The 57,671-nt window shown below is 43.9% G+C and carries 52 protein-coding genes (1 of these 52 running past the window's edge); 37 read left to right on the forward strand and 15 right to left on the reverse strand.

Annotated elements, in window-relative coordinates; translation table 11 throughout:
• The coding region (locus C7Y66_RS04500) for an RNA polymerase sigma factor, RpoD/SigA family (protein WP_106544644.1) at positions 1 to 869 on the reverse strand (869 nt) is incomplete at its 3' end.
• Between the two features lie 762 nt (positions 870 to 1,631).
• Positions 1,632 to 2,183, reverse strand: coding sequence for a Dps family protein (locus tag C7Y66_RS04505; protein ID WP_015155342.1), 552 nt, complete (start codon positions 2,181 to 2,183; stop codon positions 1,632 to 1,634).
• A 272-nt stretch (positions 2,184 to 2,455) separates the two neighbouring features.
• On the opposite strand from C7Y66_RS04505, the gene C7Y66_RS04510 reads away from it, so the two are divergent.
• The 3 genes from C7Y66_RS04510 to C7Y66_RS04520 all read left to right on the forward strand — a co-directional run bounded on the left by C7Y66_RS04510 (position 2,456) and on the right by C7Y66_RS04520 (position 3,868).
• On the forward strand, positions 2,456 to 2,698 hold the full coding sequence (locus tag C7Y66_RS04510) for an Asr1405/Asl0597 family protein (protein ID WP_015155341.1): 243 nt from the start codon (positions 2,456 to 2,458) through the stop codon (positions 2,696 to 2,698).
• Between the two features lie 48 nt (positions 2,699 to 2,746).
• A complete protein-coding gene (locus C7Y66_RS04515) occupies positions 2,747 to 3,382 on the forward strand; it encodes a (2Fe-2S) ferredoxin domain-containing protein (protein ID WP_106544645.1) in 636 nt (211 codons plus the stop codon).
• 177 nt (positions 3,383 to 3,559) lie between these two features.
• Positions 3,560 to 3,868 carry a TMEM14 family protein gene (locus C7Y66_RS04520; RefSeq protein ID WP_106544646.1) on the forward strand — a complete coding sequence of 103 codons (309 nt, stop codon included), beginning with the start codon at positions 3,560 to 3,562 and terminating at the stop codon, positions 3,866 to 3,868.
• 52 nt (positions 3,869 to 3,920) lie between these two features.
• On the opposite strand, the gene C7Y66_RS04525 is transcribed toward C7Y66_RS04520, so the two are convergent.
• Complete coding sequence (locus tag C7Y66_RS04525; protein ID WP_039716960.1) at positions 3,921 to 4,205, reverse strand: SemiSWEET family sugar transporter; 285 nt, start codon at positions 4,203 to 4,205, stop codon at positions 3,921 to 3,923.
• Between the two features lie 30 nt (positions 4,206 to 4,235).
• Complete coding sequence (locus tag C7Y66_RS04530; protein ID WP_106544647.1) at positions 4,236 to 5,381, reverse strand: restriction endonuclease; 1,146 nt, start codon at positions 5,379 to 5,381, stop codon at positions 4,236 to 4,238.
• A gap of 635 nt (positions 5,382 to 6,016) precedes the next feature.
• Between C7Y66_RS04530 and C7Y66_RS04535 the strand changes: the two genes are divergently transcribed.
• From C7Y66_RS04535 to C7Y66_RS04580, 10 genes are all read left to right on the forward strand, one after another.
• A complete protein-coding gene (locus C7Y66_RS04535; protein WP_106544648.1) occupies positions 6,017 to 6,784 on the forward strand; it encodes a response regulator transcription factor in 768 nt (255 codons plus the stop codon).
• A 497-nt stretch (positions 6,785 to 7,281) separates the two neighbouring features.
• Positions 7,282 to 7,542, forward strand: a complete 261-nt coding sequence (locus C7Y66_RS04540; protein WP_106544649.1) for a CTB family bacteriocin — start codon at positions 7,282 to 7,284, stop codon at positions 7,540 to 7,542.
• Positions 7,543 to 7,631: 89 nt separating this feature from the next.
• A complete protein-coding gene (locus tag C7Y66_RS04545; protein ID WP_106544650.1) occupies positions 7,632 to 7,892 on the forward strand; it encodes a CTB family bacteriocin in 261 nt (86 codons plus the stop codon).
• A gap of 262 nt (positions 7,893 to 8,154) precedes the next feature.
• Entirely contained in the window at positions 8,155 to 8,409 is a 255-nt protein-coding gene (locus tag C7Y66_RS04550; RefSeq protein WP_015155333.1) for a CTB family bacteriocin, read from the forward strand.
• A gap of 80 nt (positions 8,410 to 8,489) precedes the next feature.
• Entirely contained in the window at positions 8,490 to 9,794 is a 1,305-nt protein-coding gene (locus C7Y66_RS04555) for an HlyD family secretion protein (RefSeq protein WP_106544651.1), read from the forward strand.
• A gap of 149 nt (positions 9,795 to 9,943) precedes the next feature.
• Positions 9,944 to 12,106, forward strand: a complete 2,163-nt coding sequence (locus C7Y66_RS04560; RefSeq protein ID WP_106544652.1) for a peptidase domain-containing ABC transporter — start codon at positions 9,944 to 9,946, stop codon at positions 12,104 to 12,106.
• Between the two features lie 17 nt (positions 12,107 to 12,123).
• Positions 12,124 to 12,450: a hypothetical protein gene (locus C7Y66_RS04565; protein ID WP_106170498.1), complete on the forward strand. Its 327-nt coding sequence runs from the start codon at positions 12,124 to 12,126 to the stop codon at positions 12,448 to 12,450.
• Positions 12,451 to 12,562: 112 nt separating this feature from the next.
• On the forward strand, positions 12,563 to 13,330 hold the full coding sequence (locus C7Y66_RS04570; RefSeq protein ID WP_233222525.1) for a peptidylprolyl isomerase: 768 nt from the start codon (positions 12,563 to 12,565) through the stop codon (positions 13,328 to 13,330).
• A 249-nt stretch (positions 13,331 to 13,579) separates the two neighbouring features.
• A complete protein-coding gene (locus tag C7Y66_RS04575; RefSeq protein WP_106544654.1) occupies positions 13,580 to 15,004 on the forward strand; it encodes an NAD(P)/FAD-dependent oxidoreductase in 1,425 nt (474 codons plus the stop codon).
• A gap of 39 nt (positions 15,005 to 15,043) precedes the next feature.
• Positions 15,044 to 15,901 carry a metallophosphoesterase gene (locus C7Y66_RS04580; protein WP_106544655.1) on the forward strand — a complete coding sequence of 286 codons (858 nt, stop codon included), beginning with the start codon at positions 15,044 to 15,046 and terminating at the stop codon, positions 15,899 to 15,901.
• Positions 15,902 to 16,313: 412 nt separating this feature from the next.
• On the opposite strand, the gene C7Y66_RS04585 is transcribed toward C7Y66_RS04580, so the two are convergent.
• The 5 genes from C7Y66_RS04585 to C7Y66_RS04605 form a co-directional block, all read right to left on the reverse strand.
• Positions 16,314 to 17,204, reverse strand: a complete 891-nt coding sequence (locus C7Y66_RS04585; protein WP_015155325.1) for a hypothetical protein — start codon at positions 17,202 to 17,204, stop codon at positions 16,314 to 16,316.
• Positions 17,205 to 17,328: 124 nt separating this feature from the next.
• Positions 17,329 to 17,808: a hypothetical protein gene (locus tag C7Y66_RS04590; RefSeq protein ID WP_106166895.1), complete on the reverse strand. Its 480-nt coding sequence runs from the start codon at positions 17,806 to 17,808 to the stop codon at positions 17,329 to 17,331.
• Positions 17,809 to 18,092: 284 nt separating this feature from the next.
• Complete coding sequence (pqqC, locus tag C7Y66_RS04595) at positions 18,093 to 18,800, reverse strand: pyrroloquinoline-quinone synthase PqqC (protein ID WP_041462508.1); 708 nt, start codon at positions 18,798 to 18,800, stop codon at positions 18,093 to 18,095.
• Between the two features lie 36 nt (positions 18,801 to 18,836).
• Positions 18,837 to 19,745 carry a pyrroloquinoline quinone biosynthesis protein PqqB gene (gene pqqB / locus C7Y66_RS04600; protein ID WP_106544656.1) on the reverse strand — a complete coding sequence of 303 codons (909 nt, stop codon included), beginning with the start codon at positions 19,743 to 19,745 and terminating at the stop codon, positions 18,837 to 18,839.
• An 85-nt stretch (positions 19,746 to 19,830) separates the two neighbouring features.
• Positions 19,831 to 20,271: a hypothetical protein gene (locus C7Y66_RS04605; protein ID WP_199197244.1), complete on the reverse strand. Its 441-nt coding sequence runs from the start codon at positions 20,269 to 20,271 to the stop codon at positions 19,831 to 19,833.
• 171 nt (positions 20,272 to 20,442) lie between these two features.
• On the opposite strand from C7Y66_RS04605, the gene rppA reads away from it, so the two are divergent.
• The 10 genes from rppA (at position 20,443) to C7Y66_RS04655 (ending at position 38,212) form a co-directional block, all read left to right on the forward strand.
• Positions 20,443 to 21,141, forward strand: a complete 699-nt coding sequence (rppA, locus tag C7Y66_RS04610) for a two-component system response regulator RppA (protein ID WP_015155320.1) — start codon at positions 20,443 to 20,445, stop codon at positions 21,139 to 21,141.
• 68 nt (positions 21,142 to 21,209) lie between these two features.
• A complete protein-coding gene (locus C7Y66_RS04615) occupies positions 21,210 to 22,517 on the forward strand; it encodes a cell wall metabolism sensor histidine kinase WalK (RefSeq protein WP_106544657.1) in 1,308 nt (435 codons plus the stop codon).
• 405 nt (positions 22,518 to 22,922) lie between these two features.
• Complete coding sequence (gene hppD, locus C7Y66_RS04620) at positions 22,923 to 24,029, forward strand: 4-hydroxyphenylpyruvate dioxygenase (RefSeq protein ID WP_015155318.1); 1,107 nt, start codon at positions 22,923 to 22,925, stop codon at positions 24,027 to 24,029.
• A 4-nt stretch (positions 24,030 to 24,033) separates the two neighbouring features.
• On the forward strand, positions 24,034 to 25,194 hold the full coding sequence (locus C7Y66_RS04625) for a homogentisate 1,2-dioxygenase (protein ID WP_106544658.1): 1,161 nt from the start codon (positions 24,034 to 24,036) through the stop codon (positions 25,192 to 25,194).
• 115 nt (positions 25,195 to 25,309) lie between these two features.
• Positions 25,310 to 26,221, forward strand: coding sequence for a hypothetical protein (locus C7Y66_RS04630; protein ID WP_106544659.1), 912 nt, complete (start codon positions 25,310 to 25,312; stop codon positions 26,219 to 26,221).
• Between the two features lie 46 nt (positions 26,222 to 26,267).
• Positions 26,268 to 27,140, forward strand: a complete 873-nt coding sequence (locus C7Y66_RS04635; protein ID WP_106544660.1) for a geranylgeranylglycerol-phosphate geranylgeranyltransferase — start codon at positions 26,268 to 26,270, stop codon at positions 27,138 to 27,140.
• Positions 27,141 to 27,158: 18 nt separating this feature from the next.
• Positions 27,159 to 29,279 carry an AMP-binding protein gene (locus tag C7Y66_RS04640; RefSeq protein ID WP_106544661.1) on the forward strand — a complete coding sequence of 707 codons (2,121 nt, stop codon included), beginning with the start codon at positions 27,159 to 27,161 and terminating at the stop codon, positions 29,277 to 29,279.
• Positions 29,280 to 29,342: 63 nt separating this feature from the next.
• Positions 29,343 to 30,314: a D-glycerate dehydrogenase gene (locus C7Y66_RS04645; protein ID WP_106544662.1), complete on the forward strand. Its 972-nt coding sequence runs from the start codon at positions 29,343 to 29,345 to the stop codon at positions 30,312 to 30,314.
• A 446-nt stretch (positions 30,315 to 30,760) separates the two neighbouring features.
• Positions 30,761 to 34,381 carry an NB-ARC domain-containing protein gene (locus C7Y66_RS04650; protein WP_106544663.1) on the forward strand — a complete coding sequence of 1,207 codons (3,621 nt, stop codon included), beginning with the start codon at positions 30,761 to 30,763 and terminating at the stop codon, positions 34,379 to 34,381.
• Positions 34,382 to 34,663: 282 nt separating this feature from the next.
• A complete protein-coding gene (locus C7Y66_RS04655; RefSeq protein WP_106544664.1) occupies positions 34,664 to 38,212 on the forward strand; it encodes an NB-ARC domain-containing protein in 3,549 nt (1,182 codons plus the stop codon).
• A 223-nt stretch (positions 38,213 to 38,435) separates the two neighbouring features.
• Here the strand turns inward: C7Y66_RS04655 and C7Y66_RS31590 are convergent, their stop codons facing one another.
• On the reverse strand, positions 38,436 to 38,612 hold the full coding sequence (locus C7Y66_RS31590; RefSeq protein WP_199197245.1) for a hypothetical protein: 177 nt from the start codon (positions 38,610 to 38,612) through the stop codon (positions 38,436 to 38,438).
• A 90-nt stretch (positions 38,613 to 38,702) separates the two neighbouring features.
• Positions 38,703 to 39,719, reverse strand: coding sequence for a hypothetical protein (locus C7Y66_RS04660; RefSeq protein ID WP_233222526.1), 1,017 nt, complete (start codon positions 39,717 to 39,719; stop codon positions 38,703 to 38,705).
• 893 nt (positions 39,720 to 40,612) lie between these two features.
• Between C7Y66_RS04660 and C7Y66_RS04665 the strand changes: the two genes are divergently transcribed.
• The 7 genes from C7Y66_RS04665 to C7Y66_RS04695 all read left to right on the forward strand — a co-directional run bounded on the left by C7Y66_RS04665 (position 40,613) and on the right by C7Y66_RS04695 (position 45,137).
• A complete protein-coding gene (locus C7Y66_RS04665) occupies positions 40,613 to 41,188 on the forward strand; it encodes a hypothetical protein (RefSeq protein WP_106544684.1) in 576 nt (191 codons plus the stop codon).
• Between the two features lie 130 nt (positions 41,189 to 41,318).
• Positions 41,319 to 41,930 (forward strand): helix-turn-helix domain-containing protein, encoded by a 612-nt coding sequence (locus C7Y66_RS04670; RefSeq protein ID WP_106167863.1) that lies wholly within the window; start codon positions 41,319 to 41,321, stop codon positions 41,928 to 41,930.
• 38 nt (positions 41,931 to 41,968) lie between these two features.
• Entirely contained in the window at positions 41,969 to 42,187 is a 219-nt protein-coding gene (locus tag C7Y66_RS04675) for a hypothetical protein (RefSeq protein WP_015155306.1), read from the forward strand.
• Positions 42,188 to 42,543: 356 nt separating this feature from the next.
• On the forward strand, positions 42,544 to 42,915 hold the full coding sequence (locus C7Y66_RS04680) for a YdhR family protein (RefSeq protein ID WP_233222530.1): 372 nt from the start codon (positions 42,544 to 42,546) through the stop codon (positions 42,913 to 42,915).
• A gap of 85 nt (positions 42,916 to 43,000) precedes the next feature.
• Complete coding sequence (locus tag C7Y66_RS04685) at positions 43,001 to 43,255, forward strand: DUF1830 domain-containing protein (protein WP_015155304.1); 255 nt, start codon at positions 43,001 to 43,003, stop codon at positions 43,253 to 43,255.
• Positions 43,256 to 43,430: 175 nt separating this feature from the next.
• On the forward strand, positions 43,431 to 44,123 hold the full coding sequence (locus C7Y66_RS04690) for a carbonic anhydrase (protein ID WP_106544666.1): 693 nt from the start codon (positions 43,431 to 43,433) through the stop codon (positions 44,121 to 44,123).
• Positions 44,124 to 44,126: 3 nt separating this feature from the next.
• Positions 44,127 to 45,137, forward strand: coding sequence for a bestrophin family protein (locus C7Y66_RS04695; RefSeq protein WP_106544667.1), 1,011 nt, complete (start codon positions 44,127 to 44,129; stop codon positions 45,135 to 45,137).
• Positions 45,138 to 45,211: 74 nt separating this feature from the next.
• Here C7Y66_RS04695 and C7Y66_RS04700 read toward each other — a convergent pair whose 3' ends face one another.
• The 4 genes from C7Y66_RS04700 to C7Y66_RS04715 all read right to left on the reverse strand — a co-directional run bounded on the left by C7Y66_RS04700 (position 45,212) and on the right by C7Y66_RS04715 (position 50,863).
• On the reverse strand, positions 45,212 to 45,808 hold the full coding sequence (locus C7Y66_RS04700) for a GUN4 domain-containing protein (protein WP_015155301.1): 597 nt from the start codon (positions 45,806 to 45,808) through the stop codon (positions 45,212 to 45,214).
• Between the two features lie 66 nt (positions 45,809 to 45,874).
• Positions 45,875 to 46,117 (reverse strand): hypothetical protein, encoded by a 243-nt coding sequence (locus tag C7Y66_RS04705; RefSeq protein ID WP_015155300.1) that lies wholly within the window; start codon positions 46,115 to 46,117, stop codon positions 45,875 to 45,877.
• A 161-nt stretch (positions 46,118 to 46,278) separates the two neighbouring features.
• Positions 46,279 to 49,551, reverse strand: a complete 3,273-nt coding sequence (locus C7Y66_RS04710; RefSeq protein ID WP_015155299.1) for an efflux RND transporter permease subunit — start codon at positions 49,549 to 49,551, stop codon at positions 46,279 to 46,281.
• 73 nt (positions 49,552 to 49,624) lie between these two features.
• Positions 49,625 to 50,863 carry an efflux RND transporter periplasmic adaptor subunit gene (locus C7Y66_RS04715; RefSeq protein ID WP_106544668.1) on the reverse strand — a complete coding sequence of 413 codons (1,239 nt, stop codon included), beginning with the start codon at positions 50,861 to 50,863 and terminating at the stop codon, positions 49,625 to 49,627.
• A gap of 743 nt (positions 50,864 to 51,606) precedes the next feature.
• On the opposite strand from C7Y66_RS04715, the gene C7Y66_RS04720 reads away from it, so the two are divergent.
• The 7 genes from C7Y66_RS04720 to C7Y66_RS04745 all read left to right on the forward strand — a co-directional run.
• Positions 51,607 to 52,860, forward strand: a complete 1,254-nt coding sequence (locus C7Y66_RS04720) for an NAD(P)/FAD-dependent oxidoreductase (protein WP_106544686.1) — start codon at positions 51,607 to 51,609, stop codon at positions 52,858 to 52,860.
• A 248-nt stretch (positions 52,861 to 53,108) separates the two neighbouring features.
• On the forward strand, positions 53,109 to 54,614 hold the full coding sequence (locus C7Y66_RS04725) for a GMC oxidoreductase (RefSeq protein ID WP_015155296.1): 1,506 nt from the start codon (positions 53,109 to 53,111) through the stop codon (positions 54,612 to 54,614).
• A gap of 64 nt (positions 54,615 to 54,678) precedes the next feature.
• Complete coding sequence (locus tag C7Y66_RS04730) at positions 54,679 to 55,431, forward strand: type 1 glutamine amidotransferase domain-containing protein (protein WP_106544669.1); 753 nt, start codon at positions 54,679 to 54,681, stop codon at positions 55,429 to 55,431.
• 194 nt (positions 55,432 to 55,625) lie between these two features.
• Positions 55,626 to 56,429, forward strand: coding sequence for an SDR family NAD(P)-dependent oxidoreductase (locus C7Y66_RS04735; RefSeq protein ID WP_106544670.1), 804 nt, complete (start codon positions 55,626 to 55,628; stop codon positions 56,427 to 56,429).
• Between the two features lie 72 nt (positions 56,430 to 56,501).
• Complete coding sequence (locus C7Y66_RS04740; protein ID WP_015155293.1) at positions 56,502 to 56,807, forward strand: antibiotic biosynthesis monooxygenase; 306 nt, start codon at positions 56,502 to 56,504, stop codon at positions 56,805 to 56,807.
• Positions 56,808 to 56,974: 167 nt separating this feature from the next.
• The gene (locus C7Y66_RS30875) at positions 56,975 to 57,133 is read left to right on the forward strand and encodes a hypothetical protein (RefSeq protein ID WP_158265866.1); all 159 of its coding nucleotides are present in this window, start codon (positions 56,975 to 56,977) and stop codon (positions 57,131 to 57,133) included.
• 63 nt (positions 57,134 to 57,196) lie between these two features.
• A protein-coding gene (locus tag C7Y66_RS04745) for an SDR family oxidoreductase (protein ID WP_106544671.1) crosses the window boundary here: on the forward strand, positions 57,197 to 57,671 show its 5' portion. It continues 278 nt past the right edge of the window; only the first 475 of its 753 coding nucleotides appear in the window; it begins with the start codon at positions 57,197 to 57,199; its stop codon lies beyond the right edge, outside the window.

Consider the following 57,671-nt stretch of genomic DNA (forward strand, 5'->3'; position numbering starts at 1 on the left):
CTGATATTGAGGCGATCGCCAATCTTGGCTAACGTCATTGCTTGTCCGTCAGCTAAGCCAAAGCGTAATGATAAAACTTCCCGCTGCTGCGGAGTCAAATCCGCCATCAGCTTCTCAATATCGGTAGATAAGCAGGACTCAGTCACGAATTCTTCTGGGGAAAGACTCGTATCCTCTAATAGTTCGCCCAATTCTGTATCTTGGTTGTCTCCTACCCGCAAATCTAACGATAGTGGTAATCTCGCTCTTTCTAAATACTCGCGTACCTGTTTGGGTGTGAGTTCTAGTGCTGTAGCTAACTCCACGATACTTGGGGCGCGTCCTAGATTTTGAGAGAGTTGACGCTGTGCTTTTTTGATTTTGTTTAATTTTTCTGTAATGTGAATCGGTAGGCGGATGGTTCGTCCTTTTTCGGCGATCGCCCGCGTGATTGCTTGCCGAATCCACCAATAAGCATAAGTAGAAAATCTATAACCTTTAGTTGGGTCAAACTTCTCTACACCTCGCTGCATCCCGATCGTCCCTTCTTGGATTAAATCCAATAAGTCTACGTTACGCTTGATGTACTTTTTAGCGACGGAGACGACTAGTCGCAGGTTAGCTTCTACCATTCTGCGTTTAGCAATTTCTCCTTCGGCGATCGCTGTAGATAAGGCTGTTTTATCTATTCGCGCTGCTTCACTCCACTCTTCTAGGGTTGGTTCGCGCCCCAGCTTTGCAACTAACTCTTCTTGGAGCGCGTACAGGGTGCTGAGTCGCTGCACTTGCTTGCCATATACAATCTCCTGCTCGTGGGTCAGTAATGGAACACGACCAATCTCACGCAAGTAAGTACGTACAAGGTCAGTGGTTGTCTGAGCGGTTTTCATGGCGCTAGGTTTCTTTATCAGTAGTAAGCAGCTGTGTGGAAATAAAAGAGTAACACTTATTTCACTACCAAGCCCTCTGCTGATGAGACAAGCTTTTTCTGTTACGTATCCAGACAGCAGAAGGCTATAGTGTTACAAGAATTGGACAACATCTAGTTGTTTGCGGAAATTTAATTTTAGAGCTGTCTCTACAGGTAGAGCAGCTTTACTACCCTCCAATCGGTCATTGGATCGCTTAAGATTAACATTCTACACTATTAATAATTGTAACATTTCTGAGAGGAAACTGCCACTGCCTGCATTTTCTATCTCAGCTTGAGAGTTGAGTTAGCTCCACGACTTGCCCTCACAGGGCGATCGCACTCCAAAGTTAAACTGTTTCACGCACACAAAAGTTGCATTTTTTAGTCAAAGTTAACTAGTAATTTGACTAATGAATGCATCAGAGGAGACAAAAAACAGTAAATGTTTTAATATTTTGCGTTTTGAGTGACTTAGGTTGATGTAAGGCAGGGAGCAGGGGACAAGGGGGACAAGGGGGACAAGGGAGCTGAGAACAGAAACCTGGAATGTCCCTACGATTCGATCTTTAGCTAGCGATCGCTGCAACGGAAGTCATAAACAAAATCTTATAGAGAGAAAAGAGGGAGAGGAGCGAAAAGTTGCTTAGTTGCTTAATTGCAAATTGCGAATAGCAGTTGCTCCCCCAGTTCCCTCAGCTCCCTCAGCTCTCTTCTTTCCTTCACTCCTCACTCCTCACTCCTACCTAGAACCGTTCCCCATAAAACCTAACGTTAGGCTGTCGTGGGCGAGGAAATGCCCTAAGTGATATGCTCTTTCTTCGGTTTCGAGTAGGATTTTCTCGTATAAGTAACGGGTAGCGCGATCGCCTAAACTTTCTGCTTGAGCGGCTTGACGACGGATTAACCCAATAATTGCCTGTTCTGCTGCTAAGTCGTGTTCTACCATTTGACGGCAAGCAAAAACACCGTCTGGTTCTGGCTCGAAGCAGCACATCTGGGCGAGTTGGCTAAAACTAGCTACGGGTACGCCACCCAGTCCATCTAAACGTTCGCCAACATCGTGAACGTGTCCCTGGACTTCTTCATAGCTTTCGCTGAAATACTGATGCAGCATATAGAATTCTGCACCTTCAACAACAAAATGATGTTTTTGGTATTGCAGGTACAAACCCTGAAAGCTAGCAAGAGCAATATTTAATCCTTCGCAAACAGGAGTGGTGACACTGCGATCGAGCAGAATAGGGTTGTCATATACCTGACCGAAGTTCCGTAGAATTGTTGCCTCAGACATGGTTCTCCTCTCTTTGCTGGTTGTGATGCTGTTATCGATAACTCACTGCTACTTTCATTATCGCTCTCTAGTCAAGCTTTAAACAGCGCGATCGCTATGTATTTCAGTGCTTTTGACTGTTGAGACAACCCATGATTAAAGAAAGTTTTTTGCAAATATCATGAGAATTATTTGCATTTAGGGTATGCTATTGGGTAAAGTTAAACTGTCGGCAACTAGCACGGCTAGTCACGGCAATAAGATGACGAAATGTAATTTGAGCATCGGAGGGTATGGGGTTGAAGCCGTTAGGTTGCGAACCGGAAGTTAGAGAAATTGTGGAAGTGAAATGGGCAGATAGATGGCAGGTGTATCAACGTTTACAAGAGTTAGAGATTCCTTGTTGGTGCGATGCCGGACAGCCATTAAAAGTTGAGATAGCCGATCCCACAACGGCAGTTCAATTGAGTAGTGTTTTGAGACAATTCACTGCATCTCGCCAAGATTTGGTGTGGTGGTTAAAACAGTGCTGGTAAAACCGTAGATCGAGCATTGGTTGTCGTTCATCCGAAGGTGATAAAGCAATGAGTAGTCGCTTTGGTAAAGAAGTATCGGCTTTTAGCTTAGAGGGAAAATTTCTCAGGTTTGAATTAGAAGATGGCTATAAGCGTAAATATTTGCAAGTTGGCACTTTAGAAGGTGAATATCGAGTCAAACTACCCAAGTATCTGCGTTCACCTATGGAGTTAAACCTGAATTTAGGGGATGTAGTACAAATTTTTGGTGAGAGAAAGTTTGACTATAAAAAAGATTCGCTCAAATTGAAGGCAGAACGAGTGATCGTTATCGATCGCCAACCGCCAGCTATGACTCCTGCTACACCTGTTAAACGACAAACCAAAGCAAAAGCTAGTATCTTAGTGTGTCAGAAGTCTGATTGCGTCAAACGGGGTGCAAACGGAGTTTGTAAAGCATTACAAGCATCTTTGAATGAGCGCGGTTTGGAAAATGAGGTAGAAATTAAGCCTACTGGTTGCCTCAAACAGTGCAAAGCTGGACCAAATGTCGTGGTGATGCCTGATAAAACTAGATATACCCGCGTACAAACCGAGCAGGTTGCAGAATTGATTGACAAGCACTTTACTACAGATGAAGGTTGCCATAGTGAGAATGTGCAGCAATTAGCATTAGTTGGCAATCGAATTTTTCCTGTTAGCTGAGAATTGTGCTAGATGAAAAGATTTACCAACTAAATTTGAAGAGGATCGCTACTGGAGTCTGGGAGAATTTATGGCAAATTCTTGACAGATGAGAAATTGCTCTGGGATACAAAAATATACGTTTAGATGTTTGACAAAATGAAATAATAGTTAAATTATTGAACGAATCTTCAGGTAATGAATCCAGGTGTGGTTGCGGCGATCGCGTATGGGATTTTAGCCATAGTTGGCGGCGCGATTGGCTATAAACAAGCTCAGAGTAAGGCTTCGCTGATTTCTGGTACTGCTAGCGGTTTATTGCTGATTCTGGGAGGAGTTGCGCGATCTTTCGGTCAAGTCTGGGGTCTCGGGTTAGCTGCTATAGTTACAGCAATATTAGTGATTATTTTTACTACTCGTCTGATAAAAACACGCAAATTCATGCCAGCAGGATTAATGACTGTTGTAGGTGTAACAGCGTTGGTAGTTATGTTGAAAAATTTGTAGAGACGCGATCTCGTGCATCTCTACATTGGTTATGAGGTACATTTGGACAAAGTTAATTCTCTTCGCTAGGATCTGATTTATAGCGAATCTTCAGCATCAAAATCATTCCAGCAAAAATAAATGTTACGATATTGGCGGCGATGATAGGAATATCGTGTACGTAAAAGCCGTAAACCAACCACAGAATTATTCCCGTACATAAAACGATGAGCATACTCCAAGAAAGATCGTGAGCTGATTTCGTCTTCCAAGTTTTGATCAACTGGGGTAAGTATGCGATCGTTGTCAGGACTCCTGCAAATAGTCCCAAAGGGGTGATGAAATTAAAATCTTCCATGTTTATGCGTTCTAGTGACAATATTCCCTATTATTCTCGCAGAATTCCGATCCCTGCTTCTCTTTCTATGTAATCGACTAAGCTAATAAAATCATCTCGCGGATAACACTTGCCACCGATCAACTGAAATGCTAGTTCACTCGATGGATTATCGGGATTCTCTAGAATATGGATTCCCCAGTAGTATAGTTGGTCGCTAGTACGAATGCAAACTTGTTCTGGATCGATACAATGAAACTTCTTATCGTTCTGGCTAATATGTTTATAGACCGATAAAAATGACTCTTTTAAAATTTTGAATCGTCTAATTCCTGGGTCTTTAAAATTATTAACTAAAACAAATAGGTGAGCAGCTTGATTAATACTTCTAATTTTTTGCACTGTATCTTGAATCACGATTCCATGTTTATTAATACCTAGAGGATTCAAAGTTGTAGGAATAATACAATAATCAAATTTCTCAATTAGTTCTCTTGGGTTGCGTTCTAAAGCAGGAGAACAATCACATATAACTATTTTGCAATCACGGGCGGCGTTTTCATCCCAAGCTCTTGCATCGTAGACTTCAATAGTTGTACCCGTACCTTTACTATTAGGAACGTAAACCCCATCTCCTACTAATTTATGTAAGTTTTGTTCTGGATCTAAATCTACCAAAGCAACATTGAATCCTTGTAAGGCAAATGCTCCCGCCAAGTGCGCCGCAACTGTAGTTTTTCCAACTCCACCTTTACAAGTGAAAATACCAAAATAAATTTTGTCTTGTTTTGGTGGTTGGGGTGGAGGTGTACCGTCATCGCCGTTCACCCAAGTAATTTTATGTTCAGAAGCGATGCCACAGCGAATTCTCGCATCTTTTCCCCAAGATTTAATTAGGGCGCGAGCTGGTCCACTATAATCTTTTGTAGTAATGAAAATACCATAATTAAACTGACAAGCTGCTGGAGATTCAAGAAAGTCAACAAACTTTAAAATTTGCGGTGCGGCAACGTTATTTTTGAGCCACTTGACTTGAACAGCTGCCACAATATTGCTTTTACTGACAACTAAATCGTAACCTGCTTGGTTTTGTTCGGGAGTCACAACCGTCCACCCGTGTCTGTGAAAAATTCTGGCTACGTGCTGCTCGAAGTGAGTGAAATCCTGTATGTATGGTGGTTGCAGGGATGAGGACATAGACAGATAAGACGCGGGGCTAAGATCATTAAAACCCTTATTTGGTCTAGTGTCTATGGGTGAAAGGAAGGATTGCTTTTTTAACCATTAAGATGAAAACAGTTTATTATCGTATCTATTCCCTTCAATGACTTTGTCGTTGATACTAACTACTCTAGTTCTCTCAGCATCGAAACCGAAATTTTAGGCGATCGCAAAATGGTAGCAACTAGCAAATCAGTAAACTGAAACAAGCAGGGCGATTTTAGTAGTAGAATGTGACAAGTAAGCATCAGTTTTTATTAGTAGCAATTTTTACCAAAAAAGTTGTATTTTACTTATAGTAAGTTTGGTTACATAAATTCAAACTAGAGAACTCTGACTTATGGTAGATTGTCCGCTTTTCAAAGACAGTACAATTGAAAAAAAAGAAAAAAATAGAGTATACTCTGTAACAGAATAAAGAATAAAACACTCATACTTTTTTAGATTCAAGTTGGTATCGATAAAAAAATAAGAGAGAACAAAGAGAACTCAAGTTTCTATTCTCAGGGTGTCAAGGAATTCCAATTTCTCTAGATCGGGGACTGTCTATCTTCTACTAGGCAGTCAGTTCGCGGCAGCTAACTCAAAATAGTTAGAGAAAAATTTACAATATGTCATTATTAATCCTTGTCGTCGATGACGATCCGGCTATTCGTCTGCTGGTGAGTTGTTCTTTGAAGCAGTGGGGATATTCAGCAATCGCAGCTGAGAATGGGAAAGAAGCGCAGAAGCAGATTGAGGAATGTCAACCGCATCTCGTCATTACTGATATTAGTATGCCAGAGATGGATGGCTACGAGTTAATTGAGTGGATACGTCAGCATCCAACATTTCGACTCCTACCCGTAATGTTTTTGACAGCACGAACAGATACGGAAGGAAGAATTCGCGGCTATCAAGTAGGGGGAGATGCATATTTAGCCAAACCCTTTGAATTGAATGAATTATATGCTGTGGTGCGTAATTTACTAGAGCGATCGCAGTTAATATCCCAATTCATGCAGTGGGAATGGCGCTTACGGCTTCAACAGCAAAATATGGAACAGCAACAAGGCAAAACGTATAATACACTACACTATCCTTCAAGCCAAGAAGAACCAACTGTTCGAGTCGATACACCGCGCTATAATCCTTACCAGCACCAACAGGAAAGGACAACTGATACTAAGACTTTTGATAATTTTTCCTTAACTAAAAGAGAACAAGCAGTACTTCAACTTTTAGTCAAAGGTTTATCAAATGCTCAAATAGGTTCTAGCTTATACCTCAGTCCTCGAACAGTAGAAAAGTATGTTAGTAATTTACTGTGTAAAACTGGAACCAACAATAGAGTAGAACTTGCGTGCTTTGCCAGAGAACGCCATCTAATTAATAGTTGATGGTTAACAGTTGACGGTTAACAGCGGTAAGTCTAAAGATTGAAAATATTTATTTTCTCAACCAAGCTAGATGCAGAAGTTGCTAATATTTTGGCTTTGAGTAGCGATCGCTAACTCAATAGACAGAATAGTTTCTGCAATAGCTTGGTTTTATGTTGCAAACTATTTTTGATGGTAAATCAGCAAGAAAAATAGTCTCTCTTAACGTATATCATCTGAAAGATAGATGTTAGTTTGAATTTTTGAGCTGAGCGTAATCTCACTCAGGGAACATACCTAGTTTTTTAGGTAAATACACTATAGAAATTAAATGTGTAATTCTGTATTAAAGAGAAAAACGCCAGTAGATATACTTAGGGTAAATACCTAGTGTATTGGGGAGATACGCTGTGGAATTCGACAGTTGCTTTTTCTATCTTGTTAATAGATAGATATTCAATTTCTTATGCAGTTAGTAGTTGAATATCTAACATCTAAATTTAGAAGGAGCTAAAGCTATGTTCGATACAGACATGCAATCTGGATTGTTTTTAGATTTATCCGACGAGCAACAACAAGTAGTTACAGGTGGTGGTTCTACAGGGGATGCACTGCGCGACAAACTTGCCACTTACTACAAAGCCGATAAGAGTTTAACCAACCTGGATGTAGCTCAACAGTCGGGTCCTGAAGGTAGCACGAATCTACAAAGCTTCAAGCACGATACTCTCGATATTAGTACCGCAGCTTATAAAGATTTCTTTGCTAAATTAGGTTAATTTATTTCGGCAATAAATCCGCAAGCTCTTTACTAGAGACAACCCAATTAGTAAGCGCTATCACTAGTTTAAATGTAGGAGATTTTCCCATGATCGCTAATAATATCAAGTCCGAATTATTTGTGGAATTGTCTGAGGAGCAGCAGCAGTTGGTTGCAGGTGGTGGCAGCTCAGGCGATGTTTTGAAAGATAAGCTGGCGACTCATTTCAAAGCTAATAACACCATAACAAATCTAGAAGTGGCTCAGGAATCGACTCCCAAGGGTAGTACGAATCTGCAAAGCTTCAAGCACGATACTATGGATGTTAATACCGCAGCTTATAAGGATTTCTTTGCCAAATTAAGCTAATTTACGCGACGTGCAACATTTGACAAAAAACTGCGATAAGGTAGAGCGTTTACCTACACAAACTACCTGAACATAGATTCCAGAGCCTCCTAAATTCTTCATTTTGCACGCTCCGATCGTCTCGTTGCACAAATAAGAACAATGCAAAGGAACAAGGCTCTGGAATCTTTTTATTAGACTTCCTACAAGGAGGCGGGCAGTTTTCTTGTTGATAGTTTTAGCTTGACTAAGTGGATAGCAATCAATAAGCGAGGTATCAAACATGTTCTTTTCCAAGAACCAATCCTCAGAATTATTTCTAGACTTATCTGAGGAGCAACAAGAGACTGTGGCTGGTGGTAAGGTGTACGAAAACAACAAGCAGTATTACATTAAAACCGAAACATCAGATGGAGGTAGTACAGACTCAGATTCTCAAAAAGGGAAACGAGACAAACCAGTGATAATAGAGCCAATTGCATGGCAATCTCCATTTGGAGTAGGGGAGCAATTGATGTTTCCCAAGATGATTATCTAGAAACTTTCTCTTTCTAACTGCCTGAATAACCTAGTTTTTCTAGGTATGGAATTTAAGTGCCGAACTAAGAGTTTGTAGCCATGGTAAGCGAAATCGATCCCAATTTTGGTGCAGTTGAAACTGATGAGTTTATCCCCCCAATCGGTTCTTTGACAACGCTCGGCGGCGGGATGGCGATCGCTATTTTTAGTGTAGGAGTGTCTCTAGCTGCCACGCTCAGCTACAACGTCACAGTCAAAGCACCTGCAAATATCCGTCCGAGTGGAGAACTACGGGTTGTTCAGGCAGCAACAGAGGGAACGATTACAAGCATTAACGTGCAAGAAAATCAAGCTGTAAAAAAAGGTGAGCCAATTGCTGAGATCGACAATTCACAACTTCAAACTAAGAAACAACAATTGCAAACCAACATTCAGCAGAGCCACTTACAATTAGTACAAATTACAGCTCAACTTAATTCCTTAGATCGTCAGATAGCTGCTGAGACAAACTTAATGCAGCGTTCTGTAGCTGCGACAGCCGCGGAACTGATGTTGCAACGTAGAGAATATCAAACTAAGGAAATTGCCACAATTGCAGAAGTACAAGCAGCTCAAGCTGCTCTAGGATTGGCACAGGAAGAGAAGCAAAGATATCTACAACTAGCAAATACAGGTGCGATCGCCCAATTGCAAGTTAAGGAAAAAGAACAAGCTTTCAAAGCAGCTAAAGCCAAACTCAAACAAGCTGAAGCCAGCCTCAATCCTAGTAATGCCACGGTGATTATAGCTAACGAGCAGATCGCTCAAGCCAAAGCCAGAGGACTTGCAACTGTAGCTGCATTAAACAGAGAGCGCGAAAACCTGATCGTTAACAAAATTGCCCTGCAAAATCAACAAGAGCGGGATACAAAAGAACTACAACAAACTGGCTTGGAACTGAGGAAGACATTTATTCTTGCCCCTACAGATGGCACAATTCTCAAGCTAGAACTGCGTAACCCAGGACAGGTGGTAGGCATGGGGGATGCGATCGCCCAAATTGCTCCCCGTGACGCTTCCTTAGTGGTGAAAGCTCGTGTCGCAGAACCAGATATTAGCAAAGTCAAACCCGGGCAACAAGTTCAAATGCGTGTTTCTGCTTGTCCTTATCCCGATTACGGCACTCTCAGAGGTGTAGTTCAAGCTGTTGCTCCAGATGCAATACCCGCAGCTAGCGCGGGGTTAGGAGCGATCGCCCCGTCTATCTATGAAGTGACGATTCAGCCGGATAATGAATTTGTCAGTACAGGCGATCGCGTCTGTCGGTTGCAACCTGGGATGGAAGGTGCAGCCGATATTATTTCTCGTTCCGAAACCGTACTGCAATTCATTCTGAGAAAAGCAAGACTACTGACGGATTTGTAAATTGGTGCGTGGTGCGTGAAATACTTCTGACTTGTGTACGGGCGGGTTTAATCGTACTGCTGTTTGTTTTTTCATAGGGATCTTCAAAAAACCCGCCCCTACGACTTACGGCTTCCCAATTACCAATTACCCATTACCTATTACCTATTATGGTTAGCCTGTTTAACAAAAAATATCCATGTGTCTTACAGGCAAGCGAGGAAGATTGCGGGGCAGCTTGTCTGGCTACAATTTGCAGACATCACGGACGGGTTTTAAGTATTAATCGTTCGCGGGAAGCTGTCAGTACTGGACAGTTGGGAACGACGATGTTGGGCTTAAGGCGTGGTTCGGAGTCCTTGGGTTTCAATACTCGACCAGTTAAAGCTTCGCGAGAGGTGGTAGACCATATTAATGATGTTCCTCTACCAGCGATCGTGCATTGGCAGGGCAACCACTGGGTAGTATTGTACGGGCGACAGGGTAAGAATTACGTCATTGCCGATCCAGCTGCGGGTATTCGCTACTTAAGCAGGCGAGAATTAATGAAAGCATGGAATGGCATTATGCTTTTGCTAACTCCCGATCCTAGCTGCTTTTATAATTGGGATGAAGAAGATTCTTTAGGCGGATTTATCCGTTTTTTTCAACGGATATTACCTTATCGAGCCATACTGATTGAGGCTTTGGGCATTAATCTTGTCTTGGGTTTACTTGCCTTAGCTAGCCCATTTTTAATTCAAATTCTCACAGATGATGTTCTAGTACGGGGAGATGTTCAACTGCTAAGTGTTGTTATAGCTGCTGTGGTAGTTACAACTCTGTTTAGTAGTACGATGCAACTATTACAAACTACACTGATTGCTCATTTTAGTCAAAAGTTGCAGTTAGGATTAGTCTTGGAATTTGGACGCAAACTTTTGCATCTACCTTTAGATTATTTTGAAACTCGCCGTAGTGGAGAAATTGTCAGTCGCTTGCGAGATATTACTGAAATCAATCAGTTGGTTTCGCAAATTGTTGCCTATCTACCCAGTCAGTTTTTTGTTGCCCTAGTTTCGTTTGGCTTCATGCTGTTTTATAGCTGGAAGCTGACTTGTGCGGTGATGGCGATCGCCACAATTATGATTTTATCAACGCTACCGTTTTTACCAGTTCTACGGCAGAAAACGCGCAGCCTTCTCGTTTTATCGGCAGAAAATCAGGGTGTTTTGGTAGAAACTTTTAAAGGCGCGATGGTGATGAAGACTACAGCGGCTACACCCCAATTTTGGGATGAATTTCAAAGTCGTTTTGGTCGGTTAGCACATTTGACTTTTAGTACAATTAAAATTGGCATTATTAACGGTGTTTTCACTCAAACGTTAAGTAGTCTTGGTGGCATCGCTTTACTGGGATTCGGTAGCATTTTGGTAATTAATAAGGAACTCAGCATCGGGCAAATGCTAGCGTTTAACACGATGCAGATTAATGTTGTTGGTTTAATTAACTCTCTAGTTGGTTTAACAGACGAATATTTTCGTTCTCAAACAGCAGTCAATCGTCTTTTAGAAGTAATTGATGCAACTCCAGAAGCGGTTGGAGACATTCATAAACCCTTTGCTGAAATTTTACCAGATGCAGATATTGAGTGTACGAATCTCTACTTTCATCACGCTGGCAGAGTCGATCTACTAGAAGATTTTTCAGTCACGATTCCTGGCGGACAAGTTATTGCTTTGATCGGTCAATCTGGATGTGGTAAAAGTACTTTAGCCAAATTAATTGCAGGTTTATATGAACCCCAATCAGGAAATATTCGGATTGGGACGTATAATCTGTCAGATATCGCGATCGATTGTCTGCGTCAGCAAGTCGTATTGATTCCTCAAGAACCTCATTTTTGGAGTCGCTCAATTTTAGAAAACTTCCGTTTAGGAAATCCTCACCTTCCGTTCGAGCAAATTGTTAAAGCTTGTCAAATTGCGGATGCCGATAGTTTTATCAGTCAACTACCTAATAAATATCAAACAGTTTTAGGAGAATTTGGCGCAAATTTATCTGGAGGACAACGACAAAGATTAGCGATCGCCCGCGCTATTGTCAGCGATCCACCTATTCTTATCTTAGATGAAGCGACCTCTGGTCTCGATCCGGTGAGTGAATTTCAAGTTCTAGAGCGATTGTTAAACTACCGTAAGGGCAAAACTACAATTATTATCACCCATCGTCCGAGTGCGATCGATCGCGCTGATTGGGTGGTGCTACTCGATCGAGGAAAGTTACAAATTCAAGGTTCTTTATCAGTTTTGCGGAACAAACCTGACGAAAATTTAAGATTTTTCTTACCTTAAGTGGAGTAGATATTAATATGTCTGAGCCTAATGAAGACAAGAGCGATCGGCTGTTAGATGAGTTATCCGATCGGGAACAAGAAGCTGTAGTGGGTGGATTTGGCTGGGAAGATTTCTTTGGCTCTTTCTTTTTTCAAAAAACAGATATAGACACTTTCGCTGATGCTCAAGATAAGTTTACAGATGGCAGTTCTATTTCTCGCCGTACGAGTTACAAATTATCGCAAATTACTTTAGCGTTTACCATGCCGCTTTTTGGTGGATCTGGTAGACGTAGATCTCGTTCTAGTAGCTCTAGAATGCGAAATATATTTAATTTATTTCAATCGTTTTGGGACAACTAGTTAGCTCGAATTGGAAAATTATAATGAGATTTTTTGTATTAAGACGCAGCTTTTATCTTACTTAAAAAGCCTTAATAGTCACCACTTAACTTACTCAATATTACGATGACAAGTGGTTGTATTTATGAATCCCGCACCCCAGTCCGTTGATTTTTTTGGTTTACCTATAGAATTTGCTGAGATCGTTAGTTACTTGCAAAAGAGTTTGCAATTAAAGGAAGTCTGTCAGCAGATTTTATATCGCCGAATCATCGAACGTGTGGCACGGGAAAGAGGCTTAACAGTTGAAGCTGAGGAAATTCAAGCTGAGTTAGAGCGCCAGCGTCGCGATCGCGATTTAGAAATGGATGCCGATTTGTTAACTTGGTTGACAGATCGGCTGCTCGATCGAGAAACTTGGGAAGCTAGTATTCGCGATCGCCTGTTGGCTGAAAAATTAAATCAACGTCTTTTTTCTATAGAAGTAGAACGATTCTTTAACCAACATCCAAGTGAATTTGAACGAGTCTTACTTTATCGAATTGTTGTGTCTAGTGCAGCTGAAGCATTAGAGATTTTATATCGATTGCAAGAGGGTCAAATTAGCTTTTATGAAGCTGCACACTTCTACGATATTAGCGAACAACGGCGACTTCAATGCGGTTATGAGGGGAGAATCTATCGGTCTCAGTTACAACCAGATATAGCAGCGATCGTCTTTAGTGGTGCTGTAGGACAGGCGCTCGGTCCTCTGCAAACTGATACAGGTTATTGTTTACTATTGGTAGAAGAATTTTTTTCAGCTCAGTTAACTTCGGAAAGATTTCAAGAGATTTTGGAACGGCTATTTCAGCGGTGGTTGGCGTTGGAGTTAAGTTCGATGCTGCAAAGTAATAGTTAATGAGATATTTGTTAGTTTTAATGGAAATAAGGGGTACGATCGCATCTCCCTAATACTAGATTAAGGGAGAGCTGTTTTATTTCCTCGTACTTAGTTATATTCTCCGATTGATGTCACGCAAAGACGCAAAGACGCGAAGAAGAATGCAAAAAGTAGCTGTTAATGTGAGTCAATAAGTTTGGCGACTCTAGTAGCAGGCTGTCATGATAGGGAAAGAAGCGATCGCGCTTTCTCCTAAAGGTACTTGTCATGGCTGTGGAATACGATCTTGTGGTTATTGGTGGCGGTTCGGGTGGTTTGGTGGTGGCTGGTGTCGCCGCTGCACTTAAAGCTAAGGTAGCGTTAGTTGAAAAGCATCGCCTGGGTGGTGATTGTCTTTGGTATGGTTGCGTCCCTAGTAAGTCTTTGATCCGCGCTTCTCGCGTGGCTTATGAGGTGAAACAGGCGGGAAGATTTGGGATCTACTGTAACGATCCGCAAATTGATTTTGCTAAAGCGATCGCGCACGTCCAAAATACAATTACTACCATCGAACCTCACGATTCGCCAGAAAGGTTTGAGGGTTTGGGTGTAGAAGTGATTTTTGGTGACGGTAAGTTCGTTGACAAGAAAACTTTTGAAGTTAATAACCGCCGCCTCAAAGCCAGAAGTTTTGTCATCGCTACAGGTTCTCGTCCCGCCACGCTACCAATACCAGGACTGAAGGAAGCGGGATTTATTACTAACGAAGAAGTGTTTGAAATTACCGAACGTCCAGAGACACTCGCAATTATCGGCGGGGGACCAATCGGTTGTGAGTTAGGACAAGCATTTTCTCGATTAGGATCGAAAGTTACCATTATTGCTAGTCGCGATCGCCTCCTTCCCAAGGAAGATCCAGAAGCAGTTGAAGTTATCCACCAACAATTTAAATCTGAAGGTATTAATTTTCTCCTCAATACCAAAGCGGAAAAAATCGAAGTTGTAGATGGTAAAAAATATATTTGGGCAGGAAAAGAAAAGATTGTCGCCAACCAAATTTTAGTTGCAGCCGGACGAGCGCCAAACGTAGAATCTTTGAACTTAGATGCAGCAGGTGTAAAAGTAGGTAAAAAGGGAATTGAAGTCAATTCTAAACTGCAAACTTCCAATCCCCGTATCTACGCTTGTGGGGATGTTTTGGGCGGTTATCAATTCACCCACGTTGCTAGTTATCAAGCAAATATCGTTCTCAAAAATGCTTTGTTTTTACCAATATTTAAAGTCAGCGATCGCGTCATTCCTTGGGCAACCTTTACCGAGCCAGAATTAGCAAGGGTGGGATTGATGGAACAAGAAGCCAGGGAAAAGTATGGTAACGATATTCGAGTTGTCAAACAAGAATATGCAGATGTGGATCGCGCTCAAGCTGACGGAACGACAGCCGGATTTGCTAAGATTATTACCAAACGTAACGGGCAAATACTCGGCGCTCATTTAGTTGGTGCAGCGGCGGGCGAACTTATTCATGAGATTATATTGGCAATGTCGCATAATCTAAAACTATCTGCTCTGAGTGGAATTCACATCTATCCCACCTTATCAGAAGTGAATAGTAAGGCAGCTTTTGCTCAAACTCGCCAAAATTACGAACAAAACCACAGATTGCAGCAGATGTTATCCAGTATATTTCGCGTCATCCGTCGCTTCGGCTAAGCTATAATCGCGCTGTTTGAGGAGTGAACCCAAGCTTGTATGCACTGGCTATTGACTGGATCTTTGAGTGTAGAGAAACTGACGGTAGCGATCGCCGACTTACCTGCATCTTTGGTAGGGACGAAGATAGTGCAACTGTCCGATCTGCATTACGACGGTGTTAAGCTCTCAGAAGAGATGTTAAAGCAGGCGATCGCGGCTACGAACGAAGCCGATCCCGATCTGATCGTTTTAACTGGCGATTATGTGACCGACGATCCCAGCCCCATCCATCAGTTAGTCTTGCGACTCAAGCACCTGCAAAGTCGCTATGGAGTTTATGCTAGCCTGGGCAATCACGATATCCATTACCCCCATTCCAAAGCCGAAGTAACTAAAGCCTTGACAAGCGTGGGTATTTGTGTATTGTGGAATGAAATTGCTTACCCATTTGGGAAAAAATTACCTTTAGTTGGACTAGCTGATTATTGGTCGCGGGAGTTTGATGCTAAATCAGTGATGAAACAGCTAGACCCGCAAATCCCTCGAATTGTCTTATCTCACAATCCAGACACAGCCGTACCGTTAAAAAAATGGCGCGTCGATTTACAATTATCCGGTCATACTCATGGGGGTCAGTTTGCCTTACCTGGTATTGGTCCCGCGATTACCTGGTATCAAGATTTGCGCCGCAGTCTGCCTAAAAATATGCGGCGTTGGATGCCATTTATGCAAGCTGAGTGTGCTAAAGTCGTGCGTCACTGGGAATGGGCGCAGGGTTTTCACCAAGTTGGTGAGAACCAAATGTACGTCAATCGCGGCTTAGGAACTTATGCCCCCGGTCGATTTTTGTGTCCCCCAGAGGTGACGGTAATTACTTTGGCATCTCAATCTAATCTCGGCGATCGCCTTTGCTAGGTTGACTGACAAACAGCTTCTTTTTACCTGTTATTTGTCTCTAAATTGTCACTTTGTTGTCTCGAATAAGTCACTTTCTTTGTCTATATTTTGATTTCATGCAAACAAAGACAACAGGAGGAACTTATGAGAGGTAGCCATAGAATCGACAAATCCAAGCTAGTTGATAAAATCTATATGCTTCATCAACTCCATCAACAGAATATTGAAATGTCAGAACGATCTCCTAAAAAATATGATTCTCAAGTTAAGAGAATTCACGATATAGATGAAGACGATTTCAGGAAAGCTGCGTAACCAAAATCTCACAACCATAAGTTAACAGCAGGGGAAGAAAAACCCTGCTTTTATTTTCAGTTTTGTTTTGTTAGATGCTTCTATAGAGACGTTACGTGTAACGTCTCTACAAGAATTATGGTTCCATCGGATCTGGTAACGGTCTACCCTTGGGTTCGGGTAATCTCGGACGGCGATCGCCATATGGCATTGGGATATACTGGACGCTGGGACGACCTCCCTGCGGTTGAGGATACAATTCCATCAGGTCGTAGATCGATCTGGGCAATCCTACTGTAATTGGCAATCCCAGTTCTGTTGCTTCTTCTACGGTGATAGGGTAGTCGTGAGTGACTTGTCCCGTCGTTAGCGTCTCGACAATCTTTTCAATATTTTCCGGCGAGATTTTCTGTTTGGGAATATCGTCTTTTAACAACGTGCGGACAAAGCGCTGAACTTGAGCGATCGCTTTACGCGACAAATCAGCCATAATTAGGGTTTGATCGTCTACATCGCCGATAGGCTTATCTTCCACTACTTTGAGAATACTTGCAGCGGGAAAGTTGCCTAACTGCGGATCGACTGGTCCCAAAACAGCGTTAGCATCCATCACAATTTCATCAGCTGCTAGTGCTAGCATCGTGCCACCACTCATAGCATAGTGGGGGACAAACACCGTTACTTTAGCTGGATGGCGAATTAAGGCTCTAGCAATTTGCTCGGTTGCTAAAACTAAACCCCCAGGAGTATGCAGAATTAAATCGATGGGGACATTAGGTGGAGTGAGGCGAATTGCTCTCAAGACTTGTTCTGAGTCTTCAATCGTGATGTAACGAGAAAGGGGAATTCCCAACAAGCTAATTGACTCTTGACGGTGAATCAGCAGGATCGTACGACTATTGCGACCCCGTTCAAATTCTTGGATAGTTTTGACGCGACGAAATTCCATCTGACGACGCTGCCATACTGGTTGCAGCGAAGAAAAGAAGAGAAAAACCCAGAATAGGTCAAAAAAACTAAAGCTCATAGTGTTTATGACTTTTAAATTAGAGTTACCCTCCCTATTGTTTCAATTTCTCACAAATTGCAAGTCTATCTGAGGAACTATGGTGTTGTGTAAGAGCGCACAACTGTGCGTTCTTACATCTCCTTTAATAGCCGCCGCGATCGCGTTTGAGGTCGTAGATTACCTTTTCCATATACCAATCAACTGACTGGTGTGGGTTTTTCTTTTGAGCTTGAGATAAAAGGCGGTTGGCTGTTTCTCTTTCATCATGCAGCAAACTCATTAATCTTTTCTGAAGATGACGGCTACCTTGCTCGACGCGAACGGAACCTCCTACAGCAACAGGACGCGATGTCGCTGGAGATTTGAAGTGTCCGTTGTTTCTAGCGGCTAAGGCGATCGCCGCAGCGCCACCTGCTAAGCCTGCTAAAGCTAGCATCAGGTTAGGATCTATTCCTTCTTCGTTCCTGGGGTTCGAGCGGTATATTTGTGCCGTCAAAAATTCACGGTTACTTGGCTCAACTTCTCTGGTAACGGTTTGAGCGGCAATAGGCAAACTGCTGCTACTAATCTGAGCGCCAAGAATAGCAGCGATCGCAGCACTCAAATGCAACAACTTTAACATTGGATTAGTTCAACTTCCGAACTCTTTAGATGTTTCTATTCTGAGGTATAAATATGACAAGAATGTGTCAAGACAACCCGTATAAATATGTTGCAAACGACTCAATTCAATGCTGACGATTCTAGCAGGCGATCGCAATTTATCGCTACTACAAAACACCCAGTGAAGGTGCTTTGTTTCTAAAAAGTAGCTCCTGTCGCCGACAAGCGATGTACCAAAGTCAGAGGCTGTTCTAATACCTCTTCTAAAGCAGAGGAGAATAACAGTCAATTACCAATTACCAATTACCTATTTAGTCGCGTTTCACCTCGTTCGATCGCTTCTAACTGGCTCCAGAGTAGATCGCACTTGAACGCTAGGGCTTGAACTGCTCGTTCTTGAGATTCGCGGCTGCGACAATACTTCAAGACTAAATCTAAAGCATATCGGGCATCTCGCGGTGCTTGCTCCAGTCGCTTCCTAAAATAATCGAATCCGGTAGGATCGATCCAGGGATAATGTTGTTCTAGGGCAACCAAGCGCACTCGGATCGCATCTGGACCAAATAATTCTGTCAGTGAAGCAGCGACAGCCTCAATCCAAGGTCGAGTGCGACAAAAATTGACGTAAGCATCGACAGCAAATCGTACTCCTGGGATGACGTGTTGCTCGTCTAACAACTCTTGGGGGGACAAACCAACTGCTTCACCTAATTTTAGCCACGCTTCAATTCCGCCTTCGCCCTGACTGCGTCCGTCGTGATCGATGATGCGATCGATCCATTGCCGTCGCACTTCTAAAATGGGACAGTTGGATAGGATAGCAGCATCTTTGAGTGGAATGCTTTTTTGATAGTAAAATCTATTTGCCACCCAACGACGCACCTCTTGGGGTGTCAAATCTCCATGATTCATGCGGACGTGGAAGGGGTGTAAGTGGTGGTAACGTTGGTGCTGCGATCGCAGTACCGCTTCTAATTCTGCCTGCGTCCACGCTTTTTGTTCTGACTGCATCAATTCCGGCACGGCTCTCTTTCTCCTGATGGGATCTTATAGCTCAATTGTCAAACCGTCATCACCCACTTCAATACCTGCCTTCTCGACAACTTGCCGCTCCTGAGAATTAGCCATGAGAATTGGATTGGTATTGTTGATATGAACCAAAATTTTGCGCGGGTGGCGTAGTTGCGCGAGATGCTGAATGCTGCCTTCCGCTCCTGAAAGAGGTAGGTGTCCCATCTCCCGTGCTTTGCGATTGGCAATGCCCAAATTTACCAACTCGTCATCTTGCCAACACGTCCCATCAATCAGAATGCAATCGCTAGATTCAAACCGTTCTAATACGGTGTCATCTAACTGAGCTAAACCTGGGGCATATGTCATCACTTTGCCACTGGCGCGAAACGTAAAACCTACAACCCACACTTCATCTGCTACAGCCTTGTGACGCATGTATTTTGGTGGTTTGGCAGCCAGAGGAAACGCCTCTACTTCTAGTTGATTTGCTGCATCCAGTCCCAGGTTTATCGGTATGCCAGGTTCGAGTAACGACCATTTTACCCCGCAATAGCCTGCTAAAGTCGATAGTAATGGAAACCCTTCCGTCAGTGCTATACGAACTGTATCAGTGCCGTAAACACGCAGTGGTTCGGAAGATTCCCGCAACAAAATCAACCCTGTGGTGTGGTCAATTTCTGCATCTGTGAGCAGAATCCCAGCGATCGGGCTAGAGCGGATGGAAACTGGTTTGCCGTCCCGCAATAACTCAAGTTGCTGGCGCACGTCTGGGGAAGCATTGACTAAAAACCAAGGTTGGTTATTTGCCCGTACTGCAATTGAGGACTGATTGAGCCAGCATACACCTGCACTAGAGGCGCGGACTGCTTGGCAATTAGGACAGTTACAGTTCCACTGCGGCAGTCCCCCACCTGCGGCAGTCCCAAGAATTTTTACTTCCATAGCTTTAGTAGAGGCTATCAGTTATCAGTAGAGAGTGAGTAGTGAGTAGTGTAAAGAGGTTACATGTAGCCTCTTTACAAAGTTATCAGTAATTGAAAAAAGCTACCTGGGCTAATATTCCTTGGACACTAAATTGAAACTGCCCCTGAATTTGCCTACCGGATTGTAATTCTCTGCCTCCAGAAGCAAGGTTTAATTCGCGAGCAAGTATAGTTTGTAAAGCGATCGCATCTACATTGGGAAACTCAAATCGTAACTTTTTCACTGGCGATTTGGTAATCTCAATCTCAACTTCAGTAAACTCTAACTCTCTCTCGATTTCAGCTTTAACCACTATTGCTTGTACTGGTAACTGTACTTGGAGATGGGAATTTTCAGCTTGTAGCTTATCTAGTCCCACGAAGGAAAGACTTAACACTCGATTTGTGAGTGGCTCGCCAAACAGTCCAAAAGCAGCTAAGAGTAATGGTAAAGGTAGCAGAAACTTCAGCGGTAAAGCAGACAATTTTAGCAACCAATGGAACATAGATAGGGATTGGAACTGGTACTTCAAAGGAGCGATTTTGGAGCGAGTTTTTCCCAAAGGGTCAATCTGAGAATCTCACTGGTGGGGGATATGCCAATCGGTTGATATTTCCTAGTTTAAAGATAATCAGAAAATAGTTAACTCCAGAACACGCGATCGCAGGCTGGGATTATGAGAATTTTATTGGTGGAAGACGACAGCGAACAGTTGGAACCACTGCAAACTGCCTTGACTGAAGCCGGACATATTGTCGATGGTGTTGATGATGGGGCAATGGCACAATGGCTGCTGTCTCAAAAAGATTACGACTTATTGATTTTAGACTGGATGCTGCCAGAAGTAAGTGGGGTATCGCTCTGTCGTCAGTATCGACAAACGGGCAAAACGTCCCCCGTACTGATGTTGACGGCTAAAGATACAACCCCAGATAAAATTACGGGTTTAGATGCAGGGGCGGACGATTATCTGGTTAAACCGATAGATATTTTAGAACTTTTGGCACGAGTGCGGGCATTGGGGAGGCGATCGCCCATGTGGCAGGGAGATATTCTGCGGCTGGTAGATTTACAACTTCATCTTGACACCCTAGTTTTGGAACGAGATGGAATTGCTATAGAATTGGCTCCAAGGGAATTTCATTTACTAGAGTATTTTCTGCGTCATCCTAACCACGTTCTCAGCCGCGACCAAATCGAACAAGCATTATGGGAATGGGGTTCTGAGCCTGAAAGCAACGCCGTGACTGCACTGATACGACGGCTGCGTCAACGCCTGCAATTAGTCAATGCCGCCGACTGGATTGAAACCATATATGGTATGGGTTATCGCTTTAAACCTACCGTTGAGCAAGTCGTAAGTCCTAAGTCGTAAGTTAAAACTATTTCGGATCGTTAACCGCTCACCAACTAACAACTACCAATTACCAACTACCACTGTTCATGTTTAACCGCAGGTTTGCTCGTAGTCGTATTAATATTGCTCTGTGGTTTACCGTGACGATGGGTAGTATTTTAGTCGCGTTTGCAGGGGTAATCTACTACCTGACGATCTTAGATGAGTTGGAGGATCTCGATCGCCTACTTTACAAAAAAACTAGCGTCATGGCGGTGAACGCCGAGTATAACTGGCTGACAAAGCAAGTAAATTTAGAAAATGTACCGCTGGTAGGGACTAACACCCCACCCATTGGGACGGATGTTGTCTACGCGCGGTGGTACAGCTCTCAAAGGCAACTCGTACAATTTTTCGGTACGACACCCCCATCTGAGCTAACTGTATCGCCTGGATTTTCCACGTTAGAAACTGTTAACAACGACACCCACACCCAGACAGCACCTACTCCTGTCTGGCTGCGCCAAGTGACTTTGCCTGTTTACCAAAGCGAGTTGTTAATTGGTTATCTGCAAGTCGCCATTCCACTCGCACCTACACAGCAAGAGCTAGCCCAATTACGATTAGTTTTATTGCTGATAGTACCAGTGACTATAGGAATTGTCGGCTTAGCTGGTTGGCTGCTGGCAGGGTTAGCAATGCAACCGATTCGAGACAGCTACGACCAACTCCAACGCTTTACGTCTGATGCTTCCCACGAATTACGAGCGCCACTAGCAGCAGTGATGAGCAATGCTCAAGTTGGAGTGATTTCCAAATCGAGCGCTCCTTCACAACAGCGGCTGCGATTTGAGAAGATTGTCAAAGTGGCGAAGTCGATGGAGGCTTTGATCGGTCAGTTGCTATTTCTCGCAAGGCATGAAGGGCAATTAACGACTCAGTCTTTGGTAGAGGTTGACTTGACAAGCTGGCTAAAAGAATTAGCAGATAATTATACTTCTCAGATCGCAACCCAAACCACAACCCAAAATGTAAATTTTGCCATCAAATTACCTCAACATACAGTCAAGGTGAAAATCGACTCAGACTTACTGCAACAAGCAGTTGTAAATTTGTTGAGTAACGCTTTTAAGTACACGCCAGCTGGCGGGAGCGTGCAATTACGACTTTTTACCCGTTTTCATCAAGCTGTAATTCAAGTTGAGGATAGCGGTATTGGCATTCCCCAATCGGATTTACCTCGGATTTTCGATCGCTTTTATCGTGTCGATTCTAAGCGAGCGCGTAAAACAGGCGGTTTTGGATTGGGGTTAGCGATCGCCCAACAAATCGTTCGCGCTCACGGCGGTGAAATTAACGTCAAAAGCGTTTCTGGGCAGGGTTCCACTTTTCAAATTCAACTCCCGCTGGCTTAGAACACTACCGCCTAATTGTCACTCTATCTCTTGGGTGGACTGCTCGGTTACGCTTAAAGAATTACACCTAAAGATAGATAAATAAAATACATAAACCCAACCAAGTTTACTAGTTCACAATTCATGCTATATGGAGCTAAAAAATAAGTTTTATAATTTTATTAGAGTCTTTTGGTTAACAACAACTCGAATATCAAATTAAAAGACAACTTCAGCTCCTGAGCAACAACGGTCTCACACAAATGTGACGCAAAAGGTAGTGCGGTAGCGTTCGTGTCAGATTGTGCTGCCTCGGTAACGCAAATAGAGAGCTAGAAGTGTCTGCGTTTCAATCGCTCCAATTGTCTGATGAGATTCAGTCGCAGGTTGGGCAATTGGACAAGCTTCTTCAAAGGAGAAATCCCCATGAGCGATTTTTGCCCGATTAAGCGATTTGACCACCTTGAGTTCTATGTTGGGAACGCAAGGCAGGCAGCACTATTTTATTCCAAGTGTTTTGGATTCACGATCGCTGCCTATCGAGGACTAGAGACTAATAGTCGCGCCACTGCCTCATACGTACTAGAGCAAGGAGATATTCGCTTTGTTTTGAGTACGGGACTGCATCCAGAACATCCCATCTCTAAAAGCGTACTCAAACACGGCGACGGAATTGCCATTATTGCTTTAGAAGTCCCTGATGTTGTTAGCGCCTATCAAGAAACAACTCGACGAGGTGCGGTGGGAGCGATCGCCCCGACGGAAGCACAAGATAATTATGGAGTGTTACGCTACAGTGCGATTCATGCTTATGGCGATACCTTAATCGAGTTCGTCGATCGCAGTAATTATGCAGGTGTTTTTGCTCCTGGTTTTGAACCTCGGAATCTACATGCCAACCGCAAAGGAGTGGGACTGAAAACCATCGACCACGTAGTTGCAAATGTAGAACTAGGGGCAATGGAGAGGTGGACGCAGTTTTTTGCTGAGACGATGGGCTTTAACCTATTAATACATTTTGACGATCGCGCTATTTCTACTGAGTACTCAGCCTTAATGTCCAAAGTAATGCAGGACAGCACGGGTACGATTAAATTACCCATTAACGAACCAGCTTTAGGCAAGGGTAAATCTCAAATTGAAGAGTACTTGGAATATTACCACGGAGCCGGAATTCAACACGTTGCCTGCGCGACCGACAGCATCGTCGAGACAGTCACTCAGATGCGGGCAGCAGGAGTTGAGTTTCTCTCGACACCAAAAACGTACTACGAAAACTTAGAGGAGCGAGTAGGAAAAATCGAGGAGCCAATCGAGCGGCTAGCCGAGTTGGGCATCTTAGTAGATCGAGAAGAAGATGGGTATTTATTCCAAATTTTTACCCAGCCAGTACAAGACCGACCGACGCTGTTCTTTGAGGTCATTGAGCGACACGGAGCGCAAGGCTTCGGTGAGGGGAATTTCAAATCCTTGTTTGTCGCGATCGAACGCGAGCAAACGTTGAGAGGCAATTTGGCGATCGCCACGGTGTGAAACCATGACTTATTACCACTATTTGGGGAACATTCCTCACAAACGACACACTCAATTTCGTCAACTAGATGGCTCTCTGTATCACGAAGAATCGATCGGGCTTCGTGGCTTCTCAGGCGTGCAATCTTTGCTCTACCACTTGCATCCACCCACGCAAATTCAGAAAATTTGGATCGAGGGCAACGTAGAAATTCCCTACGAAGACCAAAGCCCCTTGCATCACCGCCACCTACGCACGGCAAATATGACAGTGAAAGGCGATGCTGTGGAATCGCGCATCCCCTTGATGGCAAATTCAGAGATTTGCATATCAGTCGCTTGCCCGACACGACCTATGCACTATTGGTATCGGTTCGCCTGCGGCGATGAAGTCATTTTCATCCATGACGGGAGCGGCATACTAGAAACTCAGTTTGGCAATCTCTTCTACCGACCTGGCGATTACTTGGTGATTCCCACGGGAGTTCTTTGGCGTATCCTCCCTGATGCAGCAGTCGAGCAGCGCATGTTGGTTGTAGAAGCTTACGGACACATCGAGCCACCAGCACGTTATCTCAATCGCTACGGTCAATTTCTCGAACACTCCCCCTACTGCGAGCGCGATATTCGTCCGCCAAACCAACTAATCGTCCACGACGAGGAAGGAGAATTTGAGGTTCGAGTCAAAGCTGGAAACCAGATTACTAGCTATCTCTACCACCATCATCCCTTAGATGTTGTGGGATGGGATGGGCATCTTTGGCCCTTTGCCTTCAACATCGAAGACTTTGAGCCAATTACAGGTCGGGTTCACCAACCGCCTCCAGTACATCAAACATTTGAAGCCCCCGGATTTGTTTTGTGTTCCTTCGTACCGCGTCTGTTTGATTATCACCCTTTAGCAATTCCGGCTCCATACAACCATTCCAACGTCGATTCAGATGAGGTGATTTACTACGTTGAAGGGAAATTTATGTCGCGTAAAGGAATTGAACGGGCATCGATTACCGTTCATCCCAGGGGTATTCCCCACGGTCCTCACCCAGGCATGTACGAGGGGTCAATTGGAAAAGAACGGACTGACGAACTCGCTGTGATGATCGATACCTTTCGTCCGCTGAAATTGACACAGCACGCTCTTAAATTTGAGGACAAAGACTATTCGTATAGTTGGGTTAGTCATTAGTCATTGGTCATCGATCATTCGTAACTGCTTCCTTGTCCCCCTTGTCCTCCTTGTCCTCCTTGTCCTCCTTGTCCCCTCTACTCAAAAGCTCCATTACCGTTAGGAGTAATAAATTATGACTTCTCTTTTGACAACATCTTCAAGTAGATTAACTATTTCTGCGCGGATTGAGGAACGCTTGCGCCAAGGCGAACTGACTCAGGATCGAGTAGACGAGTTTAGAGATTTTCTGGTCGAAGTCGATCGCGAATTCATGCAGCACCGCATCATTACTAATAACGCCTATACCCGTTGGTTTCGCGAGGGTAGGGCTACCGACGAAGAGCTAGTCTACTTTATTCAACAGTTTTCAGTTTTTTCTAACCAATTTTTGATTGCAGCTTTACAAAAAGTCATTAATTCAGCGACGTTGCAACAATCGCGTGCTAGCCGAGAAATTTTGCTCAACGAGCTAGGCGTAATCTATCGCAAGCTAGGACAGACAGGTAGTAGCCGCGTTACCCAGAGTGCAGAAAAAGACCGCGAAGGCGATCCTGAATTGGTCAGCACTGAGGGTACAGTAGACGGTGGAATTTGCCGTTTTCAAGCAGCTCATTTTGAGTGGCTAGTTGGTGTTGCTGAGGGGTTAGGTCTGAGCTATGCCGACATTGGTAAGCGCAAGCAGGGTAGTCCGACAACTTTGCACTTCTGCGATGAATTAATCCGCCTCTACGGTAGCGCCGATCCGCAGATCGCCGAGGGCGCTAGCTTTGCAGTCGAAAACTGGGCGGCGGCTGGCTTTTGGCAAGAACTGGAAGATGGTTTAACGCGCATCAAGCAAACGCGACACCCGCACTTGCGCCTCGCGTTTTTCACCTGGCACAACCGTGTCGAGGCGCAACACGCCGGACACACGCTGGAGGAACTGGAGGAAGTTTATTTCAAACCAGACTTCGATCGCACCAAATTTATCCAAGGTGGTCGAGAAATTCTCGATGCGATCGCTGTCTTTTGGGACGGACTGAATTCAGTGACCAGTGACCAGTGACCAGTGACCAGTTAATTCTCGACTTACGAATTACGACTTATCAATTATGGCTAGCACGCTTTCCTTTCCCTATATTGGCACGATAAGCTCGATCCGAGCGTTTGTCGAGCTTTTTCGGCTGCCATCTGGTATCCTCGCAGCTGGGGCAGGCTGTGCCACAATTTATGCTCTCGATGCCACAGTTGCACTACCGCAATACCTGCTGACGGCAATTATCTTAGTCTGCATGACCTCTGCTGCTTGCGGCATCAATGACTACTGGGATTTAGCTAAAGACCGCATCAATCATCCCGATCGCCCTTTGCCTTCCGGTCGGCTTTCGTTGCAACAAGCTTGGTGGGCTGCGGCAATTCTGTTCGGCTGTGCCGCGATCGCTGCTATCCCTTTAGGTTTGTCTCCCTTTGTCTTAGTTGCTGTCAGTACTGTTTTGCTCTGGAATTATTCGCATCTTCTATCATACAATGGTGTTTTTGGCAATCTACTTGTAGCTGCAACTATTGCGGCTTTGATTTTTCTGGGTAGTTTGGTTGCCTGCCGACCATTGGCAATGCTTTATCCAATGGGGTTTTTATTCTGCTATGCCTTGGCTAAAGAAATTGTCTGGGACGTGCATGATGCGGAAGGCGATCGCATTCAAGGGATTGTCACAGTTGCAAATCGGTGGGGAGATCGAGTGGCTTTCGCGATCGCTTGGGGTTTGCTGGGGGTGTTGATGGGTTCTATACCTGTGGCGCTTCGCCTCTTATCGATGGCACGTCCCCAGTTATTTGCCACATTCTCGGCGATCGCCTTATTGAGTCTGGGAATGGCGTTGGCGCACTACCAACAGCAACGTAGCGAGAGCGCTTACCAAAGATTTAACTTCTGGGAACGTATAGGTACAGCATTCGGAGTCATCGCCCTGTTAGGTACTGCATGAGAAGGCAGGAGGTGAACGGTGAAGCAATTATCGTTGGAGCAAATAGTAAACTGTGGAGTCGATCGACAGACAGCGATCGCAATTCTACCGCAAGTCGAGCGGTGGCTGGCTGCCTTACCTGCTGTGGAGTGTTGGCAGCAGCTAACTCGTCACATCCTCAAGCCCGATTGCCCCTTTGCATTGCACGAACTCCTTTACGAAACTACCTTCTCCGACTGGGACGCATCCCAGAAACCTGCTCCAGCTTGGTTTCCCTCTCAAGAAGAAATTGAGTCTACCAATATCGTTGCTTTAATGCATCAGTTGCAAATTGCCTCCTATCGAGAATTTCATGCTTGGTCGGTGCAGAATCGGGATCGGTTCTGGGAGATGACGATCCAACGATTGGGTATTCGTTTCCGGCAGAAGTACACTCAAATTGTCGATCTTTCGCGTGGGGTAGAATTTCCTCAATGGCTGGTAAATGCTCGTTTCAACATTGTTGAGAGCTGTTTTCAAGCGCCTGAAGATTCTCCCGCAATCTTCTTTCAACAGGACGGCGTGCTTTCCACCATGACCTATGGAGAGCTGCACGCCTTGAGCAACCGAGTTGCTAATGGGCTTGTGGACTGGGGCTTCCGTCCTGGCGATGCGATCGCGATCGCCATGCCCATGACTGCGGAATCTGTAGCGATTTACCTGGGAATTATTAAAGCTGGCTGCGTGGTGGTTTCTATCGCTGATAGTTTTGCTGCCAACGAGATCGCCATTAGATTGCGTATAACTCAGGCAAAGGCAATTTTTACCCAAGACTATATTCAGCGTGGTAGCAAACAGTTACCCCTTTATACTAAAGTTATCGATGCCGATGCCCCTAAAGCAGTCGTGCTGTCGCTCGATACTTCCGTATCTGGAACACTGCGTTCTAGCGATTTAGCTTGGCAGAAATTTCTCAGCTCAAACGAACGATTCGATGCCGTTGTCACTACACCGGAAGCTTACACTAATATCTTATTTTCCTCTGGCACTACGGGAGAACCCAAAGCTATTCCTTGGACTCAAACAACACCGCTCAAATGTGCAGTTGACGGACACTTGCACCAAGATATTCACCCTGGAGATGTCGTAGCCTGGTCAAGCAATCTAGGCTGGATGATGGGACCTTGGCTGATTTATGCCAGTTTAATTAATCGGGCAACTATTGCTCTCTACTACGACGCACCCACCGAGAGAGGATTCGGTCAATTTATTCAAGCGGCACGGGTGAATATGTTGGGGGTAGTACCAAGTCTAGTCAGCATTTGGAAAACAACTGCTTGTATGCAAGGGCTGGATTGGAGTGCGATTAAAGCATTCAGCTCGACGGGCGAATGTTCTAATCCACAGGACATGCTGTTTTTGATGTCTCTAGCAGGATACAAGCCGATTATCGAATACTGTGGTGGGACTGAGATTGGTGGAGCTTATATTACTGGCACGCTATTACAGGCTGCGGCTCCTGCAACTTTCACAACCCCTGCATTAGGATTAGATTTTATTATTCTCGAAGGCGATCGCCCTACCAACAAAGGCGAGTTATTTATTATCCCCCCTTCCATCGGGCTTTCTACCACATTACTCAACAAAGACCATCACCACGTCTATTTCGCCGATACCCCCTCTCTTCCGTCTGCTGTCAGGGCGGGTTTATCAGACCAATTCGCGAATCAACCAATCAATTCCCAAGTAAACCCGCCCCTACTCTCCCTGCGCCGTCATGGAGATTGGATCGAACATCTCCCCAATGGGTACTATCGCGCTTGCGGTCGCGTTGATGACACGATGAATTTGGGAGGCATCAAGGTCAGCGCGGTGGAAATCGAGCAAGTCCTCAATTCTGTAGCAGGAATTTATCAAACTGCCGCGATCGCTGTTTCTCCTCCAGAAGGGGGTCCTAGCCAGTTGGTCATTTTTGCGGTGGTTGCACCAGATCGACAGCAGGACAAAGCAACGCTCAAAACCCAGTTACAAAAGGCGATCGCTTCGCAGCTCAATCCCCTGTTCAAGATTTACGATCTGGCGATCGTTGATGCTTTACCTCGTACTGCCTCAAATAAAGTGATGCGCCGTGCATTGCGCGATCGCGATCGGGCTTCTAGCACAAGCGTATTTAACAAATGACTAATGACCAATGACGAATGACAACCATAACGCGCTAATCTTATGAATGACTGAGATTGCCATATGTCCAAATTCAAAGTTTTTGTGACTCGTCGCCTGCCGATCGCCTTAGATCGACTTGACCCAATTGCTGATGTCGAAGTTTGGTCGGAGCGCCAACCACCTCCTGATGACGTGTTACTGGAAAAGATCGGCGCGATCGATGGCTTGCTGTGCCTGCTTACCGACCAGATCGATCGACACTTAATAGAGGCAGGAACGTCACTCAAGGTCATTAGCCAAATGGCAGTTGGCTACGATAATATTGACATCCCAACTGCGACTGCCAGACATCTTCCCGTAGGTCACACACCTGATGTTTTGACAGATGCGACCGCAGACTTTGCTTGGACGTTGTTGATGGCAGCAGCACGGCGAGTTGTGGAGGCAGATCGGTTCGTGCGTGCGGGTCAGTGGCAAACTTGGGAACCGGACTTGTTGCTAGGAGCGAATATTGCTGGAGCCACTTTAGGTATCGTCGGTTTAGGGCGGATCGGTCAAGCCGTAGCTCGCCGTGCCAAAGGGTTTGACATGCGCATTTTGTATGCAGATCGACAGCGTTTGGACATAGAACAATCTCTCGGTGCAGAGTGCGTGACATTCGATCGCCTACTGCAAGAGTCAGATTTTGTCACGATTCACGCTCCTTTGACTGAAGATACTTACCATCTTTTTAGCCAGCCGCAATTTCAACGCATGAAGCGATCGGCAATTTTAATTAACACGGCACGAGGACAAATTGTAGACTCAGAGGCTTTGTATCAAGCACTGAAGGAGCGACAAATCGCTGCCGCAGCCTTGGATGTCACCGATCCAGAACCTATTGCGCCTCAAAGCTTGTTGCTGACGTTGGATAACCTGATGATTACACCTCATATTGCTAGTGCCAGCCGTCCGACACGAGAAAAAATGGCAAGCATGGCGATCGCCAATCTCGTTGCTGGACTTAGGGGCGATCGTCTGCCACATTGCGTTAATCCTGAAGTGTATCAATAGCGATCGCCAGAAAAAAGACAGCATTTGGATAGTGCGATCGGTATTTTCGTTTGAGGAAAAATTATGCGTGACTGGCTGGATTAGATCGATCGAGGGGAGACGTGTATCTTAAGTTAAGTTTATTGCCAATCGCCTCGGGGTGAGTGCTGAATGCAATTCGATCTACAATTCATTGAAATGTCCTAGTTTTTATAGCAAAAATCCTTTTTACAAGTGCAGATTGTCAGTTGAAATCATGTTAGCCCAGTCAATTTTATTACTTAACTGCTTGCAGTAGTTGCATGTAAAATTAGATTTCGCTGTAATTTTATACCTTCAGGTGGATTGCAAAATTGAAACTGATGCGATCGAAGATACATCTTGAATTCGGTTGCAAACCTCCGCGATCGGCAGATATTATGTCATCGGCAGACGAATGATACATTTCTTAAAAACCCGCTGTTCTAATGAACTTAAACAAGCTAAGGCGTAAGCGAGGGATCGTTTTAACTCGTGAAGGATGGCAAAAGTTTCAGAACGCAAAACTAGAGTTAGAGTTTCATGAAAAGTATGGGGAAAAATTTACACTAGAAGAATTAAGCGGACGCACTCAATTAACAACTGCTACCCTCGCCAAAATACTAACTCGTGAAGAAGGGGTTGACAAGCGAACCCTAATTAATTTATTCGCAGCATTTAACTTAGAGCTGAATACAAGTGACTATTCACAGCCTAGCCTAGATGCAAAGCAACCAGAATGCGCGATCGCATTTACACATCAAGACTGGGGAGATGTTATTGATGTATCCATATTCTACGGACGTGCGGCAGAACTAGCCACGTTAGAGCAATGGATTATCGAAAGTCGCTGCCGAGTCGTAACGCTGTTGGGTGTGGGAGGCATTGGTAAATCTACTCTAGCTGCTAAGTTAGCAGAACAAGTTAAGGATAAATTTGAGTTTTTTCTTTGGAGATCTTTATCCAATGCTCCATCACTCAAAGATCTTCTCGATAGCTTGCTGCAATTTTTCTCCAACGAGCAACAGGTTGAAACCGCTTTGCCAGACAATAATAGTCGGAGATTGTCGCAACTAATCGATTATTTACAAAAATACAGATGTCTACTATTACTCGATAACGCTGAAACAATTATGCAATGTGGCGTTCAAACTGGGCGCTACTGTCAGGGATGTGAAGATTACGGTCAGCTTTTCAAACGGTTGGGAGAAGTTCCCCATCAAAGCTGCGTGCTGCTTACTAGTAGGGAAAAACCTAAAGAATTAGCCTTATTAGAAGGAGAAGCACTACCTGTTCGATCGCTACAACTGAGTGGTTTAAGTAAGTTAGAAGTAGAAAAAATCTTTCGCCTCAAAGGAATCTCCGGTTCTGACAAAGAATGGCAAACATTAGCCGAGCGCTATGCAGGCAATCCATTAGCATTAAAAATTATTGCTACGACTATTGGCGATATTTTTAATGGTAGCATATTAGAATTCTTGCAACAAACTACTATAGTATTTGGCGAACTACGCGAACTTTTAGAACAACAAGTTGAACGGTTATCAGATATAGAGAAAGAGTTAATCTATTGGCTAGTCATCAATCGAGAACCAGTCTCGATATTGCAATTACAAAATGATATTTTCTCTCAGTTAACATTGACAAACTTGTTAGAGGCTTTGGAGTCGTTAAGGAGGCGATCGCTAGTTGAGAAAAGTGCGGCGCTTTTCACCCTCCAGCCTGTAGTCATGGAGTATGTGACGGCTCAATTGATTGGATTGATTTGTGCAGAAATAGTCAATCAAAAGATTGTCATTCTTAGAAAGATAGCTTTATTAAAAGTACAGAGTCAAGAGCGGGTAAAAGCTGTTCAAATTAGCTGTCTGATCGAGCCGATTCTAGAAGAACTACTGACTATTTTTAGAACCAAAAGTCAGATTAAGCAACGGCTATCTCAACTTTTAGCTAAGTTAAGAATAGAATCTCCACATGAAGCGGGATATACAGCGGGCAATCTGCTCAATCTACTGTGTTATCTCCAGACAGATTTAACGAATTATGACTTTTCTCATCTGAATATTTGGCAAGCCGATCTACGCCAACGCACCTTACACAATGTAAATTTTGCCTACGCCGATCTCTCCAAATCTATATTTACTAAATCCTTTAGTAATATTTCCGCGATCGCCTTTAGTTACGATGGTAAAGTTGTGGCTGTAAGTGACGCTAGAGGCGAGATTTGCTTATGGCGAGAATTTGTCGATGGCGAACAAATTTTGACCTTGCAAGGACATACAGATTGGGTGCAAGCGATCGCCTTTTGTCCCGATCGCAAAATCATTGGTAGTGTTAGTACTGACCAGACTTTAAGATTATGGAATATTAGCACTGGTGAATGTCTGAGAACTTGGCAAGGGCATTCTGAAAGAATACACTCAGTAGCATTTAGTCCTCAAGGTCATGCGATCGCTAGTAGTAGCGACGATCGCACGGTAAAGTTGTGGGATACCAGCACTGGTGAATGTATTAGGACAATGCAAGGACATACAGACTGGGTGTTTTCAGTCACATTTAGTCCTCAAGGTCATATCTTGGTCAGTGGTGGCAGAGATCGCACGATTCGCTGTTGGGATGTCAATACTGGTCGAATTGTGCAAACTTTACAGGGGCATACTGATTGTATCCGCACAGTTGCTTTCTGTCCTGATGGACAAACTTTTGCCAGTAGCAGCGACGATCGCACGGTGAAAATTTGGGATGTTAGTACTGGGAAATGTTGCCAAACCTTGCACGGACATACGGGTTGGGTGTTGTCAGTATGCTATAGCCCAGATGGACAAATTCTTGCTAGCAGTAGTAGCGATCGCACCATTAGATTGTGGCGTGCTGTCACTGGTGAGTGTATCAAAGTTTTGTCAGGACATACTGGAGCAATTCAGTCAACTACTTTTAGCCCCGATGGTAACACTCTAGCCAGTAGCTGTGACGGTCAAACAGCTATGTTATGGGATGTTAGTACTGGAGAAGCCTTGAGAACTGCACGAGGATATCACGACGGTGTATGGTCGGTAGTCTTTAGTCCCGATGGTAAAACTATAGCGACTAGCGACAATAACCAGAAGGTGAAGTTGTGGGATACTAGCACTGGTCAATGTCGCAAAGCTTTGCAAGGACATACGGGTTGGATCAGAACAGTTACCTTTAGTCCCGATGGACAAACTTTTGCTAGTGGTTGTGACGATCGCACAGTAAAAATTTGGCATACCAGCAATGGGCAATGCTGCCAAACTTTGGAAGGTCATGCTAGTTGGGTGAAATCAATTACCTTCAATCCTCAAGGAAACGTTTTAGCTAGTGGTAGTGACGATCGCACAGTGCGACTCTGGAATCTTAGCACTGGACAATGCGTGAATGTTTTGGAACATACTCATGGAGTGTGGTCTGTTGCCTTTAGTCCTCAAGGTAAAATCTTAGCCACTGGCTGCGACGACCAAAAATTATGGTTGTGGGATTGTAGCAGTGGCGAATGCGACAAGATTCTCCAAGGTCACGCGGGTTGGATATTGTCAGTGATTTTCTTACCGATCCCCCCAACCCCCCTTGAAAAGGAGGGCGAAGAGGGAATCTTGGCTAGTGGCAGTAAAGATAAAACCGTGAGATTATGGGATGTTAGCACTGGTCAGTGTCTCAAAATTTTAGAGGGACATACAGGTTGGGTAACATCAGTTGCCTGCTCTGCGCAAGCACCTGTGGCAAATAGTCGAGATAGCCCAAATCTGTTGGCTAGTGGTAGCACTGACGCAACGGTCAAATTGTGGAATGTTAGCACTGGTCAGTGTGTCAAAACTTTTCAGGGACACACTCACTGGATTCGGTCAGTTGCTTTCTGCCCTCAAGGTAAAATTCTGGCTAGTAGTAGCGAAGACGAAACAGTTAAGCTGTGGGATATTTCGACTGGTGAGTGCATCAGAACTCTTAGAAGTAAAAAGCCTTATGAAGGCATGAATGTTACTGGCGTTACAGGTTTAACAGTAGCAGCGATCGCCTCTTTAAAAGCTTTAGGCGCAGTTGAGCATCCAGAAGAATAGTCACTAGGGGGTGAGTGAAGCATGGATAACTCGGCACTTGTCTCCCTAGTTAATCTTTGCTTTACTTAAAAACCCAAATTTGTCTACTACCCGTAAATAGATTTTTCTCAAAAAATACATTAGAATTACTGAGAAAAAGTCTCTAAAAATCCGAACCTTGGTGCAAATAGACCTATCTGCATCGATTTTCGGAAATTTATCTGGGCGCAGCTCGTCTAAATCTAACCAAACAGCAGCAAATTCCAGTAGGGCTAAGGGTATAAAAAAACACTTGATTTGTCTATGGACTTGCTAAAACCAAAACGCAGTCGAGGTGTTATTCTCACTCGTGAAGGATGGCAAAAGTTTCAGCAAGCAAAACTCGCTCTAGAAATCTTGGAGAAGGCTGGCAACAAGTTCACGCTGGAAGAATTAAGCGATCGCACGGGTTTAACGACTGTCACTCTGGGAAGGGTCATGAGTTGTAAAGAAGCAGTTGACAAGCGCACGCTTGTCAGCTTGTTTATGTCATTTAATCTAGAGTTGCAAAAAAGTGACTATGTTAACCCAAATCAAAATTTGGAGGAGCCGCTAGAAGTTCGGGTTACTCCTAAGCGACAAGATCTCAAAGAAGCAATTTGCGTTTCAGTATTCTACGGGCGTATAGAAGAAATTGCCAAGTTGGAGCAATGGGTGCTAGAAGATCGCTGCCGAGTAGTGGCGTTATTGGGCATGGGGGGAATCGGTAAAACTTCTCTGGCTGTCAAGCTGGCAACACAAATTCAGGATCGGTTTGAATACGTTCGGTGGATTTCGCTACGAGACGCGCCACCTGTCGAGACTGTTTTGGCTCAAGCGATCCAATTTTTATCTGATGAGCAAGAAATAGATTTATCAGAAAGCATTGGTGAGAGAATATCGCGATTGCTTTTCTACTTGCGATCGTCTCGCTGTTTGCTGATTCTCGACAATGCGGAGTCGATTTTGTGCAGTGGTAGTCGAGCCGGACAATATCAGGAAGGATATGAAGGTTATGGAGAACTGTTAAAAAGAGCAGGAGAAACTCCCCACAATAGCTGCTTGCTTTTGACAAGTCGAGAAAAACCTAAAGATTTAGTCCCGCTTGAAGGCAAAAAATTGCTCGTGCGATCGCTTCCATTGAATGGTCTAAAGGCGACGGATGGTGAGAAAATTTTTAAAATAAAGGGGGTTTCTGGAGCAAGCGAAGAATTAGAAGTACTGGTCGATCGCTATGCAGGGAATGCTTTAGCATTAAAAATAGTGGCGACGACGATTCAAGATGTCTTCGATGGTAGTGTTTCGGAGTTTTTGAAACATAATACCGTAGTTTTTGGCGATATTCACGAACTTTTAGAGCAGCAGTTTGAGCGGTTAATAGATTTAGAACAGGCGATCGTCTACTGGCTGGCGATTAACCGAGAACCAGTTTCACTGTCAGAATTGCGATCGGATTTTGTCACGCCAGTACCGCAAGCAAAATTTATAGAAGCTGTAGAATCTCTGTCACGGCGAAGTTTAGTTGAAAAAACTGAGGCGCTTTTCACCCTCCAGCCTGTTGTCATAGAATATGTGACCGAGCGATTGGTGGCTCAGGTTTGTTTGGAAATTTGTAGTGAAAAAATTGCCTTTTTCAATTCCTATGCCTTGATGAAGGCTCAAGGCAAAGACTACGTTAAGGATACTCAAATTCGCTTAATTCTTAAGCCAGTTAGCGATCGCCTGTTGAGTATCTTGAGAACGAAAAAGAGTTTAGAAAAGCAGCTCAATAAAATTAGAGTAACGCTGCAAGAGCGCTATCCGTTAGAACCAGGGTACGCAGCAGGAAATATTCTCAATCTGCATTGTCATCTAGAAACTGACTTAAGCGGTTATGATTTTTCTAACCTAAGTGTCTGGCAAGCAGACTTGCGGAATGTAAAATTACACGATGTCAATTTCCAAAATGCCGACTTAGCTAAATCTGCTTTTGCTGAAACCTTCGGTGGTGTTTTATCAGTAGCCTTTAGCCCTGATGGTAAACTATTGGCAATGGGTGATAGCAATGGCGAGATTCGCTTGTACCAAGTTGCAGATGGCAAACCAGTCCTCACCTGTCAGGCACATACTAACTGGGTTACATCACTTGCTTTTAGTCCTGATGGCAGTACCCTTGCTAGTGGTAGTAGCGACAGCAAGGTAAAGTTGTGGGAGATCGCCACAGGTCAATGCCTTCATACCTTGCAAGGACATGAGAATGAAGTGTGGTCAGTTGCATGGAGTCCAGATGGTGATATATTAGCCAGTGGCAGTGACGACTTCTCGATTCGATTGTGGAGTGTCCACAATGGTAAATGCTCTAAAATCTTCCAGGGACATACGAATCATGTAGTCTCGGTTGTCTTCAGTCCTGATAGAAAGATGCTAGCCAGTGGTAGTGCTGACAATACTATCAGGTTGTGGAATATTAACACTGGTGAATGTTTCAAAACTTTTGAGGGACACACTAATCCAATCCGGTCAATTACATTCAGTCCTAGTGGACAAACACTGGCGAGTGGCAGTGAAGACCGAACAGTAAAGTTATGGGATCTCGGCAGTGGTCAATGCCTCAAAACTTTCCAGGGACATGTTAATGGAGTATGGTCGGTTGCTTTTAATCCGCAAGGCAATCTTCTAGCCAGTGGCAGTCTCGACCAGACAGTCAAGTTGTGGGATGTCAGCACTGGTGAATGCCGCACAACCTTCCAGGGACATTCTAGTTGGGTATTTTCAGTTGCTTTCAGTCCACAGGGCGATTTCTTAGCCACTGGCAGCCGCGACCAAACAGTAAGGCTATGGAATGTTAACACGGGTTGCTGCTGCAAAACTTTCCAAGGGTATACTAATCAAATACTCTCGGTTGCCTTTTGTCCAGATGGGCAGAGTATAGCCAGTGGTAGTCACGATTCTTCAGTTCGATTGTGGGATGTCAGCACTGGTCAAACTCTGAAAACTTTTCAGGGACATTGGGCTGCTGTGCAGTCAGTTGCATGGAGTCCAAATGGTCAAACGCTAGCCAGTGGTAGTCACGATTCTTCGGTTCGATTGTGGGATGTCGGCACTGGTCAAACCTTGAAAACTTGCCAAGGACACGGGGCTGCAATCTGGTCGATTGCGTGGAGTCCTGACAGTCAGATGTTGGCAAGTAGCAGCGAGGATCGAACAATAAAGTTGTGGGATGTCAGCACTGGTCTAGTATTGAGAACTTTCCAGGGACATCATGCTGCAATTTGGTCAGTTGCCTTTAGTCCTTGTGGGAAAATGCTAGCGAGTGGCGCTTTAGATCAGACACTCAAGTTGTGGAATATCAAGACTGGTGAATGTATCAACACGTTAGAAGGGCATACGAGTTGGGTTTGGTCAGTTGCTTTTAGTCCGAATGGTGAATTACTGACGAGTACTAGTCCCGATCGAACGTTAAGGTTATGGAATGTTAGCACTGGTGAATGTAAAAGAATTTTGCAAGTAGATACAGGTTGGTTACAATTAGTTGCCTTTAGCCCAGACAGCCAGACGCTAGCTAGTTGCACTCAGGATTGTACAGTCAAGTTGTGGGATGTCAGCACCGATCGATGCAAAAAAACGTTGCAAGGACATACAGGTTGGATTTGGTCAGTCGCCTTTAGTCCTGATAATCAGATTTTAGCTAGTAGTGGTGATGATGAGACAATTAGACTGTGGGATCTAACAACAGGTGAGTGCTTAAGAATTATGAAAGCTGAAAAACCTTATGAACACATGAAGATCGCCGACGTTACAGGTTTATCAGAAGTGACTATTACTACGCTAAAAGCACTGGGGGCAGTTGATTGAATCTGAAAAATTGGGTCAATGAGTGGGAGATTTCCTCTGTTCTAATACTGTTGCTGTCAAGGGTTATTTGTGCAAATTATGTGCCTGTACAGATATGGCAATGTTTGTACATCACCATATCTAGACGTTACTTTACAATGTCTCTACAAAGAGGCTAGATAATCAGAGATATTGGCTGTTAGAGCAAGCCCGCTCCATAAAACGGGCATATAACCGAAATTTATCATTGAGGGTTGTCAAGATCGTTTGGCAATCCTTGTGGAAATTCATTGACTAAAATGCTTTCCAAATCAAACTCTGTGTCATCCAAAATTTTGAAGATGCTCTCAGTCAGGCTGCTTGTATCATAATTGCAATCCAAAGATTGCCGATCGATCGCTGTAGCTGTTAAAGTTGCCATAATTTTCTCCTTGTTATTGTTCTGAGTAGTATTGTGTTGTGGACAAGTTTTGTTTATCGGTTGATTATGCGAATAGTTGATAATCAGATTTCATTTGTGTTTAGTTTGTGCTAGTGCTTTCAAAACACGCTCCAATTCCTCATCCGATATGTAGCCTTCCTTGGGCGGGCTAAAGCACAGCAGTGCGGCTTCGTAGCAAGCTCTTGCCACCTGGACACGCTCATCAGACGTAAGCTCAGTCATCATCTCTACTGTCTCGTCTACGTGTCCCACATCGCTACCAACAGCACTATGTACCCGCAAGCAACGAGTAGCATTGGTCTTAGGTGGCAGTAAAGCCTCTACCCTTTGGATGTAATCTTCTTTGATTCCCATTGCTAAACGCTCCATTGTATAAGAATAACCAGCACAACCAATTGGATCTCTTGCCTGCACGCTTCGAGTGAAATAATCGACCAAAGTTATTGCTGCTGGGGGAACGAGTTCTCTTACCACAGCCTCAGCCTTATATCCCATAGACTGGATATCGAGCAGGGCAAGTCGGTCGTGACCCCCTTCCTCACTGGCTTTTTGTGCAGCCCACTGAGCTAAAACCATGCGTCCGGCTGAAGCGAAGCGCCAAGCGGCTTCATCCATCAATCGTGGCGTAGGTTGGCATAGATGGTAAGAACCTGCTAGTCGCCATACCCAACGTGCGCGGGTCAAAGCAGGTGGTCTGCGGCGAGTCTTCACCTGACTCCAAGCTAAGGCTATTGCTCCATCCAACAGCTTCCGAGTTTTAGCTTTGTTGCTTGCGTCAACTGACTTTTCAGTGAAGATAATGCCTTGCTTTGCAGAACTAGGTTGATGCGCCCAAGTGCGTTTAGCGGTCTTCACCACTGCTGCGTCAGCCACAAAACCTGTCGATGCATCATCAGTTGCAGATTGTTGGTTACTATGAGGCTGGCTACTATTAGATGTATACTGCCAAGAGCAGCTAGCAGTTTTCACCACCGTTGTATCAGCTACAAAACCTGCCGATTCAACACTCTTGAAAGAAGTCGTGTCACTTGGCGATGGTATAGAAATCTCAGATGTTTGTTCGCCAGCCTCAAACTGTTTGGTCATTTGCACTTCCTCGGTTTGATGTTTAGCGTTCATTGTTAGCGAACTAGCTCCAATAAAGGTTGACAAACAGCTTTAATCGTGCATTAAAAAAGTATTAGACGACTTTCCTCATCTCTAAATAGCAGATTTATTTGCGATCGTGAGGACAAGATACGTAGTGCTGCTTCTGTCGATTTCGCCTTGCCTTCTCGAATGCGTCTATCGAGAGAGGCGTTATGAATTTCAGTTTGCTAGCTTCAAGATAATTTTCCAAGCAAAGATAACAAAGTTAAGAAAAAAACTTGAATTTGTGGATGTCAACAGTAGCTCAAAGCTAAAGCTGGAAATAGTTTCAGCTCTCCAAAAGTTTACAAAAATACAAATTTTATAATTTCTTAATTTTCTTAAGTTTTAGATTGCTAGCTTAACTTGCTGAAATTTTAAAACTTTATAAAATTCACGAGGGTGAGTAGATGACGATAGTTCGACTTGCTAAGTCTTTTTGATAAGATTTGCTGATGATGTTATAGCGATCGCAACATAAGATACAATAACGCTTCAGCCACGACTTGGCGATCGCCATAAGTTAAGCAAGCAATAGAAGCAATTGCTTGAGTGTCGATAAAAAACTAAATTTAAGAACGTTAGCTAATTCTGGCGTTTACAGCAGCCAATTACTGAAATCCTTTGCCAATGGAAGTTAGAGCAACTTACAGCCAAAGGATTACCTAGAAATTTCAATTTTTTGCTTATCTTTTTTATCTTTACTTGCTAAAACCCGATCCAGATAGCACATTGGTAGTCACTGGCAATAATTTACACGCAGACAGCAAACTCTACAGTCAACCAAAGGATTGACAATTCCAACACAAATCAGCTTCTACTCCTTCTCACCTGGTAGAGGTTTTTAGGTGATGCAGCGGTTCAATTACTACAGAGACTTGCTTACCGATTATTCCAAGCCAGAATTGATTTCAAATGAGTTAGCACTAAAGCTACTCAGCGATGCAGAGATATACATTTCTCTGCGCGAGGAGATATTTCCTCAAATTACCACAAACTACAACCTAGTACAAATAGAACGGGAAAACAAAGATTGGTGGTCAACGCATTGTGAAGCTTGGCGACAAGGGCGAGGCGATATTCTAACAAGGGAGTACACCGATGGACTGGTATATCTTTGTGCGGACGGATCTTTTTACAGCAGAACCACAGCGAAACACAGAGAAGAACATTGGTGGGCAATTACTGCTCAGCCAGGTGTCACGATGAGTTGGCCCATTGTGATGTTCCATGATGAAGTCGTCTACACAGAATGGTGCTGCATAGATAACGAGAGCAGCGAAACAATTGCTAAAGGAAATGAAACCATATTACGACGCGGACACCGGGGCGGCTGCTATTTAAAATGCTCGCATCTAGATTTTTTTCGCGATGTTTATGCCCCAAGCGAACTTTTGTACTGGCTCAGACGCGAACCAGAAACTTAGTTGTTCGGATGAAAAGCTGACTCAAAGCATTGTTTCTAAGTAGTGAGGAGTAAAAAAATTTCAAATTCGATTGAACGTAGGAAAAGCCAAGAAGAAAGTTGCAGTTTCTTTAAATAATGGGTGTGATTTTATGAACTCTAATCGCTTACTTGAGAGCCAAGAATTCCACACTGTCGATATAGACTCGCTGATTGAAAATGCTAGAATGGTGGGATTTCAAAAGTTTTTGCTTCAGTCCCATCCCCTTTTGAGTAAAGTTTTTGAATTTATCGAAGCACGTTATTGCGATTCAATTAGTCTACGAGAGGTAGCTGAAGCGGTTGGTCGTTCTCCGGCGTACTTGACTGACCTTGTACGACGGGAAACTGGAAAAACTGTGCTGAGCTGGATTGTGGAACGCCGCATGGCAGAAGCACGCTGTCTATTACTTGAAACTGGTCAGTCAGTAGAGCAGATTGCTGAAGCAGTAGGTTATTTTGATAGACGGCATTTCAGTCGCTTGTTTCTCCGGTTCCACGGATTGACTCCACAAGCTTGGCGGAGAAAATATCAAAGTAGGAGCGTTCCACTTTTGCAAGTAGACCTGAAAGAGGAAAAGCCAAGCAATCTGATTGAGCAAAGAGCCAAAACTATAACTGCTGTAGAAGCTCAAAGACTACAGATTTGTATACAAGAGATTGTTGAGATTCTGTATCAGAACATAACAATTGGTCAAGAGAACTTGAATGAGGCATTTCTGTAGAAACTTGTAGATGCTATTTATTGGGGGTTGTTCAAATCATGAACCAACATCTATTTCACGATGAAATTACTCTGGCAGAACAAGCAGAAGAATTAGCAAAAAAGGCAATTAAGTTAGGATTAATCCCAAGTTTTGTTGTTCGACATTTTCCAGATAGTTGGGAATTCTATATCCCTAACGAAAAGGAATCTGCTGCTCTGACTCCAGAAGAAGCATATCTTCAGTTAAAGAAACTAACTGGAAATTTTAGCAAGTAGAGACGGAATAAATCTGCTAGTCTTCACTTCAATTGAGAACCAGAAAAAAGATAGCAGACTTGTCCCCAAAGTTTAGCCCTTGTGTTTGTATTTAGAGAGACATAAACTAATACAAAGTCACGTTCCTAACAACCAATAGACGGAAGCAGTGCGGAACGTATTGTGTATACGATCTATGTCTTTCACAATACGTTCCGCTTTTTCATATTTATGAAAATACAATTGGTCAGCCAATCGAGAGCTGAGAAAAACTAGTTTTTATTTAACCTTGTTTATTTAAGTCGCGATGACCGTAGACGGAGTACGCCTTGTTTCAATCAATCGAGTTGATGAGAAAAATGGCAAAAATTATCCAAATCGATTTCAAGCGCGATCGCTCGCAGAAGAAAACAGCTAGTAGCAGAACAGTTATGCTAGATTTTACCCAAGCGCTTGCTCAAGTTCCGGGGCTAATTCAGAAAATTTGGATGATTAATAACGAAAATACTTCAAAAGCAGGGGGTATTTATTTGTTTGAGGATGAAGCGAGTGTTTTTGATTATTTTAACGGACCAATATTTAATCGGATTATCAGCGATCCAAACTTTGAAGAGATTGTCGTTAAATCATTCGATCTTAATGAAAAATATACTTTTCTAGCCGAAGGTTCTGTTACCGATCTACTCAGAGGTTTAAGTGGTTTCAAGTCAAATAGTTTTAAAACTAGTGAAAGTATTTTGTTTCAATAAGAAACATTTTATGTTTCATGACTGTATTAGTGTAAATGCGATGGACTGAATCTGACAATTTGATTTAGTAGGAAAATTGTAACAGATGGCTCTCATATTTGCTCCTCCACAAACTCAGCGTTCTCTAAAGCTTCTTTGTTGCTATGTGAATAGCACTCGAAAAATTCAGATTCTCCGAATTGCAAATGTTTCGTATTGTCACTTTGAGCGCGTTATTTTCTCAGGTCAACGTATTTTATTTGAGGCTCCGAGAAATGCTCATTTAGAAATCCATACATGCGACATGTGCAGTGCTATTCTGTCGGATAAGATACCCTGCGATCGCCTCCGAATAGATTGACTAGCAGCGCTCTTTTGAGTAAATTTAAGTTGGATTAAAGAAGGCGATCGTAAAAATAAATGTCGCTACGACTAAATTAATGAATTCATTAAAAAAATTATAGAAATAAGTTTTTCAATATACGTATTTGTTTGCCTGCTCTCCTGTAGTTATCCATTTGGCGAGGTATTAAGCAATGTCCATGCAAGATATGGTTAAAGGTGTAGAGAAGTTCCGAATCAATTACTTTTGCTCTCACCAAGAGATGTTTGGGCGGCTAGCTCAAGGTCAAGCTCCCCAGGTACTCTTTATCACTTGCTCTGACTCTCGAATCGATCCAAATCTGATTACTCAAACTCAACCAGGCGAACTGTTTGTCATTCGCAATGTTGGTAACATCGTTCCACCTTTTGGTACTGCAAATTTTACTGAAGCAGCAGCAATTGAATATGCGATTCAGGCTTTAGGAATAAAAGATATTATTATTTGCGGTCATTCTCACTGCGGCGCTATGAAGGGGTTGTTGCAGTTAGGTAGCCTCGCTCAAGAGATGCCTTTGGTTTACGAATGGTTACACCATTATGCAGCAGCCACTCGTCGCCTAGTTCAGGATAACTATCAAGAATATGAAGGTGAGGAACTTTTAAGTCTTACCGTTAAGGAAAACGTTTTGACGCAGATAGAAAACTTAGAGACTTACCCAGTCATTCGCTCTCGACTGCGATCGGGTCAACTCTTTCTTCATGCCTGGGTTTATGAGATTGAGAGTGGAAATGTTATTGCCTACAATGCCAACTTAGGTCAATTTGTCCCGATTAAAGACCCACTACCTGTACCTGACCCCATAGCTGGCGTGCGCTCAGGTTTATCGGAGTTAATGGAGTTGTAAAATATGAGCTTTATCAAGCCTAGTAATGCTTTAGAGCAGTGCAAACGTTTGCTCAATAAGGCAAGAAACACATTTAAAGGAAAGCATCACCTGTACACTGGTGAAACGCTAAATTGGTTTCAAGTCATTTTACGGCTTGAAAGAACAGTTATTCCCGTCATTTTTCCTTGGGTACTTTTTTGTAGTGGATATGGTTTTTTTATATCATTAATTCACTACTTTGACACGGATATAGTATTTCCCGAAAGAAATGGTGTGATTACTAATGCCATTTTAAGTTTCAATGTGGGTCTAACTTTATTGTTAGTTTTTCGCACGAATACAGCTCACGATCGCTTTTGGGAAGCCCGCAAGCTTTGGGGAAGGCTAGTTAATACGGTTCGGAACTTAGCTCAGGGAATTTACATAGTTATCAAAGATAGCTCGCCTCAAGAAAAAGTAGAAAAAGAGGCGATTCTCAAACTGTTAGTTGCTTTTTCAATTGCCATGAAATTACATCTAAGAGCAGAAGCAATGGACAAGCAGCTAGCCTCATTGATGTCTGAAAATCAGTACTTCAAACTCAAAAGTGTTCGTCATTCTCCACTACAGATTGCCTTGTGGATTAGGGATTATCTGCAACATCAGTATGAACGTAATTGTGTGAATATTTATCAATTAACTGCTTTACACGCTTTGTTAGATGAGTTAATCAACATTTTGGGAGGCTGCGAACGCATTTTGAAAACACCACTACCTTTAATCTATTCCATTAAATTTAGACTACTGGTATTAATCTATTGTTTGATATTACCGCTGGAATTAGTGAAAAACTTGACTTGGTGGACTGGTTTAATTATGGCTTTTGTCAGTTTCACTTTGTTAAGTATTGAGCAAATTGGCTCAGAAATAGAAGAACCTTTTGGTTACGATGCAAACGATCTACCCTTAGATGTAATTTGCAACACTATGCTACAAAATGTTGAAGAGTTAATCGCAGTTGCTCCCAGCAGCAGTTGTTCTTGGCGAGTATAAGATTGAGAACGTTAACATTTAGTAATTCTCGATCGGCACGAAAACATAGCAATTTTAGCTATGCTGTTGCCGATCTAGAGATTGCATGTGAGCAGGCGATTGAAGAAATAGTTAGTCATTTTTGAACCAAAGGGCGAATTCCACCACCGCGAGGGATGGCAGCCTATCGGTGCAGCAAGAGTGTAATCAAGGCGATCGCATTTTTGCCATTTGCCATCTACGCGCCAACCGATGCGATCGCCGAAGCGTTCGATAACTGTATTATCCTGAGCAATAGTGGTATTAAGAGAACCACCCACGTTTTGATAAATCTGCATCTGCACGCTGAAGCCAAAGCGACCCTTGCTATAAGTTGTCCAGAGGCTATCAATTACGTGCAGTTCGTTGCAGGGAAATTGCTTCACGTCTTCAGGGGTAATAGATTCTAGTTCTCGCTGTCCTGTTATTGCCAGGATGACCCGAATAGTTTCCCAGTCCGCTTCTTGCAAATTCCCTGCTGCTAATAAATCTCGTAGCTTTTTGTATTTGTGGATATCTGCAACTAGTCGCAAATTATCCTCTGACTGAGTAACTCGTTCGCTAAGGCAAGAGAAAAGCTGGTTGAATTGCTGTAATTGCTCTTCCATCGCGGCTAAACGAGCAATGATTTCAGACTCATGTGTAGTAGACATTAGATTCCTAATTAAAGTACTTGTTTTGAGTTTCTGATAAGATAAACAAACGAGCTGCTACTTGTTTTATTGCTCTATTTCTCTATCCCTTGCAGTCTTCAGCTCTCGAAGGCATTCTTGTCCAGCACCGACAAGGAATCCTAAACTAGCACCAATCAAAGCATATTTTTTATGCAAATTTTGGTAAGACTGGCTTTCGTATTGAAGTTGATTAAAGTTACGCTGACCAATTTTGGTAGCAGCTAAACTAATAACTACGCCGACAAGAGCGGTCATAATTCCTGACAAAATAATTAGCCTGACCTTCATAGTTGTCCTATAGAGTAAATTGGATTAGTGGTGTAAGAAAAAGGAATAAAACAGATAGAAAATGGTGACAGCAAACAAGATGTGGTTAAGATAGTCGTTGAAATTCCATTTACGAAACATTACCGTTACCTCGGAATACTACCTTGACTAAATCGAATAGTTTATTCGTTTTGAGAAGAAGCTTGAAAATTGGGAAGAACCTGCTCCCTCTCGTCTTGAATCTGCGGTTGTTGAAATCCTGGCTCGCTAGGTGTACCTGATTTACCTGATTTTAAGAAACGCTCTTCTAGTTTCTTGATCGTGACGTACAGCACTGGTACTAAAAACAAGCTTAAGATTGTCGAAATGAGGTAGCCACCAAAGAGCGCTGTCCCTAAAGACCAACGACTCATTGCTCCAGCTCCTTTAGCAATTACCAGGGGCCAGAAACCGACGAGACCAGCAAAGGCAGTCATCAGAATCGGTCGCAAGCGTTCTTTAGCAGCTCGAATTGCTGCCTGGGTAATATCCATACCTGTCTCTAACGACTGGTTGGCAAATTCTACAATCAGAATTGCGTTCTTACTCGCTAGACCAATCAACATCACCAAAGCTACCTGGGCATAGATATTATTGTTAACCGCTGGCCAAACTCCACCAGCTTGAAAAATATTTGCCCGTAAGACAACTGCACCAATAGCACCCAAGATCGCCAACGGTACTGTAATCATAATGATGGTGGGATCGACGTAGCTTTCATACTGAGCGGCTAGCACCAGAAAGACCATCACAAAAGCTAAACCAAAAATAATCGGTGCAGCACCCCCAGAGGATTTTTCTTGAAAAGCAGTTCCCGTCCAGGCGTAGCCAAATCCCGGTTGCAACACTTCTTGAGCGACCTCTTCCATCGCTTGTATGGCTTGTCCTGTACTGTAGCCTGGTGCTGCTGCGCCTTGGATTTTGATCGCAGGATAGGCGTTGTAATGGCTCACAATTGGCGGATAGTTCAATCTTGTCAAGTTTACGACATTGCTCAGTTGGACGAGGTTGTTATCTTGAGAGCGTACGTACAAACGACTTATATCCTCGGGATTAGAGCGCACCGTTCCTTCTGCTTGGGCATAAACTCGATACAGCCGCCCGCCAAGAACGTATTGGTTAATGTATCGTGCGCCTAAATATGTCTGTAAGGTATTGAAAATGTCGTTAATTTCGATGTTCTGTGCCTTGGCTTGGCTGCGATCGATCGAAATTTGCATCATTGGCGTACCGAAGGTAAATTGAGTAAACACTCCCGCCAATTCTGGTCGTTTTTGGGCTGCGGCGATCGCCTTTTGAGTATTATCGATCAACGCTTCCATAGGCAGGGCAGCTTTATTTTGAATGTATAACTCAAATCCACCTGTAGAACCTAGTCCATCCACTGGCGGTGCGTTGACTGCAATTGCCCGGGCTTCTGGAACTTTTGCCTGTAACCCCTGGTTAACCTTTTGCAGAACCCCAAAAACTGACTTATCTGCACCAGGACGCTCCTCCCAGTTTTTCAACTTGACAAATAGAAGTGTCTTATTACTAGCATTTCCTTCAAACCCATAGCCAGCAGTGCCAAATGCATGTTCGACTTCGGGTAACGGCAGCATCACTTCTTCAGTAATCCGCGTCAAGAGGTCGGCACTGTAGTTTAAAGAAACTCCTGCTGGAGCTTCGACAATCGCAAACAAATAGCCCTGATCCTCTTCAGGGATAAACCCTTGCGGAGTTGTCTGATAGATCCAACCCGTCGCGATCAATCCGGCAATAAAAACAGGAATGACAAGCAGCCGAATCCGAATTAGAAATTCTACTGTCTTGGTATATCCCGTTTTGAACCAGTCAAAAACCTGATTAAACCAACGAAACAACACTCCCAAAGGTCCGTGTACTTCCTCCTGCCTTCGCAGGAGAATAGCTGACATACTAGGAGAGAAGCTCAGGGCGTTAAAGGTAGAAATGGCGATCGAGAAAGCAATAACTAGCGCAAATTGCTTATAGACAATTCCTGTCGTACCAGGGAAGAAAGTCACGGGAATAAACACCGCCATGAGTACAACTGATGTCGCGACAACTGCCCCTGTCAGTTCCCCCATAGCATCTAGGGCTGCTTGCAGTGGTTTCATTCCTTGGGCTAATTTTGCAGATATTGCCTCCACCACCACAATTCCATCATCTACTACTAAACCAGTTGCTAAGATGATGCCAAACAAAGTCAGTTGATTGAGACTAAACCCTAATACAAACGCTAAAGCCATTGCCCCAACTAGCGACACTGGAATGGCAATAGCAGGAACGATGGTAGTGCGCCAGTCTTGTAAAAAGATAAAGATGACTAAGAACACCAACGCGATCGCATCGATTAGAGTTTTGAAGGCTTCGTCGAGGGAAGCTGCCACGAATAAAGTATTATCTAAGGCAACTTCTGCTTTCAATCCAGGCGGAAAATTCTGTTCTAGCTCCGCCATTTTTTCTTTGACCAACTTAGCCGTGTTCCAAGCATTCGTACCGGGAAGTTGGTAGACTAAAAGACCGACTGCTGGCGCGCCATCGAACATAGCATTGGTGCTGTAATCTTGCGCCCCTATTTCGGCTCGACCTACATCTTTAATTCTGATCAGCGTGCCATCCGCACCGACTTTCACCACAGTGTTTTCAGCTTCTTCGGGAGTCGTGAATCGACCAGCTGCTCTCAGGGCAAATTCGTAACGCTGCTCGGAGGGAGTGGGCTGCTGACCAATTTTACCTGCTCCTACCTGAATGTTCTGTTCTGAAATGGCATCGATCGCATCCTGAGCTGTCAATTGTCTAGCGGCAAGGGCATCGGGGTCAAGCCAGATCCGCATGGCATACTTCCGTTCTCCCAAAATTACGGCGTTACCCACCCCCTCGATCCGCTTGATTTCATCGAGAATTTGGCGATCGACATAGTTACTCACGAAAACAGGATTGTATGTGAATCGATCGTTCTTATCCTTGTCGGAATAAAAGGCGTAAGCAATCGTAATCGTTGGAGATTGTTTTTGGGTGATGACACCAGTTCGGTTCACCTCTTCAGGTAACTCGGCTTGAGAAACGGCAACATTATTTTGGACAAGAACTTGAGCGGTGTTCCTGTCCATTTCCGTTGGGAAAGAGATGTTGATACTTGTATCACCATTATTCGTCGTTTGAGAGGACATATAGACGACCCGCTCTGTGCCATTGATTTGCCGCTCCAGAACGGTGGTGACGTTTTCTTCAGAGGTTTTGGCATCACTACCCAGATAGTTGGCAGTTACAGTCACCTGTTTTAGAGCCATTTCCGGCAGCTTATCTAAGGGCAGCAGGGGAATACAAATTCCGCCGATCAACAGAATAAGTACAGTGCAAACTGTAGTTAAGATCGGTCTTTTGATGAAAGTGTTAGCAATACTCAACAGCATAGTCCAGGAGTTCCTATTAATTGTTGGGACTGTGAAAGTGTTGGGACAATAGAACAGAGCTATTGCTTAGAATTTAGGATTCAGACGCTATCGGCTGAACGGGGGCGTTATCTCTTAAGTTCAAAATTTCCGTGATAGCAATCTTTTCTCCTGGCTTCACTCCATTGAGTACCTGGTAATTCTGACCTTTGATGTTTCCCAACTGTACGGGCTTTTGCCGCACGACTGTTTTGCTCCCTTGTTGCTCAACGCTATAAACAAAGCTTTGGTCGCCGATCGTAAATACGGCATCCGTAGGGATTAACACTCCCGGGCTTTGGTTCCAAATCGCTATTGCTTTGACAAATTCCCCATCACGTAAATTACCATTACGATTAGAAAAGCGAGCCTTAGCTAAGATTGCTTGATCCCCAGTGTTGACTTGAGGGTTAATAAAAGAAATACTGCCTGTGACTATGCGCTTATTTGTGTTGGGATCGATCAATTCTACAGGCAACCCTAATTTTAGTTGAGATGAGTGTTTGATCGGAACCGAGAGCCGTAGGTCTACGGAGTCGTTCTGGGTGATGTTGGTCAGAGTTTGACCAATATTAACGTAGTCTCCCACTTTGACAGGAAAATCTCCAACTACGCCTGCGATCGGTGCTAGCACTTGTTTGTACTGAAGAGAAACATTAACAGCATTTGCTTCTGCCTGAGCCTGCTTAATTTCAGTCTTCATCTGATTAGAGCTGGATTTGGCAGCTTCTACATCTTCTTCAGCAGCGTGAAGGGCTGCAACGGCTGTATTCAAATCTCTATGCGCAATATCTAATTGCTGCCTAGCTTGTACTCCTTCGTTGACTAGTCGCTCGGCTCGCTGATACTGTATCTTCTGAAGTTCTACTTCCGATGCAGCTTTAATTTTGTTAGCTTCTGCTGCTTTTAGTTGCGCTAGCGCTGTGATGCTAACTGCTCTAGCAGAGTTGACCTTAGCAGTAGCACTGGCATATTCGGCTTGAGTGCGATCGGAGCGGAGCTGTACAATTGGCGTTCCCTTGTCAACTCGATCTCCATTGGAGACGTGAATTTTGACAATCCGACCCTCAATCTCTGGTTGTAGGACAACTCTCTTGACAGCTTCTAACGTTCCGACAAATTCAGAATTATCTTGAACTGAACTAGATTTTAGTGTCTGCAACTTGACAGGAATAGCAGCAGGGGATTTGCTTGCTGTAGCAGGAAGCGTACTCGATTTGCAGCCACTAGTCAGGGTGGTAGCTAGAAGGGCTACACCTAGTAGTTTTACTGTTAGTAAAGCGTTGTATTTCATTTTAATTTTCCATTAGTATGCTTTTACTTTTTTTACTTTGACTTGATATCTTTTGCTAAATATTAAGTGGAAATAAAGTCGTAGCTTTGTTTTTGCAATGTAAATAAGAATTAAAAAAGATTAAGCAATAAAAAGTTTTTCTGTTTCAAGCAGATGAAAAAAGAATTGGAGCAATGAGGAGATCGCACTGATAGTATTGAGCCTCGTGTTTGACGGTCGATGTATACTCGCCCATTCTAAGAGTGAGGCTGCAAGGTCACTAGGGTTAATATTTCTGAGTAAGTTTGTTTTTTTTTGCTCAGTACAGAGCAAAAGCTGAAAAAATCTAGTGAAGAAAGGGTTTCACAAGTATTACCAGATTGTTTTGGCAATTGTTTAAGTAGTATTTCAACCAACAAATTGTTTGCCAAGCAGCTCTTAACAAATTCAATTGACGATCGCAGGCGATCGCTATAAATATTAATGACAAAATACAGACTTATCGGATTTAAAAGCTTCGGCTTAAGTTTGTTATAGTAGCTCGATTTGTCATACTTCTTTTGTACAAAGAATACAGACTTGCTCCGAAAGAGCAACCCTTGCGATCGGACTTGGTAATTCTTACTATCTTAGTTAATCATAAGAGCGAAATTGCCACTCCTAATTCTAAGATCTACGGACTGATCGACTGCTTAGTTTTTACTTCGTCCGCTACCGCTCAGCTTCTCGATTTCATCCCAATCTGGTACATCTTTGGAGGTCAAATGAGCCAATCAACGCTGCGAACTGCGATCGTGGGTAGTGGTTTTACTGGATTGTTTACTGCCCTTTACCTGAGTCATCTAGGCTATAAGGGTCAGATAATTTTGATCGATCGCTCCGAGCGTTTTGTTTTTAAGCCCTTGCTATTTGAATTTCTCAACGGGCAGATGGATGCAAACCAGGTTTGGCCCCAATACGAGGAACTACTTCAAGGAAGTGGCGTGACGTTCGTGCAAGACACCGTTGAACAGATTGACTTAGCCGGACGCAAGATCGAACTGGCTTCTGGCTTGCATTATACCTACACTCATCTCGTGCTTGCTGTAGGAAGCACAGTGGGATACTTTGGAACCCCGGGAGCTGAAGCATACTCTTTCCCATTTCGCAGCGGGCTGGATGTCCTCGCCCTACGTCAGCATTTACGCCAGTCTCTACAACGCGCCAGCCAAATTGAAGATTCCCAGTTGCGCCAAAAATTACTGACAATTGCTGTCATCGGTGCAGGTCCAACGGGTGTCGAACTGGCAAATACACTGGCGGATTTGTTGCCTAACTGGTATGCCACGTTGGGAGGCAATCCTCACGAGATCCGGCTAGTGTTGATGAATCGCAGTCAAAATATTCTCTCTGGTGATGTGAACGCTTGTCTGCGCGAGACTGCTTATGCTGCTCTACAGAAGCATGTCGTTCCAGTTGACCTATTGACTGGAGCTGCTGTCACTGCTCTAGATTCAGGCAAAGTAGAGTATACCCGCGCCAACCAACCTGCCATGCTTGAAGCTGAAACGATGATTTGGACAGCAGGTACAGCCATCAATCCGCTAGTCAAAAAACTCCCGATTCCCGACGAGCAGCGCGACAAGCAAGGTCGTCCCTTCGTCACGCCAGCCCTTAACCTAGTCGGCTATCCAGAAGTTTTTGCTGGAGGCGACTGCGTGACATTGCTCAAACCCGAGCCAGCTCTGGCACAGGTTGCCTATCAACAGGCGAAGGCGATCGCCCGTAACCTAGTTGCTGTTTCAGTAGGTGAGAAACCCAAGGCTAGTCGCATATTCTTGCGCGGAACGTTGATGAAACTGGGTACGCAAGAGGCTGCTGCCGAAATATTTAACAAGCACGAAGTTAAAGGTAGAATAGGTCATGCAATCCGTCAACTAACATACCTGGAGATGCTGCCTACACCAGTCCACAATTTAAAAGTTACTACTGAGTGGCTCAGCGAAGAAGTATTCCATCACGCTAAAAATTTGGTTTGATTCCACAGGAATTGTAATGAAAGTCGGAAACATTCTGCGATGACTTGCGATCGCAATAACGATTAATTACTTGAGTGTAAAGAATGCGCCCTTGCTGCAAAAATTCAACTCTTGTTATCGTATTTTGTGAGGTCTAAACTTTGAAATATTGAGATCGAGGAAATTCACTTAGAACGAAAAAAATAAGAGCAACATTATTGATGCGAGATATATACACAACAGCTCATAAATTGTGATGTGGAGGTTTTATGGTTCATAAACTACATAAAAATGATGAGTCTGTAGAAGCTCTTGTTATCGGTAGTGGTTTTGGTGGAGCCGTTGCAGCTTTACGCTTGGGACAAGCAGGCATCAATACAGTAGTGCTAGAGCGAGGTCGTCGTTGGCAAATTACGCCTGCCCAAAATACTTTTGCTACTCCTCATAATCCTGATGGTCGAGCCGCTTGGCTTAGTCCAGCAACTATATTCGGACAGCCAATCGACGTACACACAGGTGTGATGGAAACCTTAGTTGAAGATGGAATTATTGTTTTAAATGGTGCTGGAGTTGGCGGCGGGTCATTAGTTTACAACAGTATTATTTATCAACCCATTCCTGAGTTATTCCAGAAGGTTTTTCCTGGTTCGATTAGTTATGATGAAATGGATACAGTTTATTACCCTCGCGTCCATTCAATTTTACAGCCTTCGCCAATTCCTCCAGATATTTTAAATACTATTTACTATGATACGACGCGGCTATTTATTCAACATGCTACTCAAGCAGGATTCCGCAATCATCTACTAGAATTAGCCGTTGATTGGAATATAGTCCGGGAAGAAATTAACGGAACAAAAGTACAGTCTACTATTGTCGGAGACCATTGGTGGGGTATCAATAGCGGCGCTAAAAAAAGCTTGGATCGCAATTACTTATCCCAAGCAGAAAAAACTGGTTTCGTCGAAATACTTCCTCTACATGTAGCAGTAGAGATTGCTGAAACCCCTGAAGCTGGTTACCGGGTTTCATGTCATCAAATAAATGAATCAGGAGAGGTTGTCGAACAAAAATCTTTTCGCTGTCGCTATTTGTTTTTAGCAGCTGGGTCTATGGGAACTTCTAAACTTTTGGTCAAAGCTAAAGCAACAGGCTCATTACCTAGACTAAATGACTACGTTGGTAAATTTTGGAGTTCTAATGGCGATACCATTGCTACTCGTTCAAATTTACCACCTGTATCTGGTAAAGGAGGACCCGCAGGTGCAGTGTTAGAAAACTTCGATGACCTCGATCGCCCGATAGTACTGATAAATCTTGAAAATTGGGCTAGTCCTGAAGGAACGCAACAGTGTCTTGGTTTAGGTCTACCCTCACAAAGTGGAACCTTCACGTATGATGCGTCTACAGATTCTGTCAAGTTACACTATCCCCGAGAAACTCAACTCATGGTAGATACAGAAAAAACCTACAAAACTCTTGACAGTAAAAATGCCATTTCTACCAAAACACCCATGACGGAAATGAAATTTTATACTCCCACAACCACAAACCGACCCGCTCCTGAAACTGATGTCGTTATCACTGCCCATCCACTGGGGGGAGCAGTTCTAGGAAAAGCGTGCGATGACTACGGGCAAGTATCTGGTTATCGAGGACTTTATGTCGTCGATGGTGCGCTGATTCCTGGCTCTACAGGATGTACAAATCCTGCATACACGATCGCAGCTTTAGCAGAACGCTGTATGGATCGAATCATCGCAGATATTCACTAAACTGTTTGCTGCGCCCATTTACAACTGTAATACCAATGTAATACCAAGGAGTGTATTTTATCCCATGAATATTCTCATACTAATGACCAACTCAGCTACTCTCACCCTATCAACTGGAGAGAAACATGCTTCGGGATTTTGGGCTGAGGAGTTTGTCCTCCCTTATCAGATCTTTAAACAAGAGGGATATGAAGTTGATGTAGCAACCATAGGTGGTCTTACGCCAAGCGTGGATAAAACCAGCATCGATCCGAACTTCATGCCATACGTCAGACCAGCAGGATCGCAGGTAAATGATTCCGAGCAAGCCAAAGAGTTTATCAAGTTTATTGAGGCATCATCCGATCTCAAAAAACCCCTGAATTTGGATGACTTTACTAAAGCACAAGTCGCTGCCTACGATGGTATTTTCCTGAGTGGAGGTCATGGTGCGATGCAGGATATGCCGAAGTCAGATGCGATGACACAACTCTTCCGTTGGGCGATCGAGTTGGACAAGCCAATAGCAGCTGTTTGCCACGGAGGAAGCGGAATTTTAGCGCTGAGAACCCCCGAAGGTCGCTGGCCGTTTGAGGGCTACCGCATGACCTGCTTCTCCCACGAAGAAGAACTAGTGACACCAATAGCAGGGATGCTACCCTTCATACTACAGTTTGAGATAGAGCGGTTGGGTGGTATTTACGAGAAAGCCAATGTTATCTGGGGTTCGCACGTAGTAGAAGACCGCAACCTTGTCACGGGACAAAATCCTTATTCCTCTGATGCGGTAGCTAAAGCCTTTGCTAAGAAATTAAACAAAGTTAAAGTTCCAGCCTAGAAGTTGGCACACCTGAAAATAATCGGGATTGGGGGTAAAAGAGTTTGGCAAGTGCGATCGCGAGGACATCTGTATAGGCAGTATAGTTACTTGCCAAAATTCCCCAAATTAAATTAAAGTTGCATTTTTTAGGAGGAGCAGTCTTTAATGTAAGACAGTCAAACGACAAACAATACTTTTTGTGAGTCAAGTTTATGGATTTACAGCTACGTGACAAGCGGGCGCTGATTACCGGTAGTAGTAGCGGTATTGGTGAGGGCATTGCGAAGGTGCTGGCTGGGGAAGGCGCGATCGTTGTCATACACGGTCGAAAGGAAGAACAGGCGAATCGAGTAGCTCAGGAGATTAACTCAGACGGCGGAAAGGCAGTAGTTGCCATTGGGGATCTCTCCACAGATGAAGGCGCACATCAAACCGCAGACAAAGCATTGCAGTCTCTTGGCGGCGTGGATATTTTGGTCAATTGTGCGGGCATGTTTCTCAACCGAGGCTGGATGGATACTCCGACCGATGGATGGCTCCAAATGTACAACGCCAACGTAGTTTCTATGGTGCGCATGATTCGCCTTCTCGTACCCCAAATGAAGGAACTCGGCTGGGGGCGTATTATCCAGATTGCCAGCACCGAAGCGACGCAGCCATTTGCAAATATGCCCGACTACGCGGCTACCAAAGCGGCAATCCTCAATTTGACGGTGAGCCTATCCAAGGAGTTAGCACAAACGGGGGTAACAATCAACTCAATCAGCCCCGGCATTGTCCGAACTTCAGGACTTGAGAGTTTTTTCCGCGAAACCGCAGCTATCAAAGGCTGGGGTACGGACTGGGCGGAGATTGAAAAAAACGTACTCAAAGAGGTTTGGTACAACCAAGTCGGTCGTTTGGCACGGGTTGAAGACATCGCAAATCTTGTTGCTTATGTAGCAAGCCCCCTTGCAGATTTTATCAACAGTGCGAACCTCCGAGTGGACGGTGGGGGTACAAGTACTGTCAATTGAGTTAATAACTTACATTTCTAACGCGCTACGCTCTTTTCCGTACAAGTTGAATTCATCTATGGAGAAAGCCTCATGGTAATTGAAATCATTAGGTACAACATTCCTGCCGGTCAAGAAAGTGCTTTTGAATCTGCTTACGAACAGGCGCAGCAATATTTAGCAGAATCTCCTAACTGTCTGGGCTATCAGCTGGCTCATTGTGTAGAGGAACCAAATCGTTACATTCTTCGTATTGATTGGGATTCCATTGAAGGTCATATGCAGGGTTTTCGGAACAGTCCGTATTTCCCAAAGTTTTTTCAATTGGTATCTCCTTACATTAAGTCAGTTGATGAAATGCAGCATTACAAACAGACACCTATTTTCCTGAAAAAATAAAGGTCTCAGGAGTTACGCACTTGAAGTTTCCGATCTCGACGATCCCTCCTAACCTCCCTTTTTAAGGGAGGCATAAAGCCCCCGAGTTTGCAGGGGTTGGGGGATCGACTGCGGATCTCCTGTAGCTTTTTAAGAGAAGATCCGCACAGTTACTGCTAGAGTTAGCAGTGGCGCTGGATCTCCACAATCTTAGTGCCTTTTTTAAAAAACCTAGTTTTATCTATATAGGCTTCCTCCGTGCTAAACCCCATGTGGTGACTCGGAGCGATCGCGCGTTGGGTTCGATGTCTCAGCTTACACCAGAAGATACGACATCGACTCCCTAACCCAATCGCAAGAATCATTAGAGCTGAATGCAGCAATTTAACTGACAAGAAGGAGCAAAAAGCATGACAGATCGATTGTCTGGAAAAGTCGCGCTTGTTACTGGGGCTTCATCAGGTATTGGTCAGGCAACAGCACTTGCGTTTGCACGCGCTGGAGCGAAAGTCGTGGCTGCCAGCCGTCGCGATGCCGAGGGACAGGAGACCGTGCGTCGCATACAAGAGGCAGGAGGTGAAGCCCTTTTCATCAAGACTGATGTGTCAAAGGCTACTGAAGTAGAGGCGCTGGTTAATAAAACTATGGATACTTACGGTCGTTTAGACTGCGCTTGCAACAGCGCTGGTGTCATCTCGGCATCCAGTCTACTTACCGATGTATCAGAAGATGAATGGGATCGTCATATCAACGTAAACCTCAAAGGAACGTGGCTTTGTCTCAAGTACGAAATTCCAGCGATGCTCAAACAGAAGAGTGGCGCGATTGTGAACTTGGCTTCTGCTGCTAGTATTGTTGCTTTTGCGGGCTATGCCGCTTACGCTG

This window comes from Chroococcidiopsis sp. CCALA 051 (assembly GCF_003015105.1).
Classification (GTDB): Bacteria; Cyanobacteriota; Cyanobacteriia; order Cyanobacteriales; family Chroococcidiopsidaceae; genus Chroococcidiopsis; species Chroococcidiopsis thermalis.

Bases quoted from the DNA above. Each gene is read 5' to 3' on its own strand.
- C7Y66_RS04710 (WP_015155299.1), bottom strand. From the start codon at position 49,551: ATGCTGTTGAGTATTGCTAACACTTTCATCAAAAGACCGATCTTAACT.
- C7Y66_RS04560 (WP_106544652.1), top strand. From the start codon at position 9,944: ATGGTTAGCCTGTTTAACAAAAAATATCCATGTGTCTTACAGGCAAGC.
- C7Y66_RS04555 (WP_106544651.1), top strand. From the start codon at position 8,490: ATGGTAAGCGAAATCGATCCCAATTTTGGTGCAGTTGAAACTGATGAG.
- hppD (WP_015155318.1), top strand. From the start codon at position 22,923: ATGAGCGATTTTTGCCCGATTAAGCGATTTGACCACCTTGAGTTCTAT.
- C7Y66_RS04520 (WP_106544646.1), top strand. From the start codon at position 3,560: ATGAATCCAGGTGTGGTTGCGGCGATCGCGTATGGGATTTTAGCCATA.
- C7Y66_RS04650 (WP_106544663.1), top strand. From the start codon at position 30,761: ATGAACTTAAACAAGCTAAGGCGTAAGCGAGGGATCGTTTTAACTCGT.
- C7Y66_RS04675 (WP_015155306.1), top strand. From the start codon at position 41,969: ATGAACCAACATCTATTTCACGATGAAATTACTCTGGCAGAACAAGCA.
- C7Y66_RS04690 (WP_106544666.1), top strand. From the start codon at position 43,431: ATGTCCATGCAAGATATGGTTAAAGGTGTAGAGAAGTTCCGAATCAAT.
- C7Y66_RS04515 (WP_106544645.1), top strand. From the start codon at position 2,747: ATGAGTAGTCGCTTTGGTAAAGAAGTATCGGCTTTTAGCTTAGAGGGA.
- C7Y66_RS04615 (WP_106544657.1), top strand. From the start codon at position 21,210: ATGTTTAACCGCAGGTTTGCTCGTAGTCGTATTAATATTGCTCTGTGG.
- C7Y66_RS04545 (WP_106544650.1), top strand. From the start codon at position 7,632: ATGATCGCTAATAATATCAAGTCCGAATTATTTGTGGAATTGTCTGAG.
- C7Y66_RS04530 (WP_106544647.1), bottom strand. From the start codon at position 5,381: ATGTCCTCATCCCTGCAACCACCATACATACAGGATTTCACTCACTTC.
- C7Y66_RS04505 (WP_015155342.1), bottom strand. From the start codon at position 2,183: ATGTCTGAGGCAACAATTCTACGGAACTTCGGTCAGGTATATGACAAC.
- C7Y66_RS04540 (WP_106544649.1), top strand. From the start codon at position 7,282: ATGTTCGATACAGACATGCAATCTGGATTGTTTTTAGATTTATCCGAC.
- C7Y66_RS04575 (WP_106544654.1), top strand. From the start codon at position 13,580: ATGGCTGTGGAATACGATCTTGTGGTTATTGGTGGCGGTTCGGGTGGT.
- pqqB (WP_106544656.1), bottom strand. From the start codon at position 19,745: ATGGAAGTAAAAATTCTTGGGACTGCCGCAGGTGGGGGACTGCCGCAG.
- C7Y66_RS04695 (WP_106544667.1), top strand. From the start codon at position 44,127: ATGAGCTTTATCAAGCCTAGTAATGCTTTAGAGCAGTGCAAACGTTTG.
- C7Y66_RS04665 (WP_106544684.1), top strand. From the start codon at position 40,613: ATGCAGCGGTTCAATTACTACAGAGACTTGCTTACCGATTATTCCAAG.
- C7Y66_RS04705 (WP_015155300.1), bottom strand. From the start codon at position 46,117: ATGAAGGTCAGGCTAATTATTTTGTCAGGAATTATGACCGCTCTTGTC.
- C7Y66_RS04660 (WP_233222526.1), bottom strand. From the start codon at position 39,719: ATGACCAAACAGTTTGAGGCTGGCGAACAAACATCTGAGATTTCTATA.
- C7Y66_RS04645 (WP_106544662.1), top strand. From the start codon at position 29,343: ATGTCCAAATTCAAAGTTTTTGTGACTCGTCGCCTGCCGATCGCCTTA.
- C7Y66_RS04715 (WP_106544668.1), bottom strand. From the start codon at position 50,863: ATGAAATACAACGCTTTACTAACAGTAAAACTACTAGGTGTAGCCCTT.
- C7Y66_RS04735 (WP_106544670.1), top strand. From the start codon at position 55,626: ATGGATTTACAGCTACGTGACAAGCGGGCGCTGATTACCGGTAGTAGT.
- C7Y66_RS04565 (WP_106170498.1), top strand. From the start codon at position 12,124: ATGTCTGAGCCTAATGAAGACAAGAGCGATCGGCTGTTAGATGAGTTA.
- C7Y66_RS04685 (WP_015155304.1), top strand. From the start codon at position 43,001: ATGGCTCTCATATTTGCTCCTCCACAAACTCAGCGTTCTCTAAAGCTT.
- C7Y66_RS04625 (WP_106544658.1), top strand. From the start codon at position 24,034: ATGACTTATTACCACTATTTGGGGAACATTCCTCACAAACGACACACT.
- C7Y66_RS04670 (WP_106167863.1), top strand. From the start codon at position 41,319: ATGAACTCTAATCGCTTACTTGAGAGCCAAGAATTCCACACTGTCGAT.
- C7Y66_RS04550 (WP_015155333.1), top strand. From the start codon at position 8,155: ATGTTCTTTTCCAAGAACCAATCCTCAGAATTATTTCTAGACTTATCT.
- C7Y66_RS04510 (WP_015155341.1), top strand. From the start codon at position 2,456: ATGGGGTTGAAGCCGTTAGGTTGCGAACCGGAAGTTAGAGAAATTGTG.
- C7Y66_RS04630 (WP_106544659.1), top strand. From the start codon at position 25,310: ATGACTTCTCTTTTGACAACATCTTCAAGTAGATTAACTATTTCTGCG.
- C7Y66_RS04535 (WP_106544648.1), top strand. From the start codon at position 6,017: ATGTCATTATTAATCCTTGTCGTCGATGACGATCCGGCTATTCGTCTG.
- rppA (WP_015155320.1), top strand. From the start codon at position 20,443: ATGAGAATTTTATTGGTGGAAGACGACAGCGAACAGTTGGAACCACTG.
- C7Y66_RS04580 (WP_106544655.1), top strand. From the start codon at position 15,044: ATGCACTGGCTATTGACTGGATCTTTGAGTGTAGAGAAACTGACGGTA.
- C7Y66_RS04700 (WP_015155301.1), bottom strand. From the start codon at position 45,808: ATGTCTACTACACATGAGTCTGAAATCATTGCTCGTTTAGCCGCGATG.
- C7Y66_RS04725 (WP_015155296.1), top strand. From the start codon at position 53,109: ATGGTTCATAAACTACATAAAAATGATGAGTCTGTAGAAGCTCTTGTT.
- C7Y66_RS04590 (WP_106166895.1), bottom strand. From the start codon at position 17,808: ATGTTAAAGTTGTTGCATTTGAGTGCTGCGATCGCTGCTATTCTTGGC.
- C7Y66_RS04655 (WP_106544664.1), top strand. From the start codon at position 34,664: ATGGACTTGCTAAAACCAAAACGCAGTCGAGGTGTTATTCTCACTCGT.
- C7Y66_RS04730 (WP_106544669.1), top strand. From the start codon at position 54,679: ATGAATATTCTCATACTAATGACCAACTCAGCTACTCTCACCCTATCA.
- pqqC (WP_041462508.1), bottom strand. From the start codon at position 18,800: ATGCAGTCAGAACAAAAAGCGTGGACGCAGGCAGAATTAGAAGCGGTA.
- C7Y66_RS04720 (WP_106544686.1), top strand. From the start codon at position 51,607: ATGAGCCAATCAACGCTGCGAACTGCGATCGTGGGTAGTGGTTTTACT.
- C7Y66_RS04605 (WP_199197244.1), bottom strand. From the start codon at position 20,271: ATGTTCCATTGGTTGCTAAAATTGTCTGCTTTACCGCTGAAGTTTCTG.
- C7Y66_RS04585 (WP_015155325.1), bottom strand. From the start codon at position 17,204: ATGAGCTTTAGTTTTTTTGACCTATTCTGGGTTTTTCTCTTCTTTTCT.
- C7Y66_RS04525 (WP_039716960.1), bottom strand. From the start codon at position 4,205: ATGGAAGATTTTAATTTCATCACCCCTTTGGGACTATTTGCAGGAGTC.
- C7Y66_RS04635 (WP_106544660.1), top strand. From the start codon at position 26,268: ATGGCTAGCACGCTTTCCTTTCCCTATATTGGCACGATAAGCTCGATC.
- C7Y66_RS04740 (WP_015155293.1), top strand. From the start codon at position 56,502: ATGGTAATTGAAATCATTAGGTACAACATTCCTGCCGGTCAAGAAAGT.
- C7Y66_RS31590 (WP_199197245.1), bottom strand. From the start codon at position 38,612: ATGGCAACTTTAACAGCTACAGCGATCGATCGGCAATCTTTGGATTGC.